The sequence below is a fragment of the Pseudomonas antarctica genome, from assembly GCF_001647715.1.
GTDB classification, from domain to species: Bacteria; Pseudomonadota; Gammaproteobacteria; order Pseudomonadales; family Pseudomonadaceae; genus Aquipseudomonas; species Aquipseudomonas antarctica_A.
In genome coordinates this window covers 1,989,111-2,044,580 of the sequence record NZ_CP015600.1, presented here as the reverse complement: position 1 = coordinate 2,044,580, position 55,470 = coordinate 1,989,111, and the positions used below count along the sequence as shown (strand labels likewise).

Below are 55,470 nucleotides of genomic sequence, written 5' to 3'. Positions count from 1 at the left end.
ATCAACAAATTGCTCCACGGTAGACGATTCGGGGCGATGCAACGGCCGTACGACGCTTACACAGTAAGAAATTGAGTGGGAAAAGCGACGGATCTGCAAACCCCGGCCAACATAGTCGAGGGCTGTGAGCGGGTTCACGATGGCAACGCCGACTCCCAGGTTGACGGTCGCACACACAGCGCTCGCGTTATGCGTCTCTACCGCCAGGCGCCTTTCAATGCCTGACTGCTGAAAGATAGCGTCGGTTTTGATTCTGTAGGGATCATCCGCTGCAAGGTAAACAAAGTTTTGCCCCTCGAAGTCTTGTGGTGTGAGGACGGTTTTCGCATTCAACTCGTGATCAGACGGCAAGACACACACCACGTCGAGGTTTAAGAGTGTTTCGACGTAGGTTCCCGGAGGTGTTTCCAGGGTTTCAGTCAACCCCAGGTGATAACGCTGAGCAGTCAGCGACTCCTCGAGCGCGGGCGACTCCTGCGGCGTGATGTTAATGCTCACGCCCGGAAATTTACTGCAGAAATCCTGGCAGGCCTGCGGTAACAGAGCATTTGAGAAAGCCGGAATACACGTCAACGAAATTTGCCCTTGCCGAAAATGCCTGATGGCCTCGACGGCATTTTTCACACGGGCCAGCCCGACATAGCTGCGTTGAACTTCATCGAACAGCATCAGACCATGCTCGGTCGGGATCAACTTTGCACCCGCGCGCTTGAACAACGTCAACTGGGTCAGCGTTTCGAACCGGCTGAGCTCTCGGCTGATGGTGGGCTGCGAGGTATGCAGAAGTGCAGCGGCAGCTGTCGCACTGCCTGTGGTCATTACCGCCCAGAATACTTCTACATGGCGAAAACTGAAATCCATGGGCCAACCTCGCGATGAATGAAATAGGTCAGACCATATCAGAAATGAATAGCCAGCCACTAAATTGATATTTTTACTTTGTTTTTTTGCTGCGCATACTTTCCACGTATGCAAAACCCGCGATTCGAAACGGCTTTATTAAAAAGCCGGGAAGAAACAGTTCGCAGAGTTTACCGATATTAAGTCGCCGCACGAACGACCGAAATACCCAGCACTCTTCATCAACACGAGCACCTAAACCGCAATTGCTTGCGCTGAGAAGACCGTCAAATATCTACACAGTATAAGTCGGCTTTTATTCGATTCAGCCGATGACTACTTATACCTTTACTTAGCTGAAGCAATCAATTCAAGGAAGCAAGATGGACCATTTTAATTTTATCAACGGTCACTTACAGGTAGAACACGTTGATGTTCGTCAGATCGTCGAACAGCATGGAAGCCCGGTATATATCTATTCAGCACAGACACTGAAAAATCACTACGCTGTGCTGCAAGATGCTTTTTCCGCGCTCTCGCCGTTGATTTGCTTCTCCGTTAAAAGCTGCAGTAATCTCAGCATCCTTAAGCTCTTAGTCGATGAAGGATCTGGTCTTGATGTGGTAAGTGGCGGTGAGCTCTACCGGGCGCTGATGGCCGGAGTGACTGCGGATAAGATTGTGTTTGCCGGAGTCGGCAAGTCGCGTGAAGAAATTAGCTACGCTGTTGAAGCTGGCGTTTTGCTTTTTAATGTGGAGTCTGAAGCCGAGCTGCTGCGGCTGGATGAGATCGCCTCGACTGCCAGTAAGCGTATCAAGGTGACTATTCGTGTAAATCCGGATGTGGCCGATGCTGGCACCCATGAAAAAACCTCAACGGGCGGTCGCCAGACAAAATTTGGCATACCCATTGAAAGCGCCTATGAACTCTTCGCGCCAAAGCGTTACTCAAGTGTAGATGTCGTTGGGATCCACATTCACCTCGGATCGCCGATTCCATCGGTGCAGACCTATTTGTCTGCGATCGATAAGGTTGAGGACATGATTAACCGGCTTGAAGCGGTTGATTGCGCGGTCGAATTTGTCAACATTGGCGGAGGTTTTCCAGCCCCGTACGGAACAGAAAGTAATCCCGTGTGTTCATTGACTGAAACTGGCGCACTTATTTGTGCGCGTCTACACCCCCTGAAACAGCGCGGTATCCGTTTCATCATTGAACCGGGTCGTTCGATCAGTGCGAATGCCGGTATTTTACTGACCACCGTCGAATATATTAAACAAGGCTGGGATCGCAAGATCGTTATAGTCGATGCGGGCATGAACGTACTGCTGCGACCTACCCTATATGGTGCGAACCATGTCATCTGGCCAACCCATTTTGACAATTTTTCGGGCCATTGGACTACATTAACGCGGAGCGCTCAGTATTCCGGCGTCACCCGCCTGGAAGAGACCGATATTGTCGGACCCATTTGTGAAACAGGCGATTATTTTGCATTGGGCCGACTATTACCTGCGTTTGGCGATGGCAGTTTATTGGCGATTTTTTCATGTGGCGCCTATGGCATGAGCATGGCAAGCCAATATAACTCTCGTGGGCGACCACCCGAAGTGCTGGTTGAGGGAGCCCGTGCCAAGTTAGTTCGGACGCGTGAGTCCCATGAAGATTTAGTGGCTCACGAATTATGCGGTTTAGACAACGCTTAACACTGACGCTCTACGTTGACTCTCTGAACACACTGGAAACGGTATAAAACCCTTTTGTGTTTTAGCCGGTGCCGATACGGATATTGAACCCGCGAATCTATTGGCAGCACGAACTCGGCGCGGAGGGAATCCCCATAGAAACGTCGCATGTTCGGCGCAATAAATACGCCATGGCCTGTGCGCTCAAATAGTCTGGAAAAACCAACGCCCGCCAACCCACCGATTTTTTGAGTTCCCACTGGCGGGGGTAGCAAAAAATCGGTGGGTCGTTCGGCCTCTTCCTAAAGCAGAAACGAGACCACCTGTTCCGTGTCAAACGGCCAGCCCAATTCAGCCCCTGTATCCACCCGCCGAAGCACCGGAATACGCAGGCCGTAGGCCTCGAACAGAGCTTCGGAGTCGGCAATATCGACCAGCTCGACCATCAAACCGTGTTCGACCAGCGGCATGACTTCTTCTTCGGCGAGCTCACACAGATGGCAGCCCAGTGTGGTGAACAACTGACATTCAGGAGTCATGACAAAGTGACCTGATAGGAAGTAGGTCACTATTCTATGCTCACCCCGATACGGCCAACAGCCCACAATCCCTGATCCAGATCACCATGGCCTATCACTGAGTCAGCGATCCTCGCGGCTTTTTGCCCGCTCACCCCGCAATGGAGATGCACGTGTTCGCCAACCTGCTGATCATTCTGGCTTCATCCCTGGTGGTGATTGCGCTGTTTCGCCGGCTACGACTGCCGCCCGTGCTCGGCTATCTGTGCGTGGGCCTGGCCGTGGGGCCCACCGCGCTGGACTGGGTGAATGACAGTGAAGACCTGCCTGACCTCGCCGAGTTGGGGGTGGTATTCCTGCTGTTTTCCCTTGGGTTGGAATTTTCCCTCACCAAGATGTTCGCGTTGCGCAGCGTGGTATTCGGGCTGGGCAGCTTGCAGGTACTGGGCTGCGGTGTGCTGCTGGGAGGCCTGCTGATGGGGTTTGGTCTGGCGCCCGGCGTCGCCCTGTTGCTGGGCGCCGGGCTGGCGTTGTCCTCCACGGCCATCGTCAGCAAGGAGCTGACCAGCCTTGGGGAAATTTTCAGCAGCCATGGCCAGAACGCGATTGGCGTGCTGCTGTTCCAAGATGTGGTGGCAGTGCTGCTGCTCACCTTGGTGCCGGTGTTTGCCGGTAACAGCGACCAGGCCTGGTACTGGGCGTTGCCGCTGACGTTGGGTAAAACCGTGCTGTTGTTCGTCGGCCTGCTGTTCGCCAGTCGCTGGTTATTGCCACGCCTGTTTCACGAAGTCGCGGCGTCCCATTCAGCGGAGCTGTTTGTGTTGTTGGCCCTGGTGATCGTATTGCTGACTGCCTGGCTCACGCACTTACTGGGGCTCTCCCCGGCCCTCGGTGCTTTCCTGGCGGGCATGCTGTTGGGCGAAAGCCATTACCGGCATCAGATCGAAGCCGACATCCGGCCGTTTCGCGATATCCTGCTGGGGCTGTTTTTTGTCAGCATCGGCATGCTCATCGACCTGCAGCTGTTCGTCAGCCATAGCCTGCTGATCCTCGGCTTGACCCTCGCACTGATGCTGATCAAGGCCTCGGTGGTCGCGGCCTTGGTCAAACTGCGCGGCAGCGACCGTGAAACGGCCTGGCGCAGCGGCCTGGCCCTGGCCCAGGGCGGCGAGTTCTGTTTTGCGCTGATGGCGCAAATGCAACACAGCCGGTTGATACCCGAAGCGTTCAACGGCCTGCTGCTCGCTGCCACCTTCTGCTCGATGCTGCTGACCCCGCTGTTACTGCGCGCTGCGCCGACGATTGCCATGCGCCTGCACCGCAAGCCCAACCAGCAGGTGCAACTGGAAGCAATCACCGCGCTCAACGCCCAATTGAGCGGCCACGTGGTGATTTGCGGGTATGGCCGCGTCGGACAATCCATCGGGCGCTTTCTGCACCGCGAGCAACAGGCGTTCATCGCACTGGATGATGATCCGGCGCAGGTGCAGCAAGCCGCCACGGACGACAGCAGCGTGCACTACGGTGACTGTCGCCGTGGTGCCCTGCTGAGTGCGGTCGGCCTGGAACGCGCGCGGTTAGTGGTGATCGCGGTGGATAACAGCGATGTCGCACTGTTGGTATTGATGGAGGCACGCCGGATCAATCCGGACGTGCCGATTCTGGTGCGCACCCGTGACGACAGCCAGTTGGCTGAACTGAAAGCCGCAGGCGCCAGCGAAGTGGTGCCCGAACTGCTGGAGTCGAGCCTGATGCTCGCCTCCCACGCCTTGATCCTGCTCGGGCTTTCGGACGAACAGGTGCAGGCGCGGGTCGACGAGGTGCGGCGTAACCGCTATCGCCTATTGCACGGTTTCTACCCGCGAACCGACGAGCCGATCAATCCTGACTGACCGCGCCGATCTTGTGGATCGACAGGTCCGCGCCGTAGTACTCCTGTTCCTGGCTCAAGCGCAGCCCGTGCACGCGCTTGATCACGCCGTACACCAACAGGCCGCCGACCAGCGCCACCGCCACCCCCAGCGCGGTGCCGATCAACTGGCTGATCAGGCTCACGCCGCCCAAGCCGCCAAGAGCGGTCTGGCCGAACAGGCCGCATGCGATACCGCCCCACACGCCGCACAAGCCATGCAATGGCCACACGCCCAGCACGTCATCGATTTTCCAGCGATCCTGGGCGGCGATGAAGAACCACACGAACAAACCACCGGCGACGACACCGGTGACCAGTGCGCCCACAGGGTGCATCAAGTCGGACCCGGCGCAGATCGCCACCAGCCCGGCCAGCGGACCGTTATGCAGGAAGCCAGGGTCATTGCGGCCGATCACCAGGGCAGCAACAGTGCCGCCAACCATGGCCATCAGCGAGTTGACGGCGACGAGGCCGCTGACGCCATTCAAGGTCTGCGCGCTCATCACGTTAAAGCCGAACCAGCCAACGATCAGGATCCACGAACCCAACGCCAGGAAGGGAATGCTCGACGGCGCGAATGCCACCAGACGCCCTTCTCGATAGCGCCCGTTACGCGGGCCCAAGAGCAGCACCGCCGCCAGCGCCAGCCAACCGCCCATGGCGTGTACCACCACGGAACCGGCGAAGTCATGGAAGCTGGCACCAAAGGTGGCGAGCAACCAGCCTTGCAGGCCGAAATTGCCGTTCCACACCATGCCCTCGAAAAACGGGTAGATAAACGCCACGATCAGCGCGGTGGCACACAGCTGAGGCGCGAACTTTGCGCGCTCCGCAATGCCTCCGGAAATAATCGCCGGGATCGCCGCCGCAAAGGTCAGCAGGAAGAAAAACTTCACCAGGCCGTAGCCGTGATCGGCACTGATCACCGCCGCCGGCTGCATAAAGCTCACACCGTAGGAGATCCAGTAGCCTATAAAGAAATAAGCCAAGGTCGAGATAGCGAAGTCGCTGAGGATCTTCGACAGGGCGTTGACCTGGTTTTTCTGGCGCACGGTGCCGACTTCCAGGAACGCAAAACCGGCGTGCATGGCCAGGACCATGACCGCGCCAATCAAAATAAACAGGGTGTTGGAGCTGTGGACTAACGTGTCCACTGCACTTTGCAAATTTTCCATGGAGGTTGGCAGGCCTGCATTAAAGGCAAAAAGCACCAAAGCGGTTCAAGCCAGGGTTTCGCGCACTAAATTGGCACCGCCGGCCCCGCACCTCGTCAGAGGGCGTGAACCGCTTTAGCGCAGCGAACACCACAACAAGCCATTACCGACAGGGTTTTTCCGCGAGTTTGAGTTATTTAGGGTAAGGTTTTTCAAGGCATTAGCCTCAGGCCGCCCAGATTCAGCGCACGCCCCGGGGCATGCGCACCAAGGCAAAGCAAAAGCTGTACCAGACAATTGAAGTGAACCTTCACAGAAGCCTGTGACTCGAAACCACACGTACAGATCAGCCAATCACGGAGATAACCATGGCCAGAAGAACTGCAAAGACTGCTCAAGAGATACTGATGGCGGATTTTCAAACCCTGGTCAGTGACACTGAAAAGTTGCTCGACGACACTGCCGTGCTGGCCGGTGACCAGGCCGATGAGCTGCGTACCAAGATCCACGACAGCTTGCTCAAGGCCCGCGAAACCCTGCAACTGACCGAAGACTCTCTGCGCGAACGCGGCGCGGCGGCGGTCACTGCAACGGAAGATTACGTGCAGGCCAACCCTTGGCAGTCGGTGGGCATTGCCGCCGGCGTTGGTTTTCTGATCGGTCTGCTGGCTACAAGGCGCTAACATTATGTCTATCGGCGAATCCGGCTCGTCCACGAGCTCAAGCTCCACTTCCCGACGCCTGGGCGCGGCCGTTCTGGGCTTGCTGCACAGCCACGTCGAGTTATTTGGCATCGAGTTGCAAGAGCAGAAATCGCGCACGGTGAGCCTGTTGCTGTTCGCAGGCCTGGCGCTGGTGTTTGCCCTGCTGCTGTTGGTGGGGCTGTCGGCGCTGGTGATGATTTTGGTGTGGGACACTTACCGTCTCACCGGGATCATTAGCCTGTGCGTGTTCTATTCCCTGGCCGCAGCGTTCTGCGGAGTGCGCTTGAAGGCGGCGATATTCGATGAGTCCACGCCGTTCCATGCCACCCTTGAAGAACTGGCCAACGACCGGGAGCGCCTGCTGCCATGAGCATGACTGAAATCCCGCAAACCGCTTCCCGCCGCGAAATGCGCAAGGCGTTGATTCGCCTGCGCATGGAAATGCACCGCCAGGAAATCCGCCACGAGTCCCAGCAACTGATGGCCCCCCTGAACAAAATGCGCGACATGCGCCATAACTGGCAGGACAGCCTGGGCATCAAGCACGCGCCACTGTGGGGCGTGGCCGCGGTGACACTGATGGGCTTTTTTACCGGCAAGGGCGCCAAGGGCGGCAGTATCAGTAGCCTGACTCGCCTGGTGCGGCTGGGCGCCGGTTTGATCCCGCTGATTAAGTTGGCCATGCAAGGGGCTTCGCGCAAAGGTTGAACCGCGCTGGCTGCATTCTTGCAAACAGAATCGGCCCGGCCCTCGAACATGAGGGCCGGGCCTTTTTTTGCCAGCTCTCTTAAGGAGGCCCCGTGATCGACGGGCAACCGCTCGCCTGCTTCCAGCCGTTCATCGACACCGCCACCGGGCGCATTGCCGGTGTAGAGGCCCTCGGCCGCCTGCGCCAGGCTGATGGCCGCTTGCTGTCCGTGGGCCCTCTGTTTGCTGACCCGCGAACACCCGGCGTAACCTTGCGCCGCCTTGACCGACAAATCCGTGACAATGCTTTAAGTCGCCTCCATGAAGCGCCCGAAGACTGGTTTCTCAGCCTGAACATCTCGCCACGCTGGATCAATCGCCTGCGCCCTGGCCAAGCCTTGCCCAGTTTGAAACAGGTGCACGCCTACGGTATCGATCCGCGGCGCATCGTGTTTGAAATCACCGAGTTGGGAGGCGACATCCAGCGCCTGGCCGACGTGGTGGTGCGTTATCGCAACGCCGGTGCGCGGATCGCCATTGATGACTTCGGCGCCGGCTATTCCCAGCTGGACCGCGTTCTGGCGCTGCAACCGGATATTCTCAAGCTGGACATGCGCCTGTTCCAGGAAGCCGCTAAAGGCGGGCCGAGCAGTGACGTGGTAAGGGCGTTGGCGCAGATGGCGGAAAAAACCGGGTGCTGGATTATCGCCGAAGGCGTGGAAACCGAGGCGCAATTGAGTTTCGCCCTGGAATGCGGGGCGCGGTATGTGCAAGGTTACCTGTTTGCCCAGGCGCAGCTGGAATGGTTTGCAGCGGATGCCTTCGTAACGCGATTTGCCCAACTGCGTACGGTTTACGTCCAGCACAAACTCGCAGAGCGGGGCCGCTTGATGCAGTTGCGCCTGCAATTGGTCGAGCTGATGCGAATCCTGCAAACCTGGGCACAGTGCCGGGCGCCTCTGAATCAATTACCCCAATTGCCGGACTTCCCCTGGCTGCTGCGCTTTTACCAGTGCGACCGCCATGGCACCCAACTCACACCCAACTTCGAATGGCGCCAGGATGCCTGGCAGGCGGACAGCCGCTACCTGGGCCACAACTGGTCGTGGCGCCCCTACTTCTATCATCTGCTCGCCGAAGGCTGGGAGGAGCGACGCCTGACGCTCTCGTCGACATACCGCGACGCCACCACCAACCAGTATTGCCTGACCGCCGGACAATTCTTCGATAACGGCCAGCGCTTGCTGTTAATCGATATCGATGCGGCCGGCCTGTAGATTTTCGCTTGCCGAGGCCCCGCTGAACCGGGAAGCTGGGAGGGTCATTCACCGTACGGAGAGTACCCGCCTTGGATTGGCCCACCCTGCTGACACGCGAACGTCTTGGAAAGCCCCTGCACAGCCCCGAAGAACTCGGCCGCAGCCCGTTTCACAAAGACCACGACCGTATTATTTTCTCCGGCGCCTTCCGCCGACTTGGCCGCAAGACCCAAGTGCACCCGGTATCGAGCAATGACCATATCCATACCCGCCTGACCCACTCCCTGGAAGTCAGCTGCGTCGGCCGCTCCCTCGGTATGCGCGTGGGCGAAACCCTGCGCAGCGCCCTGCCCGACTGGTGTGAGCCGAGCGACCTGGGCATGGTGGTGCAATCGGCCTGCCTGGCCCATGACATCGGCAACCCGCCGTTCGGGCATTCCGGTGAAGACGCCATTCGCCACTGGTTCCAACAGGCGGCCGGGCGCGGCTGGCTGGATGACATGAGCACTGCCGAGCGCAATGACTTCCTCAATTTCGAAGGCAATGCCCAGGGTTTTCGGGTACTGACCCAGCTGGAATACCACCAGTTCGACGGCGGCACACGGCTGACCTATGCCACCCTCGGCACTTATTTGAAATACCCCTGGACCGCCCGCCACGCGGACTCATTGGGCTACAAGAAACATAAGTTTGGCTGTTATCAGAGCGAGCTGCCAATCCTTGAGCAGATCGCCCACAAACTCGGCCTGCCGCAGTTGGAAGAACAACGCTGGGCCCGTCATCCGTTGGTCTACCTGATGGAGGCGGCAGACGATATCTGCTACGCCTTGATCGACCTCGAAGACGGCCTGGAAATGGAATTGCTGGAATATGCCGAGGTGGAGTCGTTGTTGCTCGACCTGGTGGGTGACGATTTGCCCCAGACTTACCGGCAACTGGGCCCGGAGGACTCTCGTCGGCGAAAGCTGGCGATCCTGCGCGGTAAGGCGATCGAGCATCTGACCAATGCAGCCGCTCGGGCCTTTGTCGAACAACAGGACGCCTTGCTCGCCGGTACGCTGCCGGGTGACCTGGTGGAGCACATGCACGGTCCTGCCAAGCGCTGCGTACTGGATGCCAAGGACATGGCGCGTAAAAAAATCTTCCAGGACAAGCGCAAGACCCTGCACGAAATCGGCGCCTACACGACCTTGGAAATCCTCTTGAACGCCTTTTGCGGTGCCGCACTTGAGCAGCATGGGGGGCGCACGCCGTCGTTCAAGAACCGGCGCATCCTCGACTTGCTGGGCAACAGCGCGCCAAATCCAGCCTGGTCGCTGCACACTTCGTTTTTGCGCATGATCGACTTTATCGCGGGCATGACAGACAGCTATGCCACCGAGATGGCACGGGAGATGACCGGGCGTTCCAGCCCGCAGTGAAGATGATGGTCGCGCCGCCTGCTTCCCGTACAGATTTTACCTACGACGGGAACAGAGCGGCCTGATCGAATTCGCACACCCACTCGAGGAATAATCGCGCACGCTTCTGGCGGACTTGCTACGCCCGCGCCCCCTCTGAATGAGCCATGTGCCTTCTATGCCCCTACCCCGTCTTCGAATCCTGTTGGTGGAGGATCATCCCTTTCAGCTCCTGGCCACTCAGTGCCTGCTGAAAAGCTTCGGCTTCGAGCACGTGACCCTTGCAGAAAATGCCGAACAGGCCATCCGCACGATGTCCAGCGCCACGACTCCGTTTGACCTCATGCTGTGCGACCAATGCCTGCCTGATCTGCCAGGGCTGGAACTGGTGGAAATTGCCAGCCGCCGACACTTCATAAGCGGCGCCATTCTACTGAGCGGGCTGCCGGCGACGGAACTGTCCACCCTGACAACACAAGCCCTGCAACGCGGCCTGCCACTCCTTGGCTATTTATTGAAGCCTCTGAATAAAGACGAACTTGCAGCGTTGATCGCGCCAATAAGCCCACTATAAATACCGGACTTTAAACGCTCTTCAGCGACAGATGAGCGTCTGAAAACCAGCGCTGAATCTGTAGCTCCGTCCATCAGCACACTGATTCAAACATTGCTTACATCCGACGGCGCAAAGCCTTAATGGAGGGTAGGCAACTACCTTTTTTTATGTAGGAATTCTCCTGTTTTATATCTACTCCCCCAAAGGCTCATCCTACTCCGTCATCTTCTGAGCTAATGTGCCCGCTTTATTTGCACTTGCATGGAATATGATTATGAACACAGTTTTTATCATTGATGACCACCCGGTTATCAGGTTGGCGATTCGTATGTTGTTGGAGCACGAAGGTTATAAAGTCGTTGGCGAAACGGACAACGGTTGTGACGCGATACAAATGGTTCGCGAATGCCTACCGGACCTGATCATTCTGGATATCAGCATCCCGAAACTGGACGGCCTCGAAGTGCTGTGCCGATTCAACGCCATGAACACCTCCATGAAAACCCTGATTCTGACCGCCCAGAGCCCGACGTTGTTTGCCACGCGTTGCATGCGCTCGGGCGCAGATGGCTATGTGTGCAAGGAGGGTGACCTGAGCGAACTGCTGAGTGCCATTCGCGCGGTGCTGTCCGGTTACAACTACTTTCCCAGCCAGGCATTGAATAGCAATGGCGCCGACGGCAAGGACGGCCTGGAACTTGAACTGTTCAAGGCGGTAAACGACCGGGAACTGATGGTGTTGCAACTTTTCGCACAGGGCCGCACCAACAAAGAAATCGCCAAAGGTATGTTTCTAAGTAACAAGACAGTAAGTACTTACAAAAAAAGGCTGATGCAAAAACTTAAAGCCAAATCCTTGGTAGAACTTATCGAGATGGCAAAACGAAACGCGCTAGTGTGAGAAAGCGGATGCCCAGGCGTATAAAGGACTATCTGATTGTATTAATTGCCAGTATGTGCTTGAGCACTACTGTGCCCGCGACCCCTCAACCCGGTCCGGAACACTTCACCTTATTGAGCCGCGCGGGTACCGTTCAACTGGATACTCAACTGGACAAGGCTCAGCGCCAGTGGTTGCAGAACAAACGCGAGCTGGTGCTGGGCACCTCGGCACCTGACTACCCACCCTTCGACCTGACCTCCAGCGGCCACGACTATGAGGGCCTGACCGCCGATTACGCCGGGCTATTGGCCAAAGCCATGGCCCTGCCCATCAAGGTAGTGCGCTACCCAACGCGGGAAGCATCGATCCGCGCTCTGGAAACAGGTGAAATTGACCTGCTGGGTTCTTCCAACGGCTTTGAGGCCGCCAACCCGAATCTCATCCTGTCACAGCCGTACGCGGTGGATCAGCCGGTGCTGGTGACACGCGAAAGGGAAACGCGCAGTTTGAGCGATGGCCTGGCCGGGCTGCGCTTGAGCCTCGTCTACCATTACCTGCCGCTGAGCGAAGTGGAAAAGTTGTACCCGCAGGCGGATATCCGCGCCTTTCCCTCGTATCAAAACGCCTTGAATGCAGTGGCCTTTGATCAGGCCGATGTGTTTCTGGGCGACACCATCTCCACCCATTACATGATCAACAAGGGCTACCTGAAGAACGTTCGCATGGCCAATTTCGGCAAGCATGAAGCCTATGGTTTCAGCTTTGCGCTGCGTCAGGACCAGCCCATTTTGCTAAGCATTGTCGATTCGGTACTGGCGGCCATTCCCATCAATGAGCGGGACAGCATCGCCAAGCGCTGGAGCGCCGGCAGCGATATCTTGCTGACCGACAAGAAACTGCAACTGACCCAACGCGAAGCGCGCTGGTTGAAAGAGCACCCGGTCGTCAAAGTCGTGGTCAATGAAACCTTCGCGCCGCTGACGTTCTTTGATGCCGACGGCAACTTTCGCGGCATCACCGCCGACCTGCTGGAACTGATTCGCCTGCGTACCGGCTTGCGTTTCGAAATCCAGAGCAGTCGCGAGGTCAACGCGATGATAGAGCGGGTCATCTCGGGTAAGGCCGACGTCATCGGCGCGATCATCCCCAGCGCCGAGCGGGAGGCTCAGCTCAGTTTCAGTCGTCCCTACCTGGAAAACTCCTATGTCCTGCTGACTCGCAAGGAGCCCAACGCACCCTCGAGCCTGGAGCAGATGGCGGGCAAACGCCTGGCAATCACTGTAGGCAACCCGTTGGAAAAAATCCTGCAAAAGGAATTCCCCAAGATTCGCCTGGCGGAAGTCAGTGACACCTTCAAGGCATCAGAAATGCTGGCCCAAGGGAATGTAGACGGTGCGGTGAACTCATTGGTAATCGCCAACTACTTTCTGTCCTCCCAGGTTTTCCAGGACAAATTACAGATCAGCGCCAGCATCGGCACCCTTCCAGCCACTTTCGCCCTTGCGACACCACGCCGCGCCGTCGAGCTGAGTTCAATCCTGGACAAGGCACTGCTGAGTATTTCCCCGGATGAAATGGGGGTGATCAACAGCCGCTGGCGGGGTTACACACCCGCCTCTGACAGCTACTGGCGCAATTACCACGAGTTGATTGCGCAAATCATCATCGGTACTGGGTTGCTGCTGCTGATTTCCCTGACCTGGAACGCCTACATGCGCCGCCAGATCAAACACCGGAAGATGGCCGAACGGGCACTCAACGACCAATTCGAGTTCATGCGCGCACTGGTCAATGAAACGCCGCACCCGATTTACGTACGCGACCGTAAGGGCCTGCTGCAAACCTGCAATGACAGTTACCTGCAAGTGTTCGGAGTCAAACGCGAAGAGGTGATTGGCAAGAGTGTGGTCCAAATGGACATGGCTCTGGAGTCGGAGGCGGCGCAGTACCACGCCGACTACCAACGGGTGGTAGCGGAAGGTAACCCGCTGATCCTCGATCGCTCCCTGCATATTCACGGAAAAAAACTGACGATCTACCATTGGATTCTTCCCTATCGCGACTCGGACGGCGAAGTTCAGGGCATTATCGGCGGTTGGATCGACATCAGTGACCGGCGCCAACTGTTCGACGAACTGCGCGCCGCCAAGGAACGCGCCGACGAGGCCAACCGGGCCAAAAGCACCTTTCTCGCCACCATGAGCCATGAAATTCGCACGCCGATGAATGCGGTGATCGGGATGTTGGAACTGACCCTCAAGCGCGCCGACCAGGGCCATCTTGATCGCCCGGCTATCGAAGTGGCCTACAACTCGGCCAAGGATCTGCTGGAGCTGATTGGCGATATCCTCGACATTGCTCGCATCGAGTCAGGCCGCCTGAGCCTTGCACCTGAGCGCGTAAATCTGCGGGAAGTGATCGAGTCGGTGGTACGCGTTTTCGATGGCCTGGCCCGCCAGAAAACCCTCAGCCTGTTGCTTGAATTCGACACGGATCTGGACGACACCGCCGTGCTGATCGACCCGCTGCGCTTCAAGCAGGTGCTGTCCAATCTGGTCAGCAACGCGATCAAATTCACCGAGCACGGACAGGTGAAGATCAAGGTGCAGGTGCAAGCCACCACACTGCCGAACGAGATCCAGATGAAACTGGTGGTCGAGGACACGGGCATCGGCATCAGCCGGGACGACCAATTGCGCCTGTTCGAACCCTTTGCCCAGGCCGACAACTCCGGACACCTGGCCAGGAGTGGAGCCGGCCTGGGGCTGGTGATCTGTCGCAGCCTGTGCGAAATGATGGGGGGGCAACTGAGCCTGAGCAGCGTGCCCATGGTGGGCACTCAAGTACAGGTCAGCCTGAAGATGACGTGCCTGCAGCCAAGCGAGGTACAGGACGAACTCAAGTCACAGCCGCCCGCTGCCGCGCCGGTACTCAATGTACTGGTGGTGGACGACCACCCGGCCAATCGCTTGCTGATGTGCCAGCAATTGGGTTATCTGGGGCATCAGTTCACGGCTGCCCAGCAGGGTGCCGCCGGGTTTCTGGCCTGGCGTCAGGAGCGCTTCGACCTGGTGATAGCCGACTGCAACATGCCCGTCATGAATGGCTATGAGTTGAGTCGCTCAATCCGTGAATATGAGCAGCGAGAGCAACAGGCACCCTGTGTGATACTCGGCTTCACCGCCAATGCCCAGCCCGAGGAGAAACATCGCTGCGCGCAAGCGGGCATGAACGACTGCCTGTTCAAACCCATCAGTCTTACGGCGCTGGAGCAGCAACTGGCGCGGATCAGACCTCAATCGGCGGTCCTGCGCCTGGACCTCGACTGCCTGGATGCACTGACCGGGGGCGATCCGCAATTGAGCCGGCGCTTGCTGGAGGAACTGTTGGACAGCAGTCGTCATGACCGCCAGGACCTGCTGACCTTGATGGCCAGACAGGCGCCGCCCCACGAAATCATTGAGCAAGCTCACAAGATCAAGGGCGCCGCGCGCATCGTCCAGGCATGCTCACTGGCCGCGCAATGCGAAGCACTGGAGCAGGCGTGCGCCCATAGCGATGATCGCCCCCTGATCGAGGCCGAGGTGAAGTTCCTGGAAAAACTCATGCTGGAACTGGAGAGGACACTGCAAGTGCAGCTCCATAAGCTGGACAGCCAATAACCGAGGCCAGCCCTCTACGCCCAGGTCAGCAGTCGGTCAAGCGTAGAAAAATCGCCGCCAATTGTTCAATACCCGCCTGGTCCTGCTCGTTAAAACGGGCCAGCGACGGGCTGTCCAGATCAAGAACGCCAATCAGCACGCCATCCTTGATCAATGGCACCACCAGTTCGCTGTTGGAGGCGCTGTCACAGGCGATATGGCCGGGGAACGCATGTACATCGTCCACCCGCTGGGTTTGCCGTGATGCTGCCGCTGCGCCGCATACGCCACGACCGAACGGAATGCGTACGCAAGCGATCTGGCCCTGAAACGGGCCAAGCACCAGCTCTTCATGGCGGTTGAGGTAGAAACCTGCCCAGTTCAAGTCGTCCAACTGGTTGAACAGGAATGCAGAGAACTGGGCGCTGTTAGCGATAAAGTCACGCTCATCGGCCAGCAGCGATTCCAGTTGTGCACACAACATGGCATAGCCATCCAGGCCGGTGCCGGCCTGTTGCAAATCGATCATGGTTGACGCTCCAGCAGTTTGAGTCCTACCCAGTAACGGGCGAATTGATACGCGCAACGGCCGTTGCGATTGCCACGCCCGGTGGCCCAGCGTACGGCAAGGATGTCGAGGGCTTCATCGCGCTGCCACTGCAAGCCGGCCTTGCTGGCCAACTCGCCGATCCAGTGTTCGACCACCTCCAGAAAGTGTTCCTGGCTGAACGGGTAGAACGACAGCCACAGGCCAAAACGGTCGGACAGGGCGATCTTGTCTTCCACCGCCTCACTGGGGTGCAACTCACCGTCCACCCGCTTCCAGTTGTCATTGTCGCTCTGGTTTTCCGGCACCAGGTGACGACGGTTGGAGGTGGCATACAGCAACACGTTTTCCGGCGCCTGCTCCAGGGAGCCGTCCAACACGCTTTTGAGCACGCGGTAATCGCCCTCGCCCGCCTCGAAAGACAGGTCGTCGCAGAACAGGATAAAACGCTGCGGCAGCTTGAGCAGTTGCTCGACGACGCGGGGCAGGTCAGCCAGGTGATCACGCTCGATTTCAATCAGGCGCAACCCCGCCTTGGCGTGCCGGGCCAGCAAGGCGCGCACCATCGACGATTTACCGGTGCCGCGTGAGCCCCACAGCAGCGCATGGTTGGCAGGCAGCCCATCCAGAAATTGCTGGGTGTTACGTGCCAGTTGTTCACGCTGTTTGTCTATGCCGATGAGGTCAGACAAGCGCATATCCAGGCTCACTTCCAGCGGCAGCAAAAAGCCACTGCGGCCTTCGCGCTGCCAACGGGCAGCAAGGCACTGGTTCCAGTCGATGGCTTGGCGCGGCGCAGGTAACAGCGGCTCCAGACGAGCAAGTACCGCATCGGCGCGCTCAAGAAAGGCATTCAATCGAGAATCCACGATTATTCCTCTGGCAAGTTCTTGCAAAAGATGGCGTATTGGCAACCCTGTGGCAGACCGCACAAGGCTGCGTATAAAACGATTCATGCCGGCCAAGCCAGAGCCAGTGGATGTTCAGCTATGCTTGCCGGGCGAAGGGAAACGTGAAGTGGTTCAACACTCGATGGATATCAAGTTCGCCCACCGCTTGTCTTATAAACAAGCCAGATTGACTGTGCTGGTAGGTTTCGTCTTGGGAACCTTGCTCAGCCTGATCCAAATCGGCATTGATTATGCCAGCGAAGACGCATCGATCAACCGTGAAATACGCTCACTGATCGAAATCAGCCATAACCCCGCCTCGCGTATTGCCTACAACATTGATGCTGAACTCGCCCAGGAACTGACCCAGGGCCTGCTGCATTCCCCGGCGATTACCCGCGCGCAACTGATCGACAACAATGGCGTGGTCCTGGCCGACGTGAATCGACCGCGCAAGGAAAGTGCTTACCGGCCCATCAGCGATTTTCTGTTTGGTGCCAACCGTGAGTTCGAAGACCGGCTGTTCCTGAGCCACATGCCCAATGATTCTCTCGGCGTGCTGCGTCTGGACGTGGACACCTACACCTTTGGCAGCCGTTTCCTGCACCGTGCCGAGATTACCCTGCTCAACGGGTTCGCCCGCAGCCTGCTCCTGACAGGAATCCTGCTGGGCCTGTTCTACGTGATGCTGACCCAGCCGCTGGTGCGCATTATTCGCGCACTGAGTACCAGCAAGCAGGCCCGCCTGGATTGCCCACCGGGTCACGAAAACGATGAAATCGGCGTACTGGTCAACGTCGCCAACCAGCAATTTGAAAACATGGAAACCGAAATCGAGCAACGGCGCCACGCCGAGGACCGCCTTACCGAATACTTGGGCCAACTGGAAGATATCGTCTCCGCACGCACCTTGGAGCTCAAGGCCAGCAACCAACGTTTGAGCCAATCCAACGATGAGCTGGAGGCGGCAAAATTGACCGCTTTGGGCATGGCCCAGGCCCGCGCCGCATTCCTGGCCAATATGAGTCACGAGATCCGCACGCCGCTGAATGGTTTGCTGGGCATGATCGCGTTGTCACTGGACAGCCCGTTGAACGCCGAACAGCGCCAGCAGCTGTCCATCGCCCACGACTCGGGCAAAGTGTTGGTGGAATTGCTGAACGATATTCTCGACCTGTCTAAGTTTGACGCCGGCCAATTGGAGTTGGAGCGCATCCCGTTTGATCTCGGCTCCCTGGTGGAAGACACCGCCAACTTGCTGTCGCAGAACGCGGCGCCGAGTGTCGAGTTAACCTGCCTGATCGACCCACTCTTTCCCGCCCAGGTGATAGGCGACCCGACACGTGTGCGGCAAATCGTCAGCAATCTGCTCTCCAATGCCTTGAAGTTCACCCGCTTCGGCCGTGTCGATGTGCGCCTCAGCGCACAGGATGGCCGGGTAAAAATCGAGGTCTGTGACACGGGCATCGGTATCGCCCAGGAAGCGCAGGTGAAGATATTCCAGCCCTTCACCCAGGCAGGTGCGGGGATCACACGCCAATTTGGCGGAACGGGACTTGGGTTGGCGTTGACGCACAACCTGTGTGAGGCGATGAAGGGCCGGTTGAGTATCAGCTCGGAGGTTGGTTTTGGAAGCCAGTTCTGTGCTGATCTGCCGCTGCCCATGCATTTGCCCGCCGCCCGTTACGCGCCCCTGGCGGGTGAGGTAATCGTCATCACCAGCGGCAGCAATGGCCTGACAGAGTTGCTGACCACGCTGCTGCCCCATTGGGGCCTGGCACCGCGCTGCTATTCACAGGACGATGACCTGAGCGGGCAAACCCCCGACCTGCTGATCACTGACTGCCCGGAGTGCCTGTTCCGCCTGCGCCCGGCGATTAGCGCGCCCATTCTGCTGGTCACTGCCTATGGCAACTTCATGCCCAGCGAGGAGGTCGCCGCCCTTGCGCCGCTGCAGCAACAGGCACGCCCGCTGAGCCGCAACGCGCTGTACCAGATTCTGCAGCGCAACCTGCGCAGCGACGCGCAACTGATCCTCGACCCTATCCAAATGGAAAGCGCGCCCCTCGCGCAGCGGGCGCGCATCCTGTTGGTGGAAGACAACCCGGTCAATCAGTTGGTGGCCAAAGGCATGCTCAGCAAGCTGGGATGCGAAGTCATAGTGGCCGCCCACGGCGGCGAAGCACTCAGGCTCCTTGAAGAACAGCGCTTCGACATGGTGTTGATGGACTGCAATATGCCAGTGATGGACGGCTACGAAGCCAGCCGGCAGATTCGCCGCAGCGGGCGCTGGCCGGACCTGCCTATCGTCGCCTTGACCGCCAACGCCCTCTCGGAAGAACGCGAGCGTTGTCGGGCGGCGGGGATGGATGACTACCTGGCCAAGCCGTTCCGCCGCGAAGAACTCAAGGCCCTGCTGGACCTTTGGGTGCCTGACACGACAAGCCTTTAATCTGCGCCAGCAACTGGTCCAGGCCGTCGCGCAAGGCGTCGGCCTGGTTCAGGTCCACGCCGCTGTCGCACAGCAGCCGGGCTTTCAAGGCATGCGCCTGGTCGCGCAACTGCAAACCCGCTGTACTTAGACTCAGGTGCATCTCACGCTCATCCAGCGTGCTGCGCTGACGCTTCACCAGCGCGAGCAGCTCCAGACGCTTGAGCAATGGCGTCAGCGTCCCGGAGTCGAGCATCAGGCGCTCGCCCAGGGCTTTGACCGTGGGTTGCGGCGGCGTTGCGTCCTGCCACTCCCACAGCACCAGCATCACCACGTACTGCGGGTAGGTCAGGCCCAACTGATCGAGCATCGGCTTGTAAGCGCGCGTCACCGCGCGGGACGCGGCATAGAGCTTGAAACACAACTGGTCGTCCAGCGCCAGGGACACGGCGGGCACGTCGGTCATTTGAGCAGGGCTTCGATCTCTTGGGTCAAGTCCTCCGGCTTGGTGGTCGGAGCAAAACGCTTGACCACCTGACCGTCGCGACCGATCAGGAACTTGGTGAAGTTCCACTTGATGCCCTTCGAGCCCAGCAAGCCGGGCGCCTGTTTTTTTAACTGCACAAACAGCGGGTGGGCATCGCTGCCGTTAACGTCGATCTTTTTGAACAGTGGGAAGCTGACGCCGAAATTCAGCTCACAGAACTCGGAAATCGCGCCTTCGTTACCCGGTTCCTGCTTGCCAAACTGGTTGCAGGGAAAGCCCAGTACCACCAGGCCTTGATCCTTGTACTGCTGCCAAAGTTGCTCCAGCCCCTTGTACTGCGGGGTGAAGCCACATTTGCTGGCGGTATTGACCACCAGGACAGCCTTGCCGGCGAAATCGGCCAAGGTCTTTTGCTCACCCTTGATGGTGGTGCACGGGATGCTCAGCAGGTTGTCACTCATGGCAGCGCCTCGAAATGAAAGGGGGTAAGAGCCAGGAAGATAGTAGGCAATTCAATTGCGTGCAATTTAATTGACCAGACTAATACCTCGTCATGGACCGCCCCGCCACCTTTGGCCGGGGCGGTACAAGGCTTAGCGCGGCACCAGGTCCAGGCACACCGAATTGATACAGTAGCGCAGGCCGGTCGGCGGCGGACCGTCGGGGAACACGTGCCCCAGGTGCGCATCGCACTTGGCGCAAGTGACTTCGGTTCGGATCATGCCATGGCTGACATCACGGATCTCGATCATCGCGCTGTCGGCAATCGGCGCGTAGAAGCTCGGCCAGCCGCAGCCGGAATCGAATTTGGTGTTGGAGTCGAACAGTGGCTCATTGCAGCAAATGCAGTGGTATACGCCATCTGTCTTGGTGCCATTGTACTTACCGCTGAAAGGTCGCTCGGTGCCCTTGAGACGGCACACGTTGTACTGCTCTGGATCGAGCATCGCCTTCCATTCATCAACGGTTTTCTGCAACTTTTCCATCGGTACACCTCGGCAACTGAAAAAGCCTGATCTGTGTCTTTTCCATGGATCAGGCGGCACGTATGATTGCGCCTCGTCAAAACGCCAGTCTGGCACCCGCGCTATCGGCATTCAAACGTATTTATGGGTGCAGGCCTCGCAGGATTCGCAGTACGGTAGTGTCCACACCGTCTGGATCGTTCATTTTCAGGATCACATCGCCATGCAGGTCAGCAAATCGAACAAGCTCGCCAACGTCTGTTACGACATTCGCGGCCCAGTGCTCAAGCACGCCAAACGCCTGGAAGAGGAAGGCCATCGCATCCTCAAGCTGAACATTGGCAACCCGGCGCCCTTTGGTTTCGAAGCGCCGGACGAAATCCTCCAGGACGTGATCCGCAACCTGCCGACCGCCCAGGGCTACAGCGACTCCAAAGGCCTGTTCAGCGCACGTAAAGCGGTAATGCAGTATTACCAGCAAAAGCAGGTGGAAGGTGTCGGCATCGAAGACATCTACCTGGGCAATGGCGTGTCCGAGTTGATCGTGATGTCCATGCAGGCCCTGCTCAACAATGGCGATGAAGTGCTGGTGCCGGCGCCCGACTACCCGCTGTGGACCGCCGCCGTGACGCTGGCGGGTGGCCACCCGGTGCATTACCTGTGCGATGAAGGCGCCGACTGGTTCCCGGACCTCGCCGACATCAAGGCCAAGATCACCCCGAACACCAAAGCCCTGGTGATCATCAACCCGAACAACCCCACTGGCGCCGTGTATTCCAAGGAAGTGTTGCTGGGCATGCTCGAACTGGCACGCCAGCACAACCTGGTGGTGTTCTCGGACGAGATCTACGACAAGATCCTCTACGACGATGCTGTGCACATTTGCACGGGTTCCCTGGCACCGGACCTGCTGTGCCTGACCTTCAACGGCCTGTCCAAGTCCTATCGCGTGGCAGGTTTCCGCTCCGGCTGGATCGCTATCTCCGGTCCTAAGCACAACGCCCAGAGCTACATCGAAGGCATCGACATGCTGGCCAATATGCGCCTGTGTGCCAACGTGCCGAGCCAGCATGCGATCCAGACCGCCCTCGGCGGCTACCAGAGCATCAACGACCTGGTATTGCCCCAGGGTCGCCTGCTGGAACAACGCAACCGCACCTGGGAATTGCTCAACGCAATTCCGGGTGTCAGTTGCGTAAAACCGATGGGCGCGCTGTACGCGTTCCCGCGAATCGACCCCAAAGTGTGCCCGATCTTCAACGACGAGAAGTTCGTGCTCGACCTGCTGTTGTCGGAAAAGCTGCTGGTGGTCCAGGGAACGGCGTTCAACTGGCCGTGGCCGGATCACTTCCGAGTGGTGACCTTGCCACGTGTAGATGACCTGGACATGGCCATTGGTCGCATCGGCAACTTCCTGAAGTCGTATCGCCAGTAATGCAAATATCGCTGTACGATCACTATCAGGTCGTACAGCGAGTATCTGGCAACACTTCTCTGCACTGCCCCCCTCCTCTGCTGTCGCTGCACACCACGGACCGGTCAGCCCCCTATGATTACAGGGCGCCAAGGCAGGGGTGCGGTTATCCCGACCTACTTTTCAGGTGGGAAATGCCTTTCAAGACTCTACATTCATGCTGTAGGACACAGTTTGAAATAGTCGCTCGGTTGAATCACCCCAGGCCGCACCTTATATACCCCGCAGTACGCGACATATTAAGCATGAGGAGAACTCTACAACCATGATGCGCATCCTGCTGTTCTTGGCCACTAACCTGGCGGTCGTGCTGATTGCCAGCATCACCCTGAGCCTTTTTGGCTTCAACGGGTTCATGGCGGCCAACGGGGTTGATCTGAACCTCAATCAGCTGCTGGTTTTCTGTGCGGTCTTTGGTTTTGCCGGCTCACTGTTCTCGCTGTTCATCTCCAAGTGGATGGCAAAGATGAGCACCAGCACCCAGGTCATCACCCAGCCACGCACCCGGCATGAGCAATGGTTGCTGCAAACCGTTGAGCAATTGTCCCGCGAGGCCGGAATCAAGATGCCTGAGGTCGGGATCTTCCCGGCCTATGAAGCCAACGCCTTTGCCACCGGCTGGAACAAGAACGACGCGCTCGTTGCGGTGAGCCAGGGCATGCTGGAACGCTTCTCATACGATGAAGTGAAGGCAGTACTGGCCCACGAGATCGGTCACGTGGCCAACGGCGACATGGTTACCCTGGCGCTGGTACAAGGCGTGGTGAACACCTTCGTGATGTTCTTCGCACGGATCATCGGCAACTTCGTCGACAAGGTGATCTTCAAGAACGAAGAGGGCCGTGGCATTGCCTACTTCGTGGCGACCATCTTCGCGGAAGTGGTGCTGGGCTTCCTGGCCAGTGCCATCACCATGTGGTTCTCGCGCAAACGCGAATTCCGCGCAGACGAAGCCGGTGCCCGCCTGGCCGGTACCGGGGCAATGATCGCAGCGCTGCAACACCTGCGCTCCGAACAGGGCCTGCCGGTGCACATGCCCGACAGCCTGACAGCCTTTGGTATCAACGGTGGCATCAAGCAAGGCTTTGCACGCATGTTCATGAGCCACCCACCGCTGGAAGAGCGTATCGACGCGCTGCGTCGCCGGGGCTGATTACCGGTAGCTACGCAAAAAGGGGCGATTTGATCGCCCCTTTTTTATGCCTGCGATTTACACCTTGTCCAACCGATAGGCACGCTCTTCAAGACGCGTGACACCGTCCTGCATCGCCTTCCAGCTCTCGCTCAGGATGTCTCGCTCTTCCAACACCTCCAGGCCCCAACGGGAGCCGAGCAACACCCGGACTTCTTCGTCGGTTACCGCAAACGGTGGGCCGACCTTCTGCGTCTGGTCATAATCCAGCGTGATCAACAATCCCTTGCAGCCAGGCCGCAGCAGACTATTGAGATGCTCGGTATATTGCGCCCGCATCAGTGGCGGCAACGCGATCAACGCCGCACGGTCGTAAAGCGCTGTGCAATCGTTCACCGCACCGGCGTCGAGAGCAAAGAAGTCGCCACACCACACCTCGATCAGCCCGGACTGATACACCTTGAACACACCTTGCTGGCGAATATGCGGTGTCAGCGACTGCTCACTGAAGAAGGCTTCAACTGCCTGCTCCGACAACTCCACGCCCATCACCGAATATTCGAGACTCGCCAGCCAGATCAAATCCAGGCTTTTGCCACACAGCGGTACCAGCACCTTGGCTCCGTCAGACAAGCCCAGCGCTGGCCAATGCCGCAGCAGGTAGGGATTGACCTCGGGCAGATGAAAACCGATCTGGTTGCGCGCCCAACGCTCTTGCCAAAACTTAGGCTCCATAAATCACCCTGAAAATTCGATCAAAAGGGGCTAAAACTTATATTAGATTTAGATCAATGATCTGATTGAAGATGAGCCCATCTTAACGCTCAGGACCCCACTTATGCTCCCCAGCCTGTTTATCTCCCACGGCTCACCCATGCTTGCGCTGCAACCTGGCGCCAGCGGCCCGGCGCTGCGGCGTTTGGCGGCTGAACTGCCACGGCCCAAGGCGATTGTAGTAGTGTCCGCGCACTGGGAAAGCCAAGAATTACTGGTCACCGGCAGCGCCGCTCCGGAAACCTGGCACGATTTCGGGGGTTTCCCCCGCGAACTGTTTGCCGTGCAATACCCGGCGCCGGGCGACCCACAGTTGGCGAGTGAAATTGTCGACCTGCTCAATGCTGACGGCCTGGATGCGCGAATCGATGATCGCCGCCCCTTCGACCACGGCACCTGGGTGCCGCTATCGCTGATGTACCCGGCGGCGGACATTCCAGTGGTGCAAGTCTCGCTGCCCAGCCGCATGGGCCCGGCCCTGCAGACCCGAGTCGGGCACGCGCTCGCCGGTTTGCGCGAGCAAGGCGTGCTGTTGATCGGCTCCGGCAGCATCACCCATAACCTCGGCGAGCTGAACTGGCACGCTGGCCCCGAGAGCATCGAGCCCTGGGCACGCGACTTCCGCGACTGGGTGGTGGATAAACTCGCCGCCAACGACGAAGCGGCCTTGCACGACTATCGCCGCCAGGCGCCCCATGCCGTGCGCAGCCATCCCAGCGATGAACACCTGTTGCCGCTGTACTTTGCGCGTGGCGCCGGTGGCGACTTCAGTGTGGCGCATCAGGGGTTCACGATGGGCGCGCTGGGGATGGACATCTACCGTTTCGGCTAACAGAGATCTAAAGGTGGGAGCTGTGTTGCCCATCCTGCCCAGAAGAACTGGCGCGCCTGCTGGGCTGAGCCTGAAATGCTCTCTAATCGACAACAGAGATCAACTGTGGGAGCGGGCTTGCTCGCGAATGCGGTGGGTCAGTCAGCCTCCATGTGTCTGAAAGACTGCATTCGCGAGCAAGCCCGCTCCCACATGGGATCTTGGGTGTCTGGTAGAGCGGTGACTCAGGCGGCGGTGTGTCAGTTGCCCGAAATGTTGGCGGGTACACCGCTATCGCAGGCAAGCCAGCTCCCACAGTTGATCGCGTAGTCCTCCAGAAATGCCAGGCAAAAAAAATCCCCGAACCAGTCGGGGATTTTTTATGTGCGATCAATCAGCCCAAGGGCGGATCAATCTTCGCGGTAGCGACGCAGCTTCAGCTGCTTACCGGCAACGCGAGTGTCTTTCAGCTTGGCCAGCAGTTTTTCCAGGCCGTCTTCCGGCAGTTCCACCAGGGAGAAGCTGTCACGGACCTGAATGCGACCGATCGCTTCACGTGCCAGGCCACCCTCGTTGAGGATAGCGCCCAGCAGGTTCTTGGCAGCGATGCCATCACGCGCGCCCAGCGCGGTACGGCAGCGAGCACGGCCTTCAGCCAATGGAACCGGAGCGCGACGCTCACGATCACCACGGTCTGGACGATCACCGGTACGCTCTGGACGATCACCGCGTGGCGCGTTGTTCGGAACCAGTGGGCGTTCTTTCTCGATGGCTGCCAGGGTCAGGGCCTGACCGTTGGTTGCTTTGCGCAGCAGAGCTGCAGCCAGGGCACGTGGGGTGCAACCGATATCGGCAGTCAGGCGGTCCAGCAGTTCGCCGTGGGTCGATTCAGCATCAGCCACCAGCGGCGACAAGCTGTTGGTCAGTTTCTTGATGCGCGCATCGAGAACAGCCTGGGCATCCGGCAGGCGGACTTCGGCAACTTTCTGACCGGTAACGCGCTCGATCACTTGCAGCATGCGGCGCTCACGTGGAGTCACCAGCAGCAGTGCACGACCTTCGCGACCGGCACGGCCGGTACGGCCGATACGGTGAACGTAGGACTCTGGGTCGTACGGCATGTCAACGTTGAACACGTGGGTGATACGTGGAACGTCGAGGCCACGGGCAGCAACGTCGGTCGCCACAACGATGTCCAGACGGCCATCCTTGAGGGAGTCAATCACGCGCTCACGTTGGTTCTGGGCAATGTCACCGTTCAGCGCAGCGGCTTTGTAGCCTTTGGCTTCCAGGGCACTGGCCAGGTCCAGGGTCGCTTGCTTGGTGCGCACGAACATGATCAGGGCGTCGAAGTCTTCAACTTCCAGCAGGCTCAATACAGCCGAGGTCTTCTGGTCAGCGTGAACCAACAGGTGAGCCTGTTCGATCGCGGTAACGGTCTGAGTCTTGGTCTGGATCTTCACGTGTTGCGGATCGCGCAGGTGGCGTTCGGCAATGGCACGGATCGACTGTGGCAGGGTCGCCGAGAACAGTACGGTCTGACGGGTCGGTGGCAGTGCCTTGAAGATGACTTCCAGGTCATCCATGAAGCCCAGCTTCAACATTTCGTCAGCTTCGTCCAGAACCAGGTGGTTCACGGTCGACAGGACTTTTTCGTCACGACGCAGGTGGTCGCACAGACGGCCCGGGGTGGCGACAACGATCTGTGCGCCGTTACGGATTGCTTTCAGTTGTGGGCCCATAGGCGCGCCGCCGTAAACGGCCACAACGGTTACGCCTGGCATTTGCTTGGCGTAGGTTTCGAAAGCGGTTGCTACTTGCAGCGCCAACTCACGGGTTGGCGCCAGGATCAGGGCTTGCGGCTCGCGCTTGGCAGGATCGATGCAATGCAGAATAGGCAGGGCGAACGCGGCGGTTTTACCGGTACCGGTTTGCGCCTGGCCAATCATGTCCTGGCCGGCCATGATGATCGGGATCGATTGCTGCTGAATAGCCGAAGGTTCTTCGTAGCCAGTCGCGATGACGGCAGCAAGAATGTTCGGGTTAAGATTAAAAGCGGCGAAGCCGCCGGTTTCCTGGGTCATGGGTCTGCCTCTAAGTGCATCCGCAAAGACCCATGCTCCAAAGCTGCGCATGCCGTGTTGAGACTCAAGAGTCGCCCTGGCTGCTTTGTCGGCGGGGATTTGCGAAAACGAATGAATGAAAAAGATTCGTCAAGGGAGAGTCCGCTGTGCGGACGTGCAGCCGAAGCTGACTTCGGGGAATTGCGCTACCTAAACGCGGCCCGGTTAAAGGCCGGCGCGCACTATACCGGAAATACCTGAAAAAGGGAGCTTTTTTTATCTGAAAGCGCCGATAAACCGCGCTGCGTCACAGTCTTTGCAGATACCCGCTCCAGGGTCTATTTTTCAAAGGCCCGGCCCTGTTGGTCATAACACTTAAACGCTTCACCTATCCATCAAGACCCTTTGGTCTGAAACCTTAACCAAGCCCTGAGGGCCCACCCGATGAATCAAGCCAACAGCCGTCGCGTCAGCCGTGAATTACAGGGCCATGTCCTGCTGTTGGGCCTGAACCGGGTGGAAAAGCGCAACGCCTTTGACCTGGAGTTGCTCAATGAGCTGAGCCTGGCCTACGGCGAATTTGATCGAAACGACGACGCGCGGGTCGCCGTGGTGTTTGCCCACGGCGACCACTTCACCGCCGGGCTGGACCTGGCCAATGTCAGCGGCGTGATGTCGGGCGGCTGGCAACCGCCCTTGGGTGGGTGCGATCCGTGGGGCGTGTTCGCCGGGCCCAGGGTCAGCAAACCGGTGATCGTCGCGGCTCAGGGTTACTGCCTGACTATCGGTATCGAGTTGATGCTGGCGGCGGATATCAATATTTGCGCGAGCAACACGCGCTTTGCGCAGATGGAAGTACAGCGTGGGATCTTTCCGTTTGGCGGCGCGACATTGCGCTTCCATCAAGTGGCCGGTTGGGGCAATGCGATGCGCTGGTTGCTCACCGGTGATGAATTCGACGCGCATGAAGCGCTGCGTCTCGGGCTCGTGCAGGAAGTGATGGCCAGTGAAGACCTGCTGCCCCGCGCCATCGAACTGGCCAGCCGCATTGCCCGCCAGGCGCCGCTGGGCGTACAGGCGACGTTGATGTCGGCGCGTCAGGCGCGCATGGAGGGCGAGACCGTCGCGGCGGCAGGGTTGCAGCCATTGGTGGAGAAGCTACTCAACAGCGAAGATGCCAAAGAGGGTGTGCGGGCGATGATTGAGAAGCGCCCGGGGGTGTTCAAAGGTATTTGAACACCCGCGATGGCGCCAGTGAAGACAACTAAGTCGCCGGCCGAATAGCCTTGATCAACGCCTGCAACGAATACCCCAACCGCGGCGCCAGCGCTTCGGCACGGGACGACAGCGCAGGCAGGTCCAATTCCTGATCAAGCTCCGAAGGCACCAGCAGAATCACATTGCCCTCCTTCACCGGCAGCTCCCAGTAGTGCCGGTGATACAACCCGCGCAGCAAGGCCGCGCCCAGCGGTTTGCCGTCGTCGGTCGCCCACTGGTTGATCACCAGCCAGCCACCCGGGTTGAGTTTCTTTTGGCAGTTTTCCAGAAAGGTCCAGGCCAGATGCCCGACGCCCGGGCCAACATCGGTGTACAGGTCGACGAAAATCAGGTCGGCCGTCTCCGCGGTGTCGAGCAATTGCAGCGCGTCACCAATGCGGATGTACAGGCGCGGATCGTCATCCAGCCCCAGGTACTCAATAGCCAGGCGTGGCACATCCGGGCGCAGCTCGATGGCTTCGACGTCTTCCAGCGGCAGGAACTTGAGGCACGCCTGGGTCAGCGTGCCGGCGCCAAGGCCCAGGAACAGCGCGCTTTCCGGCTGCTCATGGCACAACGCACCAATCAACATTGCACGGGTGTAGTCGTACTCCAGCCAGCTCGGGTCGGCGGTAAATACGCAACTTTGCTCGATGGCATCGCCAAACTCGAGAAACCGGTAATCGGCCACTTCGAGCACACGGATCATGCCGAAATCATCATGGACTTCGGCCAGCAGGCGCTCGACACGCTCCTCGGTCATCACTACTCCTAAAGGGTTTACCGCACGGCAAAGGCGCGATTGTCGGCCAACCGGCGGCAACAGGTCACGCACTAATTGCTGATAACATTGGCGCCCGACCGTCAATCAACCAATCGAGTTCACGATGAGCCAACCCTGGAGCCCCGATAGCTGGCGCGCCCTGCCGATCCAGCAACAACCCCAGTACCCGGACGCTGCACACTTGCTGCAAGTGGAGCAGAACCTGGCCAGCTACCCGCCACTGGTGTTTGCCGGGGAAGCCCGCGAGTTGCGCCGTCAGTTTGCCGAAGTGACCCAGGGCCGCGCGTTCCTGTTGCAGGGCGGCGACTGCGCCGAGAGCTTCGCTGAGTTCTCGGCTGCAAAAATCCGCGACACCTTCAAGGTGCTGCTGCAGATGGCGATTGTGATGACCTTCGCCGCCGGCTGCCCGGTGGTGAAAGTCGGGCGCATGGCCGGCCAGTTCGCCAAGCCGCGCTCGGCCAACGATGAAACCATCGACGGTATTACCCTGCCCGCCTACCGCGGCGACATCGTCAACGGCATCGGTTTCGATGAAAAAAGCCGCGTGCCGGACCCGGACCGCCTGCTGCAGTCCTATCACCAGTCCACCGCCACGCTTAACCTGCTGCGCGCGTTTGCCCAGGGCGGTTTTGCCGACCTGCATCAAGTGCACAAGTGGAACCTGGACTTCATCGCCAACTCCGCGCTGGCCGAGAAGTACAGCCAACTGGCGGACCGCATCGACGAAACCCTGGCCTTCATGCGCGCCTGCGGCATGGACAGCTCGCCGCAGCTGCGCGAAACCAGTTTCTTCACCGCCCACGAAGCGCTGCTGCTCAACTATGAACAAGCCTTCGTGCGCCGCGACAGCCTGACCAACGACTACTACGACTGCTCGGCCCACATGTTGTGGATCGGCGATCGCACCCGTCAGTTGGACGGTGCCCACGTCGAATTCCTGCGCGGGGTCAACAACCCGATCGGCGTCAAGGTCGGCCCGAGCATGAACCCGGAGGACCTGATCCGCCTGATCGACATCCTCAACCCGGACAACGACCCCGGCCGCCTCAACCTGATCGCGCGCATGGGCGCAGGCAAGGTCGGCGACCACCTGCCCAACCTGATCCGCGCCGTGCAGCGTGAAGGCAAGCAGGTGCTGTGGAGCTCGGACCCGATGCATGGCAACACCATCAAGGCCAGCAGCGGCTACAAGACCCGCGACTTTGCGCAGATTCTTGGCGAGGTCAAGGAGTTCTTCCAGGTGCATCAGGCCGAGGGCTCGTATGCCGGCGGGATTCATATCGAGATGACCGGGCAGAACGTTACCGAATGCATCGGCGGCGCACGGCCGATCACCGAAGATGGCTTGTCGGACCGCTACCACACCCATTGCGACCCACGGATGAATGCCGATCAGTCGCTGGAACTGGCGTTCCTGATTGCCGAGACCTTAAAACAGGTCAAACGCTGAGACGTTGACTTGACCGGCCGACGCCATCGCAAGCAAGCAAGCCCGGCTCCCACAATCAACCGCGTACTCCTGTGGGAGTCGGGCTTGCCCGCGATGGGGCCCTAAAGGCCACTATCCAAGTCGAGCATTGCCGCTCTTAACCGAGCGGCACTCAGCCGCTGACAATTGAGCTGGACCTGTTCCAACCCCAGCCAGTCAGCCATTTGCCGCAGGTTCAACGCCAGTGCCTGCATCCCCGCTTCGTCCAGCCCCGGCTCTTCTTCGTGCACTGCATGCACCGCCAGGCGCCCGTTGGCGCGTTCGGCGCGCAGGTCCACACGCGCAGCGATCCGTTCGTTGTGCAAAAACGGCAGCACGTAGTAGCCGTACACCCGTTTTGCCTGCGGGGTGTAGATCTCCAGCCGATAGCGGAAACCGAACAGACGCTCGGTGCGGCTGCGCTCCCAGATCAGCGAATCGAACGGCGACAGCAATGCACTGGCCACCACCTTGCGGGGTACTTTCGGCTCGGGCAGGCAGTAAGCCGGTTGCGTCCAGCCCTGCACCCGGCACGCCAGCAGTTGCCCATCCTCGACCAACTCCGCCAGGCGGTTACGGCTGTCGGCGGGGTCCAGGCGGAAATAATCGCGCAGGTCCTTTTCGGTTGCCACACCCAATGCACTCGCACTGTGCAGCAGCAAGCCGCGCTGGGCCTCAGCTTCGCTCAAGGTAGCCTGGTGAAGGATGTCGCCGGGGATGACCCGCTCCGGCAAATCGTAGAGCCGCTCAAAACCACGCCGCCCGGCGACGGTGACCAGGCCGGCGGCGAACAGCCATTCGAGCGCATGTTTTTCATCACTCCAATCCCACCAGGGGCCGGCGCGCTCTTCACGGGTGGACAAACTGCCCGCGCCCAACGCGCCCTGCTCCTCGACGGCGCGCAGGACGCGATGAACAGTGGCTTGCTGTTCACGCCCAAAACGCGCCATCTGCGCATAAATCCCCTGCCCCAGCTTTGCCCTTTCCATGCGCCAGCGCATCAACGGGTACAACGCCATCGGCAGCAAAGAGGCCTCATGGCCCCAATATTCAAATAGCGAGCGCCGCCGCCCCTGGCTCCAGGCGGCATCCTCAAGGAGCAAAGGGGCGTAATGACCCAGGCGGGAAAACAGCGGCAGGTAGTGGGAGCGCACCACCGCATTGACCGAATCGATCTGCAACAAGCCCAAGCGATCAATCACGCGGTTGAGGTGCGTAGCCTTGATCACTGCAGGCGCCTGGCGCCCGGAAAAACCCTGGGCCGCCAGCGCCATGCGTCGAGCTTGCTTGAGTGAAAAACACAGGTCGACGGGCATGGAATTCTCCGTATGGGCTCGCCGACTACCCTACTGCATCCTGGGTCACTTGCGCAGCGGGTCTTGCCAGAAATGCAGGTGACGGTCCTGCTCCACGTCGCCACGATTGAGCCCGATGTCCTTGAGCGCATCATCACTCAAGTTCGCCAGCACCTGACGCTCATGGTGCAGCGCCTGCCAACGGGCCACCACCTGAAACAGCCCGAAAAACGGGCGTTTCGTCATCAACACAAAACCTTTCTGACCTTTCATCTTCTCGCCCTCCAGTGGGGATGACGAGAGTGTGTGCCCGGCCTTATGATCAATCCAACGAATGTTTCTTATGCAATACATCTCGGAGATTGATCAATTGTCCGGCTACCCGAGCATCGACACAGAAGTGCTGCGCACCTTCGTCGCCATCGCCGATCAGGGCGGGTTTACCCGTGCTGGCGAGCTGGTCAATCGCACGCAATCGGCGGTGAGCATGCAGATGAAGCGCCTGGAAGAAGACGTGCTGCAACGCAAGCTATTCGAACGCGACGGCCGCCAGGTGCGACTGACACCTGAAGGCCAGGTCCTGCTGGGCTATGCGCGGCGCATTCTCAAGCTGCACAGCGAAGTGTTCAACACCCTGCGCGAGCCCCATATGGTCGGATTGGTGCGCATCGGTACGCCGGACGATTACGTGATGCGCTTCCTGCCGGGGATTCTCAAGCGGTTCTCCAAAGCGTACCCGCTGATCCAGATCGAAATGCACTGCGAATCGTCATTGGTGTTGATGCAGCGCCGCGATCTGGCCCTGACGGTGATCAGCCGGGAGCCAGGGAGTGAAATCGGCGAACTGTTGCGCAATGAGCGCATGGTCTGGGTGGCGGCGCCATGCTTCTGTGTGGACGAGCATGAGTCGCTGCCGCTGGCCATTTCCGGGGTGGACAGTTTCTGCACCCACTGGACCCGCTCCGCCCTCGAATCCATTGGGCGCGACTATCGCCTGGCCTACCACAGCTCCAACGGGGCGGCGATCCAGGCGGTAGTCAGCGCAGGCCTGGCAGTGACCGTCAGCATGGAAAGCCTGGTGACAGACGACCTGCGCGTACTCGGCAGTGACGAGGGATTTCCGCCGTTGCCGTCGGTTAATTTGCGGCTGCTGCGCAACCCGGCCATGACTTCGCCGATCACCGAATGCCTGGCCGAGTACATCCTCGAAGGCTTCAAACTTTAAAGGTCAGCATCACCGCGCACACCGCCAGAAAACCGCAGAACAAGCCGCGCAGCACCCGCTCCGGCAGCGCGTGGGCAACTTTCACGCCCCAACTGATACTCAACAGGCCACCCACCGCCAGTGGAACGCCGATCATCCAGTCCACCTCGTGGTGCCAGGCGTAGGTGACCAGGGTGACGCCGGTGCTGGGCAACGCCAAGGCCAGGGACAGGCCTTGGGCGACCACCTGGGAGGTGCCGAACAGGCTGGTCAACACCGGCGTGGCGACCACCGCCCCGCCCACTCCAAACAAACCGCCCATGGAGCCGGAGGCGGCACCCAGCACGCCGAGCCAGGGCCAGGAATACCGCATCTGCGCAGTCGGTGGCGCATTACGGGTGAACATGCGCAACAGGTTGTACGCCGACAGCGTCAGCAAGAACGCGATAAAACCGATGCGCATGGCGCCGGCATCCAGGCCGACTGCCCAGATCGAGCCGAGCCAGGCGAAGCAGAAGCCCATGACGCCCAACGGTAGCGCGTGGCGCAGTTCGATGCGGTTGCGCTGGTGGTAACGCCACAGGGCCAGCATTACGTTGGGCACCACCATCACCAGCGCCGTGCCTTGGGCAAGCTGTTGATCGAGGCCGAACAACACGCCGAGTACCGGGATCGCAATCAACCCGCCACCAATGCCGAACAGGCCGCCCACGGTGCCGAGGGCCGCGCCCAATACCAGATACATCGCTAGATCCAACACCGCTCATTACTCCAAAAGCCCAGGCCTCGCATGCTACGCAGTCGGCTCTGGCGCGCAAAGGCACAGCAACGCACAATGGCTGTGCCAATCTCGCATAAGCGTTCGCCGATGAACCCGAATACCCTGACTGATCAACTGGGCCTGTTTCTTGATGTACTCGAGACCGGTAGCTTTTCCGCCGCCGCCCGCCGCCATCCTCTGACCCCGTCGGCAGTGGCCCGGCGCATCGACAGCCTGGAAAACTCGGTGGGCAGCCGCTTGTTTCAGCGCAGCACCCACGCGGTGGTGCCGACCCCGGCCGGCCTGGCCTTTGCGGAGCGAGCGCGGCGAATCGTCAGCGAGTTGCAGTTGGCGCGTGCCGAGGCGGTGTCGTTGAGCCATGCGCCGGAAGGCTTGATTCGTGTGGACGCCCCGGCCGCGTTCGGGCGACGGCACTTGGCGCCGGTGATTGCGGACTTTTTGAACGTATACCCGGGGCTGGATGTGCACCTGCATTTGATCGACAGTTTCGTCGATATGCAGGGAGCGCACCTGGGCAAGGTCGACCTGGTGCTGCGCGCCGGGCATATCGTCGATACCCGCCTTATCGCCACACCCTTGGCCAGCATCGTGCGTATCGCCTGCGCCAGCCCGGCGTACCTGAAAAACCGTGGCACGCCGACCCATCCCCGGGACCTGAGCGAGCATGACGGGCTCGACTGGGACGGCCTGGCGCCGATGTTCGCCTGGCGCTTTGAACTAGACGGGCGCCGCGCCACCTATCGCCCGCGGCGCATTCGCATGAGTGCCAATAACGCCGAAGCGCTGCTCTCGGGCGCTCTCGCCGGGCTGGGTATTGCGCATCTGCCGACCTGGCTGGCCAGTGAATACCTGGTGCGTGGCGAACTGCTGCCACTGTTTTGCGAAAACGGCCTGCCCAGCCCGGAAACCACCGGCATCTATGCCCTGCGCCTGGAGCAGCAGGCCAATGCCCGTAGCCGGTTGTTGCTGGAATACCTCAAGTCGCGCTTCAGCCCCGTGCCACCGTGGGATCTGGCACTGCAAAGCGGCCTGGTCTGACTACTCGGCCAGAATTATCTGGCGCATTAAAGATTTGCCCGCTAGATTCCAGCCCAGACACGCTTTTTCGAGGCACCGCCATGAGCAAAAATCCCGCCCCTTGCGAATCCCTGATGCTGGACAACCAGCTGTGTTTCGCCCTGCACTCCACTTCGCTGCTGATGACCAAGGTTTACAAGCCTTTGCTGCAAGCCCTCGGCCTGACCTATCCGCAGTACCTGGCCATGATGGTGCTGTGGGAAGAAGATGGTTTGACCGTCGGCGAAATCAGCAGCCGTCTGCTGACCGATCCGGGCTCCCTGACACCCTTGCTCAAGCGCCTGGAAGCCGAAGGCCTGCTCAGCCGCACCCGCAGCCGTGAAGATGAGCGCGTGGTAGTGGTGGAGCTCACCGCCGCCGGCCGCGGCTTGCAGGAAAAAGCCAAGGGGATTCCCCACTGCATCCTCGGCGCCAGCGGCCTGGAGCTGGAGCAGTTGCGCACGTTGCAAAGCGATTTGATTGCATTGCGGGGAAAGCTGCAGGCTAACGTCTGACGCGGTAGACCAAACGCCAACTACCAAATGTGGGAGTTGGCTTGCCTGCGATCGTGGTACTTCAGTCATGAATACATCGACTGACACACCGTAATCGCAGGCAAGCCAGCTCCCACATTTGTTTGTGTGGTGGGCCAGTAGATTACGCATTGCAAAATTTTTTGTAATTTATCTTGCGCGCTAAACATTAGCGCTATACATTTACCTCACCAACTACTTAGCGCGCAAATATTTAGCGCTAACAACCCAAGAGGACGACACCATGCAAACTCTCTATACCGCAGTAGCCACCGCCACCGGCGGCCGTGATGGTCGTGCGGTTTCCAGCGACAACATCCTCGACGTCAAACTTTCTACCCCCAAAGAGCTGGGCGGTGCCGGCGGCCAAGCCACCAACCCTGAACAACTGTTTGCCGCCGGCTACTCGGCTTGCTTTATCGGTGCCCTGAAGTTCGTCGCCAGCCAGACCAAGCGCAAAATCCCGGATGACGCTTCGATCACCGCCCACGTCGGCATTGGTCAAATCCCCGGTGGTTTCGGCCTGGACATCGACCTGCACGTGAGCCTGCCGGGCCTGGCCCAAGATGATGCGCAAAGCCTGGTCGATGCCGCTCACCAAGTCTGCCCATACTCCAACGCCACCCGTGGCAACGTCGATGTGCGCCTGCACGTGACGGTCTGATTAATAAACGCCCATAAAAAAACCCGACGCCAGGTCGGGTTTTTTTCGTATCGGCAGGGCCAGAATTACTTCTTGGCGCGGCCTTTGTACGAACCGCCTTCGCGGGTGTCGATCTCGATCATGTCGCCGATCTCGATGAAGTCTGCAACGGCCAGTTCGGTACCGTTTTTCAATTTGGCAGGCTTCATTACCTTGCCCGAAGTGTCGCCGCGAGCGGAACCTTCGGTGTAGTCAACCTGACGCACGATGGTGGTTGGCAGCTCTACGGAAACCAGGCGGTCTTCAAAGAAGATAGCTTCGCAGACGTCTTCCATACCTTCTTCCACGAACGGCAGAACGGCTTCGATATCTTCAGCGTTCAGTTCGTACATGGTGTAGTCGGAAGTGTCCATGAACGTGTAGGTGTCGCCGCTGATGAAGGACAGGGTCGCTTCTTTGCGGTCGAGGATCACGTCGTCCAGTTTGTCATCGGCGCTGTAGACGATCTCGGTCTTGTAACCGGTCAGCAGGTTCTTCAGCTTGGTCTTCATGATTGCGCTGTTACGACCAGACTTGGTGAACTCAGCTTTCTGAACCAGCCAAGGGTCGTTTTCGAGACGGATCACTGTACCGGGTTTCAGTTCTTTACCAGTTTTCATTGCGTATATCCGAAATTTGGATGGGATTTACAAAAATCAAGGTCGCGTATCATATCCAACTTTCATAAAACTGTACCAGCGCCGTCGCAAGATCGGCCTGCAAGCCTTGTTCCAGACACCACGTCTCGGCGTTCTGAGACACCTCAGGCCAGTGCTCCAACAGCATTTTCCACGGTTGTGCCATATCGCCATCAGCGTTCCAGGCTTGCCAGAGCGCAACCAGCGCGGCTTTGGCTGCCGGCGATAAGGCCGCGGTGTAGAGCTCGAGAAAAGCATCAAGCTTGTCCAGGTGGATGTCTTCATCCTGGCGATAGATGTGCCACAACAACGGGCGCCCGGCCCACTGGGCGCGTACGAACGAGTCTTCGCCGCGCACGGCGTTGAAGTCGCAGCACCACAGCAGGCGGTCATATTGTTCCTGGCGTACGAACGGCAGTACCTGCACGGTCAGGGCATCACGCTGATGGATATCCCCCACCGCCAGCCCTTCTACACCGAGCCAACGCTGTACATCGCCGAGGATGCGCCCTTCCGGCACCAATAGATGAGTGGCACGCCCGTCCGTCGCCAACACCTCCAGCCAACTGGCGAGCCCGGCGTTTTCGTAGGCAAACAGCGACATCAACCGTGCACCGATCGCAGGAAATACGCCCAGCGCTTGCAGGAATTGTTGCTGCGCGGCGCGATCCTGCTGAAAGGCATGACGCTGCTCCAGCAAGCCGGACTCTCGCAGCAACCCACCCGTACCCGGGCGAAAGCCAGGGAAGAAAAAGTACTTCTGCACGCCCTTGAACTTCACCGACGGCAAGCGATGGCACCCCACCACCCAGTCTTCAGCGCTAAGGTAATCCAGGTTCATCCACAACGGCGTGCGTTCCCGCGCGGCCATGGCTTCCATATAATCGGGCGGCAACTGGCAAGCGAACGCGGCAATCACGACATCGGCAGAGGGCGTGTCGTGCCACGGCGCCGGCCAGTGGCGAACCTCCACACCCTCTTGCCATTGCTGGTCCAGTCGCACATCAATTTCGGGGCACATGCGCTCGAAGGCGCGCAGGTCATCGACCCACAAGCGCACTTCGCACCCATGCTCCACCACCAATTGCCGGGCCAGGCGCCAGGTCACGCCAATGTCGCCGTAGTTGTCGACGACGCTGCAAAAAATATCCCAGCGGGCTTTCATTCCGGGCTCCAACGCTCAAAGGCTCGATTGTCCGCATAAATGCGCTGATGCAGAAGGCTTGATCGCGATTATTCTGCACAGTGGCTGTGCGACAATCGCCGTCACGCCGCAACTACCTGCCAGGAGACAATCATGTCTGATCGTCCGTTATCGCTGTTCAAGCTCAGTATGGCTGTGGCTTTTGGCCTGTGGCTTGGGTTTATCGCCATCGTGCTGACCGCGTGGCTGGCATCGCGCTACGTGTTTGTGCAAACCCTGGCGCCGGTTGCTCAGGCGGTTCAGCAATTGGGCAAGCCCGCGGTCGTTGCGCCGGAGCCACCGAACCGCATGTTCGAGCAGTATCAGGAGAACCTGCGCAAGCAGGAACAACAGCAAACCCTGGACCAGGCGCGCAACAATGCGCGCAACCTGTCCAACCCCAAATGCCAGTTCTGGCTGCAGCAGGACCAGAACGCCCCCAATGAAAAGAGCAAGGCGAACGTCCTGCAATTTTGCGAATGATCAAGCACAGCCATGAATAAACACGCCGTTCACCAGTTGATCCTGGAAAAGCTCACCGTCGACCTCGACATCGCCCAGCGCGCCGCGCAGACCGCCTACGAAACCGCGACCCACGAAGAAAACATTGCGGAAAACAAGTACGACACGCTGGGGCTGGAAGCTTCCTACCTGGCGGCCGGGCAGGCCAAACGCGTCGAGGAAATCAAACAGGCGCTGACGCTGTGCCACACCCTGCAACTGCGTGCTTATGATGATCAGCGCGGCATAGAAGTCGGTGCGCTACTGGGGCTGGAGGACGAGAACGGTCGCCAGCAGTGGCTGTTCCTGGCGCCGGATGCAGCAGGTCTGAAAGTGGATGTGGTGGGGCAACCAATAACTGTCATCACCCCGCGCTCGCCTCTGGGCAAAAGCCTGTTGGGCAAGTTCAAAGGTGATGAGGTGGAGATTCTGGTGGCAGGCGCTCGGCAACATTTTACGGTTACCGAGGCCAAATAAACCACTCAGTGGACGGGCAATTCTACGCCGTCGAACAGCTCTTCCAGTTCCTGCTTGTTGTGGCACTGGATCGCCTTGGCCATGACTTCGCGGGTCAAGTGCGGTGCGAACTTCTCGATGAAATCGCACATGAAGCCGCGCAGGAATGTGCCACGACGGAAGCCGATTTTGGTCACGCTGGACTCGAACAGCTCACTGGCGTCGAGTACCACCAGGTCTTTGTCGAGGTTGGTGTCGACCGCCATCTTGGCGACGATCCCCACGCCCAGGCCCAGGCGCACGTAAGTCTTGATCACGTCGGCGTCGGCGGCGGTGAACACCACTTTCGGGGTGAGGCCGCGATGGCTGAAGGCTTCGTCGAGCTTGGAGCGGCCGGTAAAACCGAACACGTAAGTCACGATCGGGTATTCAGCCAGGGCTTCCAGGGTCAACTTCGGCAGCTTGGCCAGCGGGTGACCCTGGGGCACGACGACGCAACGGTTCCAGCGGTAGCACGGCATCATCACCAGGTCGCCGAACAGCTCCAGGGCTTCGGTGGCAATGGCGAAGTCAACGGTGCCATCAGCGGCCATCTCGGCGATCTGCATCGGCGAACCCTGGTGCATGTGCAACGCCACGTCGGGGTATTGCTTGATGAAATCGCGGATCACCGGCGGCAAGGCATAACGCGCCTGGGTGTGGGTGGTGGCGATCGACAGGGTGCCTTTCTTCTCGTTGGAGAACTCCTGGGCAATCTGCTTGATGCTTTCGACTTTACGCAGGATCTCGCCGGCGGTGGTGATGATGCGCTCGCCAGCCGGGGTGACGCGGGTCAGGTGCTTGCCGCTGCGCGCGAACACTTCGACGCCCAGCTCGTCTTCGAGCAGGCGGATCTGCTTGCTGATACCGGGTTGCGAGGTGTAGAGGCTTTGAGCGGTAGCGGAAACGTTGAGGTCGTGGTGCGCCACTTCCCAGATGTAGCGCAGTTGTTGAAGCTTCATAGATGTCCCTCAAAGCAAATAGACGCCACGGGTATCAGCGACGGTATATAACTATATTAAAGGTCAGACGGATAAATCTAGAACTTTTTATCGTTTTTACCGATCAACTGTCATCACTGCGCCGACGCTGCAGCGACGGCACCATGTAAACCGGCACTGTCGCCAGTTGCAGCACCCTCGCTGCCGTGCGCCCAAGCGGTGTGGCGGCGGCGGTTGCATGGCTGTGACTACCTACGATCAACAGGTCGACGGAAAGTTTACGCAGCTGGTCGAGAATCACCTCGCACGGGTCCCCCTGAATCACACGCACCGAGCGAATCAACTTCAAGTCTTGCTCCCCGTCCCCCAACTCCTCGCGAAAACTGTCCAGTACCCGCTGCTCAATCGTCGCCATCACGGTGTTAAGCCCCTGGCTCTGCCATTCACTCAAGGCTTTCTCATCAAGATAGCTCTGCAACACCGATTCGGCGAACAGCCCAATCGGCTCGACCACATGGATCACATACAAATCCGCCTTGAACGTTCGGGCCAGCGCCAGCGCGTGCTGCATGACATAAGGCGCATACAGACCAAGGTCCGTGGCATACAGCATCGAACGAATCATAGAACCTCCTGGACTGCCAGGATGGCGGGGATTGAATGAGCTTAGCAGCGCCTTGACGACTTCGGCTGACTTAGCGCTCGGTCTGGATTTTCAACTCATTACTGATGCCATGGGGCACATGCCCGGTGGCCACCACCTCCCTGGCTTTCTCACAATGACCGGCCTGGTCATCGAAAAACACGTCAGCGGCAAACGCCTCCAGAAATGCAGATTTCTCCAGGCCGCCGAGGAACAGTGACTCGTCCAGGCGGATATCCCATTCGCGCAATGTGCGAATCACGCGCTCATGGGAGGGCGCCGAGCGCGCAGTCACCAGCGCCGTGCGGATCGGGCACGCGTCATCCGCGAACTCACGTTGCAACAGGTTGAGCGCCGCAAGGAAGCCCTTGAACGGACCGCCGTGCAAAGGCTGGCGCGCCGACTCGCGCTCGCTGGCCTGAAACGCCTCCAGCCCGCCGGCCTGGTACACACGCTCCGACTCATCGGAAAACAGCACTGCATCACCGTCGAACGCAATCCGCAGTTCTTCACTCGATGCCCGACGCGCACCGCCCGACAGAATCGTCGCCGCCGCAAAACCGGCATCGAGTGCGCTGCGCACGTCTTCAGCATGGGTCGAAAGAAACAGATGGCAACCAAATGCAGCCAAATAAGGATAGGGACTACGCCCGCCGACGAAAGCAGCGCGGGAAATATCCAGACCGTAATGCTGGATCGAATTGAACACCCGCAAGCCGGTATCGGCACTGTTGCGCGACACCAATACCACCTCGACGCGAGCACGCCCCAGGCTGGCGTTAAGACTGAGCAACTTCTTGACCAGTGGGAACGCGTCGCCGGGCTCGAGGGTTTCTTCCTCGTGTTCGATCTGGTATTTGCGGTAAGCCTCCACACCTTCGGCCAGGTAGACCTTGTGGCTGTCGCTCAGGTCGAACAGTGCCCGCGACGAAATCGCCAGCACCAACTTGTCGCCCAATCCTTTCGCCATGGTGTGCCCCCGGAATCAGCGGTTGTGCCGATCAATAAAACTCAATGCCTGATAAAGCGCTTCCATGCGTGGCAATTCGCAACCTGCGGCTTTGGCGGCGGCCAGTGGCCGTGCGTAAATCGCCGCCAACTCCAGCGGGCGTTTGTGCACATGGTCGTGGTACATGCTCGGCAGGTAGTCAACCATGGTTTCGGTCATGGCGAACATCTGCTCGGCATAACTGGCAGGGATTTCATGACCGCAGGCATGGGCGCCCTTCACCACTTCAGCCATCAATGCCTGGATCAGTTCGCGGCTCGATTCATCCGCCATCATTGCGGTAGTGCCGGTGCCCAACAACACGGAGAGGCCGTTGTAAGGCACATTCCACACCAGCTTGTGCCAGCGGGCCAAGTGGACGCTGGCCATGGCCTGGGACTCGATACCGGCCTTGTGAAAGAGCGCGGCGCCCTCTTCGACAATCGCCTTCTGGCGCGCCTCATCATTGGCCGCCGTGCCACTGTGATAACCCAGATTGACCCGGCCCAGGGCCTGATGCTCGACGACGCCAGGCGCGGCACGATGCACGCCGATATAACACAGGCCGCCCAGCAGGTGCAGCGACGGCGGCAGGTGTTCACGCAGGCTGTCTTCGACGTCGAGGCCGTTTTGCAACAGCACCACCCTGGCGTCCGGCGCTGCGACCTGAGCGATGGTCGGGGCCAGGTCCACATTGCCGGTGGACTTGGTCCCGACCAACAGCCAATCGCAGGCAGGCATATCGGCGGCGCGGGCATAAGCCTGCACCGGGTGCAGGTGCAACTGGCCATGCAGCGTGCTGTTGAGGCGCAGGCCATGTTCGCTGACCGCTGCATATTCGCTGCGCAACAGAAAGTGCACATCGAACCCGGCCCGCGCCAACATCACCCCATAGAACCCACCGATCGCACCGGTGCCAATAATGCCAATACGTGGAGACGACTCGGGTGCAACTGCGCTCATGGCAAATCCTCTGGTGTGCGGGTGAGTGCGTGATTCACCGCGTCGGTAAGGTCTTTATTCGTAAGGCGTGACTGTAATTGCCCAAGAAATTGACCCTCGCACACGAGGAACAACGCGGGCAAATGAAAGATCTGGTAGCGCTCGACTGCTCCGCCGTTGTTCCCGGCATCGACCCAGCACACGCGGTCCACCGGCAACGTCCAACTCGGTAACTGCTGGCGTGCCCAGCGGCAACTGGAGCAGCCTACGCTGGTAAACACCACCAGCGAAATACCTGGCAATCCCAGCAATTGCTGGTCAATATCCAGGTCGGTCAATTCCTGTTCCTTCACTATACTGCTGCCACTGCCGTCAACCGGACGGCGCTCGGAGTCCGTGTACATGGGTCGTTTTTTACCTCACCCTGATGATGTCGCTGTCGAGTTGATCCAACGTCCCTCCCCTGCCATTCCCCGGCAACGCCTGCACACTATCGGCCTGGGCGGCGTCGCCTGCAATTGCCCGCGTGCCTTGCGCCAGGGCACAGCCGTTGATTTGTACATCCCGTCCCTTGGCGCCACCGCCCGTTATCCGGGCTATGTAGCCTGGTGCCGCAAAGTCGACCAGGGCTATCGCGTCGGCATCTCTTTTACCGATGAGCACGCGTTGTTCGGTGCACGAATGGGCGAGCAAGTGTGCCAGATAGAACGCTACTGTCGCCTGCACGAAGACACGGAGCCGACCCCTGCCCAGCTCGAAGCCATGGCCCGCGAGTGGGTCTCGCGCCATGCCGTTGAGTTCTCCCACGAGGCTTTTGTGGCGCCAGCGCTGGATTAAAGCCGGTTTTGCCCATTGTCGCGGGCCCGTGTTACGCGCTAAGGTTCCTCCCCCCTGCATTCAAATCATGCTGTGCTCCGCCGCACGGGGATGGCTGGCGGCCGGCACCCGTGACCCTGACGAGTAACACGATGGCTGATTTACCGATCAATGACCTAAACGTCGAATCCAACGAGACCCTGATCACGCCCGATCAGCTCAAGCGCGAAATCCCTCTGAGCGACGCTGCCCTGCAGACCGTAACCAAGGGTCGCGAAGTCATCCGTGACATTCTCGACGGCACCGACCACCGCCTCTTCGTCGTCATCGGGCCGTGCTCGATCCACGACCTCAAGGCGGCCCACGAATACGCCGAGCGGCTCAAGGTACTGGCGGCGGAAGTGTCCGACACCCTGTACCTGGTGATGCGCGTCTATTTCGAAAAACCGCGGACCACCGTCGGCTGGAAAGGCTTGATCAACGACCCGTACCTGGACGACTCGTTCAAGATTCAGGACGGCTTGCACATTGGTCGTCAGTTGCTGCTGGACCTCGCCGAAATGGGCCTGCCCACCGCCACCGAAGCCCTCGACCCGATCTCCCCGCAATACCTGCAGGACCTGATCAGCTGGTCGGCCATCGGCGCGCGCACCACCGAATCCCAGACCCACCGCGAAATGGCGTCCGGCCTGTCTTCGGCCGTGGGCTTCAAGAACGGCACCGATGGCGGCCTGACGGTCGCGATCAACGCGCTGCAATCGGTGTCCAGCCCGCACCGTTTCCTGGGTATCAACCAGGAAGGTGGCGTGTCCATCGTCACCACCAAGGGCAACGCCTATGGCCACGTGGTATTGCGCGGTGGCAACGGCAAGCCGAACTATGATTCGGTCAGCGTTGCACTGTGCGAACAGGCGCTGAACAAAGCCAAGATCAAGCCGAACATCATGGTCGACTGCAGCCACGCCAACTCCAACAAGGACCCGGCCCTGCAACCGCTGGTGATGGAAAACGTCGCCAACCAGATTCTTGAAGGCAACCAGTCGATTATCGGTCTGATGGTCGAGAGCCACTTGAACTGGGGCTGCCAGGCGATTCCAAAAGACCTGGCCGACTTGCAGTACGGCGTGTCGATCACCGATGCCTGCATCGACTGGGCCGCCACCGAAACCACCCTGCGCAGCATGCACGCCAAGCTCAAGGACGTGTTGCCCAAACGCAAACGCACCTGAACCACGCAATTGCGCACACAAAAACGCCGGGCTAAGCCCGGCGTTTTTGTGTGCGACTGATCAGTTACAGCTTCGCGGCATGGCGCTGGTGGCGCTCCATGTAGCGTTCGACGTAGGAGCACGAAGGGATGACTGTGTACCCGGCGTCTTCTGCGAACTTCAACGCTTCCTCGGTCAACGCAGCAGCAATGCCACGGCCACGCAGTGCGTTGGGCACGAAGGTACGATAGATGTCCAGGGTCTGCTTCCCGAGGTCCATATAGGTCAGATAGGCACGATGACCGTCCACATTGGTCTCGAACTGATGACCAGCCTGGTCATGGTGGATGGACAACGCCTCGCTCATCACTACTCCTCGCGGGTCTTGAATTTCGACCCCTACCTTACCGATGTTTTTCCGGCGAAGGAACATCTACGCCACCCCGTGCCGGTTTCGACAACGAGAAAACCTATAGCGCTCACAACCAGCACGTAGAGAATAGTAGGCACCAATCCTGCAATAGCTCAAGGCGCACTCGTCATCCCCTGCCGCTGGTGGTTACAGAAAGAGCCTCGATCAATCAGCAATCGATAGCCTGAACATTGCCGGCAGTTGAAGCTTGAGACGAACTGCCGCTCTTAAAGTCACCTCTACATGCGCAAAAGATACCGGGTGAGGCAAAGGCAACCTGAAAAAAAGTGTCAACGTCGATATATAAATCTTCACGTGTTTGGCAGGCCCAACACATGCGGGCCGGACCTTTCAGCTTGGATCCAGTTCCCACTGATATGAAAATTCCCGGAGGGTTTTTATACAAACCCCCAAAAGATTAGCCAAAATAGATTCGGCGCAAGAATTTTTTTTGCTTCTTGCGCTACGTCAGTTTACTTACTACAAGTAATGAGTAGTATGTACGCCGGCTATCAGCTCACTCTGAGAAAGTAGCCATTTAATAGAAAGTCCTTGAAGGGGAACACGATGAACAACGTTCTGAAATTCTCTGCTCTGGCTCTGGCCGCAGTTCTGGCTACCGGTTGCAGCAGCGTCTCCAAAGAAACCGAAGCTCGTCTGACTGCAACTGAAGACGCAGCAGCTCGCTCCCAGGCTCGTGCAGACGAAGCCTACCGTAAAGCTGATGAAGCTCTGGCTGCTGCTCAAAAAGCACAACAGACTGCTGACGAAGCTAACGAGCGCGCTCTGCGCATGCTTGAAAAAGCAAGCCGCAAGTAATAATCCTTCGGGGTTGTTATCAAGCCGATCCATTCTTGGATCGGCTTTTTATTGCGCGGAATTCAGCCCTGAATCGCGTGCAATAAAAAGCCCGCCGCAGCGCAAGGCCAGGGCGGGCGTTTGATCGAGCCCGCTTATTGCTGCAGGTCGACCGGCGTACTCGACACCACTGGCGCGTTGCCGCCCGGCACACCAATCTCCGTTGGCAAACCGTCTTCCGCCGCCACCACGTCACGCACCTGATCCCAATTGACCCGCAGGTTATTGGCCAGGTCTTCGCGCTTGAGCAAGGCGTTGATCACCGCGGTGTGCTTGTCGACGACCGACGGTGTGCCGTCATCATTGAGCGGCGTATGCGCTTCCAGGTAGACCTTGCCGCCACTGCTGCCGAACTTGTAGGCATCGCTGATGATTCGCACCGACGTGCCAACCGGCACCATGCTCGCCATTTCCAGCACGTTGTTGTTGAACATGCGGAAGCAGCCGTGGCTTGTACGCGTGCCGATACCAAATTTCATGTTGGAACCGTGGATCAGATACCCCGGCGTGCCCAACGTGAACTTGAACGGCCCCAGCGGGTTATCCGGGCCGGCCGGCACCACGTTAGGCAGCGGGTCGCCGTTGGCGGCATGCTCGGCCTTGATCGAGGCGGGTGGCGTCCAGGTCGGGTTGGGGATCTTGCCCGTGATGGTGGTGTGCGCGACGGGTGAACCCCAGCCCTCGCGGCCAATCCCCAACGGGAACGTGTAAACCACGTTCTGGCCCTTGGGATAGTAATAAAGCCGATATTCCGCCAGGTTGATCACAATGCCTTCGCGGGGGCCAGGCGGCAGGATGAAACGCGTGGGCAGCACAATTTCCGTGCCCGCGCCGGGCAACCAGGCATCGACACCCGGGTTGGCCGCGACCATTTCCGAATAGCCCAGGTCATAGGTAGTACCCAGGTCGGCGAAGGTGTCTTCGTACTTGGCCTTGATCACCTGGACCTGACCAACGATGTCTTCACCCGGCGGTGGCAAGGGCAACTGCAAGGCTGACGCCGAACCGGCCGCACAAAGCGCAGCGAGAGACAGGCAGCAGGTAACGACGGAAAGGCGCGACAACATCCGGAAAATCCTTCGCAGAACGACGGGTAGGAAAAAACTGATTGTATACGTGAAGCGCGCTTCAAGCATCAGTCTGCCCTGCTGCTATTCGAAGCGCAGTTCCGGCCAGATCAGCGGCGTGCCGCGCTTTTGCGATTCGAGAATCGCCCGGCACAATGGGCACAACCGCTGGTCCTGAAAGATCGAGCGCCCCACCGAGGACCAGCGCGGTTGCGCCGGCAATAATGTGCCGCAGAGTGTGCGGTCGATCGAGCCGCCCAACTCCAGTTGACGCGCCACCAGATGCACCCGGACTTCCTGGCAGGCGAACAGATCCAGCTGCTCGTCAGGCTCGATCAGTTGGTAGTTGAACAGGGACCAGGCAGGGCGCGACATCGGGGGCTCCAGATCGGGGGGGCGCCACCTTAGCCGAAAGCCTGCCGCTAGAAAAGCGTCATAGCAGCGGTTTTAGCGTCGGCCAGACATTTTCCAGCAACTTGCCCTGGGCGCCGACCGCTGGGTGAAGCTGATCCGCCTGCATCAGTTCCGGGTGGCCACCGATTCCCTCGAGAAAAAACGGCACCAACGGGACACTTTTCTCCTTGGCCAAGGCCCCGTACACCTCGGCAAATGCCGTGGTGTATTTCGGCCCGTAATTAGGTGGCAACTGCATGCCCAACAGCAGCACCTTGGCACCACCGGCCTTGGACTGGTCAATCATCGACGCAAGATTTTGTTTCAATTGCGCGGGCGGCTGGCCGCGCAGACCGTCATTGCCGCCCAACTCGAGGATCACGACATCTGGCTTATGCTCTGCAAGCGCCGCCGGCAGCCGCGCCAGGCCTCCGGCACTGGTGTCGCCGCTGATGGAGGCGTTAACCACTTTATCGTCGAAACCTTCGCTCTTGAGCCGTTGTCCCAACAACGCTACCCACCCTTTGCTGGTATCCAGTCCGAAACCGGCACTGATACTATCCCCAACGATCAGGACTGTACCCGCCGCTGCGTTCTGGGCCATGCACATCAAGGCCAGGCCAGCACTCAAAAACCACATTCGCATCGGATTCTCCATGGGCGCAAGCATTCTCACCGCGCGAAACCTTAGCAAAGTGGTTCCCAGCGCGGAAGGTGAACTGACTATCCTGCACGAACTGAGCCTGGAACTGAACAAGGGCGATAGCCTGGCGATCGTCGGCAGTTCCGGTTCCGGCAAATCCACCCTCCTCGGCCTGCTGGCCGGCCTCGACCTGCCCAGCAGCGGTGAAGTCACCCTCGCCGGCCAAGCCTTGAGCACCCTCGACGAAGACCAGCGCGCGCGCATTCGTGCCGAGCACGTGGGTTTCGTTTTTCAATCGTTTCAGCTGCTCGACAGCCTCAACGCCCTGGAAAACGTCATGCTGCCGCTGGAACTTGACGGTCGCAAAGACGCCCGGGAACGCGCCAGGTACCTGCTGGAGCGCGTCGGCCTGGGCCAACGGCTGACCCACTCGCCACGCCAGCTTTCCGGTGGCGAGCAACAGCGGGTCGCCATCGCCCGGGCCTTTGCCGCCGAGCCGGAGGTGCTGTTTGCCGATGAGCCTACCGGCAACCTCGACAGCCACACCGGCGAGCGCATCAGCGACCTGCTGTTCGAGCTCAATAAAGAGAGCGGCACGACCTTGGTGCTGGTCACCCACGACGAGCGCCTGGCCCACCGTTGCCGACGCCTGATCCGCCTTGAAGCCGGCCTGATGGTCGCGCCCCTGGAGCCTTGATGGCACGTATGCCGCTGTTGCGCCTGTTCAGCCTTGCCATGCGCCAATTACTGCGTGACGCCCGCGCCGGCGAATTGCGCGTGTTGTTTTTCGCCTTGCTGGTGGCGGTGACGGCCAGCACGGCCATCGGCTACTTCGGCGCACGCCTCAATGGCGCCATGCTGTTGCGTGCCACCGAGTTTCTCGGTGCCGACCTGGTGCTCGAAGGCAGCTCGCCGGCACGTCCCGAACAAATCAGATCCGGGACCGAACTGGGCCTGGATCACGCGCGCATCGTCGAATTCTCCAGCGTTATCGCCACGGATAACGGCATCCAGCTCTCCAGTATCAAGGCGGTCAACGAGCAGTACCCGTTGCGTGGCGAGCTGAAAAGCGCGACAGAGCCCTTCGGTGCCGAAACCCCGGGAGGCGGCCCAAAACCCGGCGAAGCCTGGGTGGAAGCTAGGCTGTTGACGGCGCTGAACCTGAAGGTCGGCGACAGCATCGACGTCGGTATGAAAACCCTGCGACTGGCTCGCATCCTGACCTATGAACCCGACCGCGCCGGCAACTTCTACAGCCTCACGCCTCGGGTGATGATCAACCTTTCGGACCTGGACGCGACCGGTGTGGTGCAGCCCGGCAGCCGCGTAAGCTACCGCGAACTGTGGCGTGCCCCCCAAGGCAGCACGGCGCTGCAAACCTATCGCGACCTGGTCAAGCCAGGCCTTGCCGCCAACCAGCGCCTGCAGGATTCGCGAGACGGCAACCAGCAGATCGGCGGCGCCCTGGGCAAGGCCGAACGTTACTTGAACATGGCCAGCCTGGTGGCGGTGCTGCTGGCCGGCGTGGCCGTGGCGCTGTCGGCCAACCGATTTGCCAGCCGACGTTTCGACGCCAGTGCACTGCTGCGCTGCCTCGGGTTGTCACGCCGCGAAACGATGGTGTTGTTCAGCCTGCAACTGAGCGTACTGGGCCTATTGGCGAGCCTGACCGGTGCCGTGCTCGGATGGCTGGCGCAATTTGGCCTGTTCTATTTCCTGCACGACCTGTTGCCGGCCGACGTGCCGCCCGGCGGGCTGCTGCCGGCAGTTGCAGGCATCGGCACCGGGCTGGTTGCGCTCGCCGGCTTCGCCCTGCCGCCGTTGGCGGCGCTGGGCCGCGTGCCACCGCTGCGGGTATTGCGCCGTGACATGCTGCCGATACCTTCCAGCACCTGGATGGTGTACGGCGCCGCACTGTTCGCCCTCGGCCTGATCATGTGGCGCCTGAGCCTCGATCTGGTGCTGACCTTTGCGTTGCTGGGCGGCGGCGTGATGGCGGCGCTGATCCTCGGCGGCCTGCTCTTGTTGTTGCTGCAGAGCTTGCGACGGCTATTGGCGCGCGCCTCCCTGCCCTGGCGCCTGGGCTTGGGCCAATTGCTGCGTCACCCACTGGCGGCGGCCGGTCAGTCCCTGGCGTTTGGGCTAATCCTGTTGTCCATGGGCTTGATCGCCCTGCTGCGCGGTGAACTGCTCGACACTTGGCAAAACCAGCTGCCCAAGGACGCCCCCAACTATTTCGCCCTGAATATCCTGCCGGCCGACAAGGACGCCTTTGGCGCGCGCCTGCTGGACCTGCAGGCGCAAGCGGCGCCGCTGTATCCGGTGGTGCCGGGCCGGTTGATCAGCATCAATGGCGAACCCGTGCAGCAAATCGTCAGCAAAGACTCCAGCGGTGACCGTGCCGTGCAGCGCGACTTGAGCCTGACCTGGGCGGCCGACCTGCCGCCGGGCAACGTCCTGACCGCAGGTTCCTGGTGGTCGCAGCAACCGGGCGATGAAATCCCTGGGGTGTCGGTAGAAGCCAAGGTCGCCGAAAGCCTGAAGCTCAAGCTGAACGATCACCTGGTGTTCACCATCGGTGGGGAGAATCGCGAAGCGCGGGTCACCAGCCTGCGGACCATCAACTGGGATAACTTCCAGCCCAACTTCTTCATGATCTTCCAGCCGGGCACGTTGAAGGACCTGCCCGCCACCTACCTGACCAGCTTCTACCTGGCGCCTGGGCACGACCAGCAGATCGTCGACCTGTCCCGAGCATTCCCGGCAGTCACGATATTGCAGGTCGAAGCCTTGCTGGAGCAGTTGCGCAGCATTCTCGCCCAAGTGACCCTGGCGGTGGAGTACGTATTGCTGTTTGTGTTGGCTGCCGGGATGGCCGTGTTGTTTTCGGGCCTGCAGGCCACGCTGGATGAGCGAATTCGCCAAGGTGCGCTGTTGCGTGCACTGGGCGCCGAGCGCAGGTTGCTGGTCAAGGCTCGGCGGATCGAGTTCGGCTTGCTGGGCGCGGTCAGTGGCCTGCTGGCGGCCCTGGGCACGGAACTGGTGACATGGGTGCTGTACCGCTACGCCTTCGACCTGGTATGGCATCCACATGCGTGGCTGCTACTGCTGCCAGTGATCGGTGCCGTGCTGATCGGCGGTGCCGGTGTATTGGGTACGCGCCGCGCGCTGAATGCCAGCCCGTTGACCGTACTGCGCGAAGGCTGAAACGACCGATGGCCAGCACGCGAAATCGCGTGCCGGCCATCGTCTACTTCACATACTCGATACCGGTAATCCACCAGCACACCTCACCATTCGGTGTCTGCACGATAGCCTCATCGTCGACTTCCTTACGCAACAGCGCCCGGGCCATGGGTGAGTCGATGGAGATGTAATCCATGCGCTCATAAATTTCGTCATAGCCGACGATTCGAAAACGCTTGGTCTCGCCCTGCTCATTTTCGATATCGACCCAAGCGCCGAAGAACACCTTGCCTTCCTGCTCAGGCATGTACTCCACCACCCGCATGTCTTCCAGACGCTTGCGCAAGTAGCGCACGCGCCGATCAATCTCACGCAGCAGTTTCTTGTTGTATTGGTAATCCGCGTTCTCGCTGCGATCTCCGAGGGAAGCCGCCCAGGTCACCTTGCGGGTGGTATCCGGACGTTTCTCACGCCACAGGTAATCCAGCTCTTTTTTCAGCGCTTCATGACCTTCTTTGGTAATCAGCTTGGTACTCAAACGCTTGCATCCCCAGACAATGTCCAATGGTGCCGATACGCCACGGCATCATGCCTTGGCGTCGGCTGGCTGGGGTTGATAATAAATGAACCCTGAAAAGTAGCCAGACCAGAGAACCCATCGGTTCAACCCTGGCCATCCAAGGCGTGATCCAGCTCAAGGAGCACACCCTGCAGACGCTCACGCATCCCCGACACCTGCGATAGCGCCAGCGCCAACTTCTCAGCCTTCCGGCCAACCTCCAATGTCTGGTTCTGCAACTGCGTGGCGTGCTGCTCCAACTCAACACCCTTTTTATCCAACGCGCTCTGCTCTTGCTCCAGTCGAGCCTGCCACTGCTCCAGTATTTCTTCGCGTTCGATAACGGCGAGTTTCTGTTGTGCCAGCTCCTGGGCGACCTTGGCGAGGCTGGTCAGCGTGCTGTCCACCTCAACCATTGATGCATGTTCCATCTTGGCAGGGAGTTTGTGCGGCGCCGGTTCTCGGGGCTCAAGCCGAGCCGCTGGCGCACTGGGCTCGGCCGGCTCCGGCGCCTGCGTTGTCGCAACGGGAGAGTCCAGGGGTTGTGGCACGACGGGCTCGGAAACAGGCTGCTCGGCGGCCTTGGGTGGAGTCGTGGTTCGGGGTGGCGAAACCATCTGCGACGAGAAGCGAATGGACGGCACGATCAATGAAGCACTTTCGATCACAGGCAATGTGGGCGCGGACATGCCCAAGGTAATGACCTTCATGACCAAGGCTTTCTTGATCATCATTGAATGATGATCCTCAGGCCTCGCAGGTGGCAACTTGCAGCCTTTCAAATCAATGAAATGAAACGGGATCGAAGACTCGAGAACCGCGCCCGTCTTAGTGCCGGAAGCTGCCGCCATCATCAGGATTTGCTTAAAGACTTGCATGGCAACTTGCAGGTCTTCCTTGGACTCCACACCGCCCAGGAAATACCGATCGAGTTTCTTGCGTAACGCCGCGATGTAGACCCTCGAGTTACCGGGTTCGATCTCTTCATCCAGGCTATAGACAAGAAAGTTGGAGTCGGTCTGCGCTACGGCAAACCCGCAGAGCAATGCACCGTTGACCGGTGCGTCCTGGCCGCTGCGTTCAAGAACAAGGGTACGTAGAAGCATCATGCTATTCAGGCCTCATTGCGAAAGAGTAAACCTTATATAAACGCCAGATAAACATCCGGCCATTAATAAGCTCGAAACAACGCAATTGTTTCAGCAAGTTATCCAATCTGACGTAGGACTTATCTGATAAACATGTCCCCACGTTCCCAAGTCCAATGTTTAAACGTAACCTTCTTGGCGCTCAACCGTTCATGACGGGCACATGCTCATACGCCTCGCAAAACTTATTCGGTAAACAAATGCTCGAGATAAGCAGCCTGACAAAGCACCTGGGCAAAAGAAACGTCATTACCCAACTCTCGTTTTGCGCCGAACGCCAGGAATGCATAGGCCTGTTCGGGGAGCATGGCGCAGGCAAAACCACACTGCTGAACCTGATATCCGGCGTAATAAAACCCTCTGCCGGGCATATCACTGTCCAAGGGTTCGACACTCAATCGCACCCACTTCAAGCCCGAAAAGCCCTGGGCTATCAACTCCAGGGCGGCCTCAGCCATCAGTCGATGTCGGTCAAAGGCCTGCTCAATTTCATCGCTGACGTGCGAGGTTTCAGCGGCGCTGAAAAACGCAGCCGGGTAGATCGAGCAGCCATGCGCCTGGAATTGTCCCGCGTGCTCAACGCCCCACTCGACACGCTTTCCATCGGTTTGAAGCGCAAATTAGCCATCGCCCAAGCGATCCTGCATACACCCGACCTGCTCTTGCTGGATGAACCGATCGAGGGTTTGGCGCCGGATCAATTGCTCAAGTTCAAGACACTTATCCAGTCCCTGGCCGAAGAAATGACGGTCATCATCGCCTCCCGTCATTGCGATGACCTTTCCAATCTCTGCACGCGCGCGCTGGTTATCGCAGACGGCCATCTTGTGGCCGACACCCCGCTGCCCGATTTGCAGCGCAACTCCCGGCATTACCAAGCCGTCACGCTGGCCGCGCAAACACCTCTGGATTTACTGGCCCTTGCCGTATTACCCGGCGTCGCCGGCATAGAGGAGGACCGGCACACGCCAGGCACCGTGACTGTTCTCGCCATGCCGGGTCACACCATCTACCCCCCTATAAACGCACTTATCGCCAGCCGCGGCTGGAATATCACGTCACTGAGCCTGGAACCAGGGCGCCTGAACGACGTTGTTCACCGCCTTAGCCACGAGGTATCCCTTTGAAGCTGCTGCCCGTTATTTTCAAGCGTCAACTTGCCAGTTACGCCTGCACGCCAAGCACCTACCTGAGTGTTGCTGCTTTCCTGGTGCTGTGCGCTACGCTGGGGCTGTATACGAGCCCGTGGATGGAACGGGACAGCGGCGACTTGCACGTATTTTTCCAGTTGCACCCCTGGCTCTATCTGCTGCTGATTCCAATGTTATCGACACACCTGTGGGCGGACGAACGCACCACGGGCCTGCGCGACATGATGAAAACACTGCCCATTACGTCAGCAGAACGCGTAATGGGAAAATTTCTGGCCGCGTGGGTCGTGTGTGGTATCGCGTTGATGCTCACGTTTCCTATAGTGATCCTCGCCAACTGTCTCGGCACTGCCGACAACCGTGTTATCAGCTCACAATTTCTGGCCAGTTGGTTACTGGCGGGAAGCTATCTGTCTGTCGGTAGTTTTATTTGCACATTCACGCGCCAACGCCTGGTTATTTTCCTGGTGACGTTGGGTTTATTGCTGACAGCCAGCGGACTTTCTTCTGTCCTGGATGCACTCGAACATCAGGCGCCCATCTGGGTGGTAGACAGTTTGATTGCGCTTGACCCCATCTCGCGTTTCGAGACGATCGACAATGGCAAACTGACACTTCGTGACAGTTTGTACTTCATCAGCATGATCCTTGCCTTTCTCTCGGCAACGACGGTCACACTCAACTACAAAACCAGTTGAGAAGGGAAGCAACGTATGCGATCCGTTCTTAGTACGGGCATGACACTGTTGGTCATACTGTTACTGTTCCTCGCGTTTAATCTGGCCTGGGTAAATAACCTGCCTGAGGTACGCTGGGACTTTTCACAGCAAAAAAAACACACTTTGTCGCCCTCGGCGCGACACTTGCTCGCGACACTGGAACATCCGCTGGATTTGTATTACTTCAACTCAAGCCATGATCCAAACAGAAGCCACGCATTAAAGCGCTACGGTGAACGCGTCGAAGACTTGCTCAATGAGTTCGAAAAAGCGTCAAAGGGCATGATTAACCTGCACGTTATTGATCCGGTACCTTATTCAGAAGATGCCTACAAAGCCGGCTTATTCGGCCTGGATGACAAGCAGGGTTTCATGGGCCTTATCGGTACCCGTGCCGGTCAGACTGCACAACGTATCGATGTATTCAGCCGCGATGACGAGCCACTGCTTGAATATGAAATCAGCCACCTGATCTACAAGTTGATGCACCCCGAACCGCCCACCATTGGCGTGCTGACGGGGCTGGCGCTGAATGAGTCTGCAGGCCGAGTGATGGCGCAGATGCATCAACATTTCAACCTTGTGAGCCTGGCATCAAGCACCTCCAAGGTGCCTGAATCGATCGGAACGCTGATGGTCGTGCACCCGCGCGCACTGCCCGAACACACCTTGTATGCGATTGAACAGTTTGTATTGAGGGGCGGCAAACTGATGATCTTCATTGATCCCGTGAGCGCGTTGGATGGGAAAACGCCATCGGCGGACTCCCGGCTCGACGGGCTACTTGCCGCGTGGGGCATACAGATGCCGACGGACAAACTACTGGTCGATCATCTCTATACCCTATCGTCTTCGCTCAGCCCTGAGGCGCCGGCATTACGCCTCGCAGCCAGGTTGAACCTGCCACGGCAAGCGATGACAGCCAACGATGTGAGCACCTGGAAACTGAATGCTGTGGTCGTATCAAGCAGCGGCGCACTTTCGCGCGTCAGGAAAGGCCGTACGACGCTGACGCCTCTGCTGCAAAGCTCCAGGCAGTCCGCATTAATGGACACTGACCGGGTTGCAGCGGCGCCTGCATTCGACTCACTCATCGACTGGACGAC

Annotated in this window: 57 protein-coding genes (2 of these 57 running past the window's edge); 30 read left to right on the top strand and 27 right to left on the bottom strand. The window is 59.1% G+C overall.

Translation table 11 applies throughout. The annotated features are described in order from the left end of the window. A protein-coding gene (locus A7J50_RS09475; protein WP_064451563.1) for a LysR family transcriptional regulator crosses the window boundary here: on the bottom strand, positions 1-861 show its 5' portion. Its footprint begins 51 nt before the window's first position; the window shows 861 of its 912 coding nt (coding positions 1-861); the start codon lies at positions 859-861; the stop codon falls past the left edge of the window. Between the two features lie 362 nt (positions 862-1,223). Between A7J50_RS09475 and lysA the strand changes: the two genes are divergently transcribed. Continuing rightward, on the top strand, positions 1,224-2,546 hold the full coding sequence (lysA, locus tag A7J50_RS09470) for a diaminopimelate decarboxylase (protein WP_064451562.1): 1,323 nt from the start codon (positions 1,224-1,226) through the stop codon (positions 2,544-2,546). 281 nt (positions 2,547-2,827) lie between these two features. On the opposite strand, the gene A7J50_RS09465 is transcribed toward lysA, so the two are convergent. Next, on the bottom strand, positions 2,828-3,064 hold the full coding sequence (locus A7J50_RS09465; protein ID WP_064451561.1) for a glutaredoxin family protein: 237 nt from the start codon (positions 3,062-3,064) through the stop codon (positions 2,828-2,830). Between the two features lie 146 nt (positions 3,065-3,210). On the opposite strand from A7J50_RS09465, the gene A7J50_RS09460 reads away from it, so the two are divergent. Beyond that, positions 3,211-4,935, top strand: a complete 1,725-nt coding sequence (locus A7J50_RS09460) for a cation:proton antiporter (RefSeq protein ID WP_156526265.1) — start codon at positions 3,211-3,213, stop codon at positions 4,933-4,935. Here A7J50_RS09460 and A7J50_RS09455 read toward each other — a convergent pair. After that, positions 4,922-6,130 (bottom strand): ammonium transporter, encoded by a 1,209-nt coding sequence (locus A7J50_RS09455; RefSeq protein ID WP_064454885.1) that lies wholly within the window; start codon positions 6,128-6,130, stop codon positions 4,922-4,924. The two genes, A7J50_RS09460 and A7J50_RS09455, sit on opposite strands and share 14 nt — an antisense overlap. A gap of 347 nt (positions 6,131-6,477) precedes the next feature. Here A7J50_RS09455 and A7J50_RS09450 point away from each other — a divergent pair, with 347 nt between their 5' ends. The 8 genes from A7J50_RS09450 to A7J50_RS09415 all read left to right on the top strand — a co-directional run bounded on the left by A7J50_RS09450 (position 6,478) and on the right by A7J50_RS09415 (position 15,260). Further along, a complete protein-coding gene (locus A7J50_RS09450) occupies positions 6,478-6,792 on the top strand; it encodes a DUF883 family protein (protein ID WP_053255177.1) in 315 nt (104 codons plus the stop codon). Positions 6,793-6,796: 4 nt separating this feature from the next. Then, positions 6,797-7,183, top strand: coding sequence for a phage holin family protein (locus A7J50_RS09445; protein WP_064451560.1), 387 nt, complete (start codon positions 6,797-6,799; stop codon positions 7,181-7,183). Further along, complete coding sequence (locus A7J50_RS09440; RefSeq protein ID WP_064451559.1) at positions 7,180-7,521, top strand: hypothetical protein; 342 nt, start codon at positions 7,180-7,182, stop codon at positions 7,519-7,521. The genes A7J50_RS09445 and A7J50_RS09440 overlap by 4 nt, the downstream gene beginning before the upstream one ends. 92 nt (positions 7,522-7,613) lie before the next feature. Continuing rightward, the gene (locus A7J50_RS09435) at positions 7,614-8,777 is read left to right on the top strand and encodes an EAL domain-containing protein (RefSeq protein WP_064451558.1); all 1,164 of its coding nucleotides are present in this window, start codon (positions 7,614-7,616) and stop codon (positions 8,775-8,777) included. Positions 8,778-8,848: 71 nt separating this feature from the next. After that, positions 8,849-10,180 (top strand): deoxyguanosinetriphosphate triphosphohydrolase, encoded by a 1,332-nt coding sequence (locus tag A7J50_RS09430; protein ID WP_064451557.1) that lies wholly within the window; start codon positions 8,849-8,851, stop codon positions 10,178-10,180. A gap of 157 nt (positions 10,181-10,337) precedes the next feature. Continuing rightward, positions 10,338-10,733: a response regulator gene (locus A7J50_RS09425; RefSeq protein WP_064451556.1), complete on the top strand. Its 396-nt coding sequence runs from the start codon at positions 10,338-10,340 to the stop codon at positions 10,731-10,733. Between the two features lie 256 nt (positions 10,734-10,989). Then, positions 10,990-11,616: a response regulator transcription factor gene (locus A7J50_RS09420; RefSeq protein ID WP_064451555.1), complete on the top strand. Its 627-nt coding sequence runs from the start codon at positions 10,990-10,992 to the stop codon at positions 11,614-11,616. Between the two features lie 8 nt (positions 11,617-11,624). Beyond that, positions 11,625-15,260 (top strand): transporter substrate-binding domain-containing protein, encoded by a 3,636-nt coding sequence (locus A7J50_RS09415; protein WP_064451554.1) that lies wholly within the window; start codon positions 11,625-11,627, stop codon positions 15,258-15,260. 25 nt (positions 15,261-15,285) lie between these two features. On the opposite strand, the gene A7J50_RS09410 is transcribed toward A7J50_RS09415, so the two are convergent. Both A7J50_RS09410 and A7J50_RS09405 read right to left on the bottom strand, forming a co-directional pair. Next, entirely contained in the window at positions 15,286-15,768 is a 483-nt protein-coding gene (locus tag A7J50_RS09410; RefSeq protein ID WP_064451553.1) for a GAF domain-containing protein, read from the bottom strand. After that, positions 15,765-16,655, bottom strand: coding sequence for an ATP-binding protein (locus A7J50_RS09405; RefSeq protein ID WP_064451552.1), 891 nt, complete (start codon positions 16,653-16,655; stop codon positions 15,765-15,767). Before A7J50_RS09405 ends, A7J50_RS09410 begins: the two co-directional genes overlap by 4 nt. A 163-nt stretch (positions 16,656-16,818) precedes the next feature. Between A7J50_RS09405 and A7J50_RS09400 the strand changes: the two genes are divergently transcribed. Beyond that, on the top strand, positions 16,819-19,128 hold the full coding sequence (locus tag A7J50_RS09400; RefSeq protein WP_064454884.1) for a hybrid sensor histidine kinase/response regulator: 2,310 nt from the start codon (positions 16,819-16,821) through the stop codon (positions 19,126-19,128). Here A7J50_RS09400 and A7J50_RS09395 read toward each other — a convergent pair. The 3 genes from A7J50_RS09395 to msrB all read right to left on the bottom strand — a co-directional run bounded on the left by A7J50_RS09395 (position 19,082) and on the right by msrB (position 20,580). Then, on the bottom strand, positions 19,082-19,573 hold the full coding sequence (locus tag A7J50_RS09395) for a MarR family winged helix-turn-helix transcriptional regulator (RefSeq protein ID WP_064451551.1): 492 nt from the start codon (positions 19,571-19,573) through the stop codon (positions 19,082-19,084). The two genes, A7J50_RS09400 and A7J50_RS09395, sit on opposite strands and share 47 nt — an antisense overlap. After that, entirely contained in the window at positions 19,570-20,055 is a 486-nt protein-coding gene (locus A7J50_RS09390; protein ID WP_053255166.1) for a glutathione peroxidase, read from the bottom strand. Before A7J50_RS09390 ends, A7J50_RS09395 begins: the two co-directional genes overlap by 4 nt. A 132-nt stretch (positions 20,056-20,187) precedes the next feature. Then, positions 20,188-20,580 (bottom strand): peptide-methionine (R)-S-oxide reductase MsrB, encoded by a 393-nt coding sequence (gene msrB, locus A7J50_RS09385; RefSeq protein ID WP_064451550.1) that lies wholly within the window; start codon positions 20,578-20,580, stop codon positions 20,188-20,190. A gap of 202 nt (positions 20,581-20,782) precedes the next feature. Between msrB and A7J50_RS09380 the strand changes: the two genes are divergently transcribed. Both A7J50_RS09380 and htpX read left to right on the top strand, forming a co-directional pair. Beyond that, positions 20,783-21,994 (top strand): pyridoxal phosphate-dependent aminotransferase, encoded by a 1,212-nt coding sequence (locus A7J50_RS09380; RefSeq protein ID WP_058411776.1) that lies wholly within the window; start codon positions 20,783-20,785, stop codon positions 21,992-21,994. A 304-nt stretch (positions 21,995-22,298) separates the two neighbouring features. Next, positions 22,299-23,186: a protease HtpX gene (gene htpX, locus A7J50_RS09375; protein WP_064451549.1), complete on the top strand. Its 888-nt coding sequence runs from the start codon at positions 22,299-22,301 to the stop codon at positions 23,184-23,186. Positions 23,187-23,243: 57 nt separating this feature from the next. Here the strand turns inward: htpX and A7J50_RS09370 are convergent, their stop codons facing one another. After that, entirely contained in the window at positions 23,244-23,900 is a 657-nt protein-coding gene (locus A7J50_RS09370; RefSeq protein WP_064451548.1) for a thiopurine S-methyltransferase, read from the bottom strand. 103 nt (positions 23,901-24,003) lie between these two features. Here A7J50_RS09370 and A7J50_RS09365 point away from each other — a divergent pair, with 103 nt between their 5' ends. Beyond that, the gene (locus tag A7J50_RS09365) at positions 24,004-24,771 is read left to right on the top strand and encodes a DODA-type extradiol aromatic ring-opening family dioxygenase (RefSeq protein WP_064451547.1); all 768 of its coding nucleotides are present in this window, start codon (positions 24,004-24,006) and stop codon (positions 24,769-24,771) included. A 389-nt stretch (positions 24,772-25,160) separates the two neighbouring features. Here the strand turns inward: A7J50_RS09365 and A7J50_RS09360 are convergent, their stop codons facing one another. Then, complete coding sequence (locus A7J50_RS09360; protein WP_053255160.1) at positions 25,161-26,834, bottom strand: DEAD/DEAH box helicase; 1,674 nt, start codon at positions 26,832-26,834, stop codon at positions 25,161-25,163. A 423-nt stretch (positions 26,835-27,257) separates the two neighbouring features. On the opposite strand from A7J50_RS09360, the gene A7J50_RS09355 reads away from it, so the two are divergent. After that, positions 27,258-28,049 (top strand): crotonase/enoyl-CoA hydratase family protein, encoded by a 792-nt coding sequence (locus tag A7J50_RS09355; protein ID WP_064451546.1) that lies wholly within the window; start codon positions 27,258-27,260, stop codon positions 28,047-28,049. A gap of 28 nt (positions 28,050-28,077) precedes the next feature. On the opposite strand, the gene A7J50_RS09350 is transcribed toward A7J50_RS09355, so the two are convergent. After that, positions 28,078-28,833, bottom strand: a complete 756-nt coding sequence (locus A7J50_RS09350) for a spermidine synthase (RefSeq protein ID WP_064451545.1) — start codon at positions 28,831-28,833, stop codon at positions 28,078-28,080. 124 nt (positions 28,834-28,957) lie between these two features. On the opposite strand from A7J50_RS09350, the gene A7J50_RS09345 reads away from it, so the two are divergent. Then, entirely contained in the window at positions 28,958-30,304 is a 1,347-nt protein-coding gene (locus A7J50_RS09345) for a class II 3-deoxy-7-phosphoheptulonate synthase (RefSeq protein WP_064451544.1), read from the top strand. 101 nt (positions 30,305-30,405) lie between these two features. Here the strand turns inward: A7J50_RS09345 and A7J50_RS09340 are convergent, their stop codons facing one another. After that, entirely contained in the window at positions 30,406-31,638 is a 1,233-nt protein-coding gene (locus A7J50_RS09340) for a winged helix-turn-helix domain-containing protein (RefSeq protein WP_064451543.1), read from the bottom strand. Positions 31,639-31,683: 45 nt separating this feature from the next. After that, complete coding sequence (locus tag A7J50_RS09335; RefSeq protein WP_064451542.1) at positions 31,684-31,890, bottom strand: DUF1127 domain-containing protein; 207 nt, start codon at positions 31,888-31,890, stop codon at positions 31,684-31,686. Positions 31,891-31,960: 70 nt separating this feature from the next. On the opposite strand from A7J50_RS09335, the gene A7J50_RS09330 reads away from it, so the two are divergent. Further along, positions 31,961-32,842, top strand: a complete 882-nt coding sequence (locus tag A7J50_RS09330; protein ID WP_064451541.1) for a LysR family transcriptional regulator — start codon at positions 31,961-31,963, stop codon at positions 32,840-32,842. Here A7J50_RS09330 and A7J50_RS09325 read toward each other — a convergent pair. Continuing rightward, complete coding sequence (locus A7J50_RS09325; RefSeq protein ID WP_064451540.1) at positions 32,832-33,581, bottom strand: sulfite exporter TauE/SafE family protein; 750 nt, start codon at positions 33,579-33,581, stop codon at positions 32,832-32,834. The genes A7J50_RS09330 and A7J50_RS09325 overlap by 11 nt on opposite strands. Positions 33,582-33,689: 108 nt before the next feature. Between A7J50_RS09325 and A7J50_RS09320 the strand changes: the two genes are divergently transcribed. The 3 genes from A7J50_RS09320 (at position 33,690) to A7J50_RS09310 (ending at position 35,855) form a co-directional block, all read left to right on the top strand. Next, complete coding sequence (locus A7J50_RS09320; RefSeq protein WP_064454883.1) at positions 33,690-34,640, top strand: LysR family transcriptional regulator; 951 nt, start codon at positions 33,690-33,692, stop codon at positions 34,638-34,640. An 80-nt stretch (positions 34,641-34,720) separates the two neighbouring features. Beyond that, positions 34,721-35,173: a MarR family winged helix-turn-helix transcriptional regulator gene (locus tag A7J50_RS09315; RefSeq protein ID WP_064451539.1), complete on the top strand. Its 453-nt coding sequence runs from the start codon at positions 34,721-34,723 to the stop codon at positions 35,171-35,173. 262 nt (positions 35,174-35,435) lie between these two features. Further along, entirely contained in the window at positions 35,436-35,855 is a 420-nt protein-coding gene (locus A7J50_RS09310; protein WP_034126737.1) for an organic hydroperoxide resistance protein, read from the top strand. 65 nt (positions 35,856-35,920) lie between these two features. Here A7J50_RS09310 and A7J50_RS09305 read toward each other — a convergent pair whose 3' ends face one another. Both A7J50_RS09305 and earP read right to left on the bottom strand, forming a co-directional pair. Continuing rightward, complete coding sequence (locus tag A7J50_RS09305; RefSeq protein WP_064451538.1) at positions 35,921-36,493, bottom strand: elongation factor P; 573 nt, start codon at positions 36,491-36,493, stop codon at positions 35,921-35,923. Between the two features lie 49 nt (positions 36,494-36,542). Further along, on the bottom strand, positions 36,543-37,676 hold the full coding sequence (gene earP, locus A7J50_RS09300; protein WP_064451537.1) for an elongation factor P maturation arginine rhamnosyltransferase EarP: 1,134 nt from the start codon (positions 37,674-37,676) through the stop codon (positions 36,543-36,545). 132 nt (positions 37,677-37,808) lie between these two features. Between earP and A7J50_RS09295 the strand changes: the two genes are divergently transcribed. Both A7J50_RS09295 and A7J50_RS09290 read left to right on the top strand, forming a co-directional pair. Next, the gene (locus tag A7J50_RS09295; protein ID WP_064451536.1) at positions 37,809-38,177 is read left to right on the top strand and encodes a hypothetical protein; all 369 of its coding nucleotides are present in this window, start codon (positions 37,809-37,811) and stop codon (positions 38,175-38,177) included. 12 nt (positions 38,178-38,189) lie between these two features. Further along, complete coding sequence (locus A7J50_RS09290; protein WP_064451535.1) at positions 38,190-38,672, top strand: GreA/GreB family elongation factor; 483 nt, start codon at positions 38,190-38,192, stop codon at positions 38,670-38,672. Positions 38,673-38,677: 5 nt separating this feature from the next. On the opposite strand, the gene cysB is transcribed toward A7J50_RS09290, so the two are convergent. The 5 genes from cysB to A7J50_RS09265 all read right to left on the bottom strand — a co-directional run bounded on the left by cysB (position 38,678) and on the right by A7J50_RS09265 (position 42,608). Further along, the gene (cysB, locus tag A7J50_RS09285) at positions 38,678-39,652 is read right to left on the bottom strand and encodes an HTH-type transcriptional regulator CysB (protein WP_003189876.1); all 975 of its coding nucleotides are present in this window, start codon (positions 39,650-39,652) and stop codon (positions 38,678-38,680) included. A gap of 103 nt (positions 39,653-39,755) precedes the next feature. Beyond that, positions 39,756-40,256 (bottom strand): universal stress protein, encoded by a 501-nt coding sequence (locus A7J50_RS09280; protein ID WP_064451534.1) that lies wholly within the window; start codon positions 40,254-40,256, stop codon positions 39,756-39,758. A 70-nt stretch (positions 40,257-40,326) separates the two neighbouring features. Then, positions 40,327-41,244 (bottom strand): 5'-nucleotidase, encoded by a 918-nt coding sequence (locus tag A7J50_RS09275; protein WP_064451533.1) that lies wholly within the window; start codon positions 41,242-41,244, stop codon positions 40,327-40,329. A gap of 15 nt (positions 41,245-41,259) precedes the next feature. Further along, positions 41,260-42,225, bottom strand: a complete 966-nt coding sequence (locus A7J50_RS09270) for a putative 2-dehydropantoate 2-reductase (protein WP_064451532.1) — start codon at positions 42,223-42,225, stop codon at positions 41,260-41,262. After that, entirely contained in the window at positions 42,222-42,608 is a 387-nt protein-coding gene (locus A7J50_RS09265; RefSeq protein WP_064451531.1) for a hypothetical protein, read from the bottom strand. The genes A7J50_RS09270 and A7J50_RS09265 overlap by 4 nt, the downstream gene beginning before the upstream one ends. On the opposite strand from A7J50_RS09265, the gene A7J50_RS09260 reads away from it, so the two are divergent. Further along, complete coding sequence (locus A7J50_RS09260; protein WP_064451530.1) at positions 42,607-43,041, top strand: PilZ domain-containing protein; 435 nt, start codon at positions 42,607-42,609, stop codon at positions 43,039-43,041. The two genes, A7J50_RS09265 and A7J50_RS09260, sit on opposite strands and share 2 nt — an antisense overlap. Positions 43,042-43,172: 131 nt before the next feature. Then, on the top strand, positions 43,173-44,249 hold the full coding sequence (locus tag A7J50_RS09255) for a 3-deoxy-7-phosphoheptulonate synthase (protein WP_053255142.1): 1,077 nt from the start codon (positions 43,173-43,175) through the stop codon (positions 44,247-44,249). Positions 44,250-44,313: 64 nt separating this feature from the next. Here the strand turns inward: A7J50_RS09255 and A7J50_RS09250 are convergent, their stop codons facing one another. Next, entirely contained in the window at positions 44,314-44,595 is a 282-nt protein-coding gene (locus A7J50_RS09250; RefSeq protein WP_064451529.1) for a GNAT family N-acetyltransferase, read from the bottom strand. Between the two features lie 612 nt (positions 44,596-45,207). Here A7J50_RS09250 and oprI point away from each other — a divergent pair. Further along, positions 45,208-45,459 carry an outer membrane lipoprotei OprI gene (oprI, locus tag A7J50_RS09245; RefSeq protein WP_003172710.1) on the top strand — a complete coding sequence of 84 codons (252 nt, stop codon included), beginning with the start codon at positions 45,208-45,210 and terminating at the stop codon, positions 45,457-45,459. A 134-nt stretch (positions 45,460-45,593) separates the two neighbouring features. On the opposite strand, the gene A7J50_RS09240 is transcribed toward oprI, so the two are convergent. The 3 genes from A7J50_RS09240 to A7J50_RS09230 all read right to left on the bottom strand — a co-directional run bounded on the left by A7J50_RS09240 (position 45,594) and on the right by A7J50_RS09230 (position 47,604). Next, positions 45,594-46,565 (bottom strand): L,D-transpeptidase family protein, encoded by a 972-nt coding sequence (locus A7J50_RS09240; protein ID WP_064451528.1) that lies wholly within the window; start codon positions 46,563-46,565, stop codon positions 45,594-45,596. Between the two features lie 84 nt (positions 46,566-46,649). Further along, the gene (locus A7J50_RS09235; RefSeq protein WP_064451527.1) at positions 46,650-46,940 is read right to left on the bottom strand and encodes a hypothetical protein; all 291 of its coding nucleotides are present in this window, start codon (positions 46,938-46,940) and stop codon (positions 46,650-46,652) included. Positions 46,941-46,998: 58 nt separating this feature from the next. Beyond that, positions 46,999-47,604: an arylesterase gene (locus tag A7J50_RS09230; RefSeq protein WP_064451526.1), complete on the bottom strand. Its 606-nt coding sequence runs from the start codon at positions 47,602-47,604 to the stop codon at positions 46,999-47,001. A 10-nt stretch (positions 47,605-47,614) separates the two neighbouring features. Here A7J50_RS09230 and A7J50_RS09225 point away from each other — a divergent pair, with 10 nt between their 5' ends. Beyond that, a complete protein-coding gene (locus A7J50_RS09225; RefSeq protein WP_064451525.1) occupies positions 47,615-48,298 on the top strand; it encodes an ABC transporter ATP-binding protein in 684 nt (227 codons plus the stop codon). Further along, positions 48,298-50,808: an ABC transporter permease gene (locus A7J50_RS09220; protein ID WP_064451524.1), complete on the top strand. Its 2,511-nt coding sequence runs from the start codon at positions 48,298-48,300 to the stop codon at positions 50,806-50,808. Before A7J50_RS09225 ends, A7J50_RS09220 begins: the two co-directional genes overlap by 1 nt. 43 nt (positions 50,809-50,851) lie before the next feature. On the opposite strand, the gene greB is transcribed toward A7J50_RS09220, so the two are convergent. Together greB and A7J50_RS09210 are read right to left on the bottom strand one after the other, a co-directional pair. Continuing rightward, the gene (gene greB, locus A7J50_RS09215; RefSeq protein WP_064451523.1) at positions 50,852-51,325 is read right to left on the bottom strand and encodes a transcription elongation factor GreB; all 474 of its coding nucleotides are present in this window, start codon (positions 51,323-51,325) and stop codon (positions 50,852-50,854) included. 125 nt (positions 51,326-51,450) lie between these two features. Then, positions 51,451-52,455 (bottom strand): hypothetical protein, encoded by a 1,005-nt coding sequence (locus A7J50_RS09210; RefSeq protein ID WP_064451522.1) that lies wholly within the window; start codon positions 52,453-52,455, stop codon positions 51,451-51,453. Between the two features lie 239 nt (positions 52,456-52,694). On the opposite strand from A7J50_RS09210, the gene A7J50_RS09205 reads away from it, so the two are divergent. The 3 genes in view from A7J50_RS09205 to A7J50_RS09195 are tightly spaced (at most 15 nt apart) and all read left to right on the top strand, a layout consistent with a single transcriptional unit that may run on beyond the window. Then, on the top strand, positions 52,695-53,621 hold the full coding sequence (locus tag A7J50_RS09205; protein ID WP_064451521.1) for an ABC transporter ATP-binding protein: 927 nt from the start codon (positions 52,695-52,697) through the stop codon (positions 53,619-53,621). After that, positions 53,618-54,343 carry a hypothetical protein gene (locus A7J50_RS09200; RefSeq protein ID WP_064451520.1) on the top strand — a complete coding sequence of 242 codons (726 nt, stop codon included), beginning with the start codon at positions 53,618-53,620 and terminating at the stop codon, positions 54,341-54,343. The genes A7J50_RS09205 and A7J50_RS09200 overlap by 4 nt, the downstream gene beginning before the upstream one ends. Before the next feature lie 15 nt (positions 54,344-54,358). Then, a protein-coding gene (locus tag A7J50_RS09195; protein ID WP_064451519.1) for a GldG family protein crosses the window boundary here: on the top strand, positions 54,359-55,470 show its 5' portion. 631 nt of this gene lie beyond the right edge of the window; only the first 1,112 of its 1,743 coding nucleotides appear in the window; it begins with the start codon at positions 54,359-54,361; its stop codon lies beyond the right edge, outside the window.

Bases quoted from the DNA above. Each gene is read 5' to 3' on its own strand.
- A7J50_RS09315 (WP_064451539.1), top strand. From the start codon at position 34,721: ATGAGCAAAAATCCCGCCCCTTGCGAATCCCTGATGCTGGACAACCAG.
- A7J50_RS09295 (WP_064451536.1), top strand. From the start codon at position 37,809: ATGTCTGATCGTCCGTTATCGCTGTTCAAGCTCAGTATGGCTGTGGCT.
- A7J50_RS09275 (WP_064451533.1), bottom strand. From the start codon at position 41,244: ATGGCGAAAGGATTGGGCGACAAGTTGGTGCTGGCGATTTCGTCGCGG.
- A7J50_RS09270 (WP_064451532.1), bottom strand. From the start codon at position 42,225: ATGAGCGCAGTTGCACCCGAGTCGTCTCCACGTATTGGCATTATTGGC.
- A7J50_RS09240 (WP_064451528.1), bottom strand. From the start codon at position 46,565: ATGTTGTCGCGCCTTTCCGTCGTTACCTGCTGCCTGTCTCTCGCTGCG.
- A7J50_RS09425 (WP_064451556.1), top strand. From the start codon at position 10,338: ATGCCCCTACCCCGTCTTCGAATCCTGTTGGTGGAGGATCATCCCTTT.
- A7J50_RS09235 (WP_064451527.1), bottom strand. From the start codon at position 46,940: ATGTCGCGCCCTGCCTGGTCCCTGTTCAACTACCAACTGATCGAGCCT.
- A7J50_RS09390 (WP_053255166.1), bottom strand. From the start codon at position 20,055: ATGAGTGACAACCTGCTGAGCATCCCGTGCACCACCATCAAGGGTGAG.
- A7J50_RS09265 (WP_064451531.1), bottom strand. From the start codon at position 42,608: ATGTACACGGACTCCGAGCGCCGTCCGGTTGACGGCAGTGGCAGCAGT.
- A7J50_RS09350 (WP_064451545.1), bottom strand. From the start codon at position 28,833: ATGACCGAGGAGCGTGTCGAGCGCCTGCTGGCCGAAGTCCATGATGAT.
- lysA (WP_064451562.1), top strand. From the start codon at position 1,224: ATGGACCATTTTAATTTTATCAACGGTCACTTACAGGTAGAACACGTT.
- A7J50_RS09205 (WP_064451521.1), top strand. From the start codon at position 52,695: ATGCTCGAGATAAGCAGCCTGACAAAGCACCTGGGCAAAAGAAACGTC.
- A7J50_RS09415 (WP_064451554.1), top strand. From the start codon at position 11,625: ATGCCCAGGCGTATAAAGGACTATCTGATTGTATTAATTGCCAGTATG.
- A7J50_RS09225 (WP_064451525.1), top strand. From the start codon at position 47,615: ATGGGCGCAAGCATTCTCACCGCGCGAAACCTTAGCAAAGTGGTTCCC.
- A7J50_RS09220 (WP_064451524.1), top strand. From the start codon at position 48,298: ATGGCACGTATGCCGCTGTTGCGCCTGTTCAGCCTTGCCATGCGCCAA.
- A7J50_RS09400 (WP_064454884.1), top strand. From the start codon at position 16,819: ATGGATATCAAGTTCGCCCACCGCTTGTCTTATAAACAAGCCAGATTG.
- oprI (WP_003172710.1), top strand. From the start codon at position 45,208: ATGAACAACGTTCTGAAATTCTCTGCTCTGGCTCTGGCCGCAGTTCTG.
- A7J50_RS09280 (WP_064451534.1), bottom strand. From the start codon at position 40,256: ATGATTCGTTCGATGCTGTATGCCACGGACCTTGGTCTGTATGCGCCT.
- A7J50_RS09355 (WP_064451546.1), top strand. From the start codon at position 27,258: ATGAATCAAGCCAACAGCCGTCGCGTCAGCCGTGAATTACAGGGCCAT.
- A7J50_RS09465 (WP_064451561.1), bottom strand. From the start codon at position 3,064: ATGACTCCTGAATGTCAGTTGTTCACCACACTGGGCTGCCATCTGTGT.
- A7J50_RS09310 (WP_034126737.1), top strand. From the start codon at position 35,436: ATGCAAACTCTCTATACCGCAGTAGCCACCGCCACCGGCGGCCGTGAT.
- A7J50_RS09450 (WP_053255177.1), top strand. From the start codon at position 6,478: ATGGCCAGAAGAACTGCAAAGACTGCTCAAGAGATACTGATGGCGGAT.
- A7J50_RS09320 (WP_064454883.1), top strand. From the start codon at position 33,690: ATGAACCCGAATACCCTGACTGATCAACTGGGCCTGTTTCTTGATGTA.
- earP (WP_064451537.1), bottom strand. From the start codon at position 37,676: ATGAAAGCCCGCTGGGATATTTTTTGCAGCGTCGTCGACAACTACGGC.
- A7J50_RS09210 (WP_064451522.1), bottom strand. From the start codon at position 52,455: ATGATGCTTCTACGTACCCTTGTTCTTGAACGCAGCGGCCAGGACGCA.
- A7J50_RS09230 (WP_064451526.1), bottom strand. From the start codon at position 47,604: ATGCGAATGTGGTTTTTGAGTGCTGGCCTGGCCTTGATGTGCATGGCC.
- A7J50_RS09395 (WP_064451551.1), bottom strand. From the start codon at position 19,573: ATGACCGACGTGCCCGCCGTGTCCCTGGCGCTGGACGACCAGTTGTGT.
- A7J50_RS09345 (WP_064451544.1), top strand. From the start codon at position 28,958: ATGAGCCAACCCTGGAGCCCCGATAGCTGGCGCGCCCTGCCGATCCAG.
- A7J50_RS09460 (WP_156526265.1), top strand. From the start codon at position 3,211: ATGCACGTGTTCGCCAACCTGCTGATCATTCTGGCTTCATCCCTGGTG.
- A7J50_RS09250 (WP_064451529.1), bottom strand. From the start codon at position 44,595: ATGAGCGAGGCGTTGTCCATCCACCATGACCAGGCTGGTCATCAGTTC.
- A7J50_RS09445 (WP_064451560.1), top strand. From the start codon at position 6,797: ATGTCTATCGGCGAATCCGGCTCGTCCACGAGCTCAAGCTCCACTTCC.
- htpX (WP_064451549.1), top strand. From the start codon at position 22,299: ATGATGCGCATCCTGCTGTTCTTGGCCACTAACCTGGCGGTCGTGCTG.
- A7J50_RS09340 (WP_064451543.1), bottom strand. From the start codon at position 31,638: ATGCCCGTCGACCTGTGTTTTTCACTCAAGCAAGCTCGACGCATGGCG.
- cysB (WP_003189876.1), bottom strand. From the start codon at position 39,652: ATGAAGCTTCAACAACTGCGCTACATCTGGGAAGTGGCGCACCACGAC.
- A7J50_RS09290 (WP_064451535.1), top strand. From the start codon at position 38,190: ATGAATAAACACGCCGTTCACCAGTTGATCCTGGAAAAGCTCACCGTC.
- A7J50_RS09365 (WP_064451547.1), top strand. From the start codon at position 24,004: ATGCTCCCCAGCCTGTTTATCTCCCACGGCTCACCCATGCTTGCGCTG.
- A7J50_RS09360 (WP_053255160.1), bottom strand. From the start codon at position 26,834: ATGACCCAGGAAACCGGCGGCTTCGCCGCTTTTAATCTTAACCCGAAC.
- A7J50_RS09255 (WP_053255142.1), top strand. From the start codon at position 43,173: ATGGCTGATTTACCGATCAATGACCTAAACGTCGAATCCAACGAGACC.
- A7J50_RS09440 (WP_064451559.1), top strand. From the start codon at position 7,180: ATGAGCATGACTGAAATCCCGCAAACCGCTTCCCGCCGCGAAATGCGC.
- A7J50_RS09370 (WP_064451548.1), bottom strand. From the start codon at position 23,900: ATGGAGCCTAAGTTTTGGCAAGAGCGTTGGGCGCGCAACCAGATCGGT.
- A7J50_RS09420 (WP_064451555.1), top strand. From the start codon at position 10,990: ATGAACACAGTTTTTATCATTGATGACCACCCGGTTATCAGGTTGGCG.
- A7J50_RS09305 (WP_064451538.1), bottom strand. From the start codon at position 36,493: ATGAAAACTGGTAAAGAACTGAAACCCGGTACAGTGATCCGTCTCGAA.
- A7J50_RS09330 (WP_064451541.1), top strand. From the start codon at position 31,961: ATGCAATACATCTCGGAGATTGATCAATTGTCCGGCTACCCGAGCATC.
- A7J50_RS09455 (WP_064454885.1), bottom strand. From the start codon at position 6,130: ATGGAAAATTTGCAAAGTGCAGTGGACACGTTAGTCCACAGCTCCAAC.
- A7J50_RS09335 (WP_064451542.1), bottom strand. From the start codon at position 31,890: ATGAAAGGTCAGAAAGGTTTTGTGTTGATGACGAAACGCCCGTTTTTC.
- msrB (WP_064451550.1), bottom strand. From the start codon at position 20,580: ATGGAAAAGTTGCAGAAAACCGTTGATGAATGGAAGGCGATGCTCGAT.
- A7J50_RS09260 (WP_064451530.1), top strand. From the start codon at position 42,607: ATGGGTCGTTTTTTACCTCACCCTGATGATGTCGCTGTCGAGTTGATC.
- A7J50_RS09380 (WP_058411776.1), top strand. From the start codon at position 20,783: ATGCAGGTCAGCAAATCGAACAAGCTCGCCAACGTCTGTTACGACATT.
- A7J50_RS09410 (WP_064451553.1), bottom strand. From the start codon at position 15,768: ATGATCGATTTGCAACAGGCCGGCACCGGCCTGGATGGCTATGCCATG.